Source organism: Chitinophaga rupis, assembly GCF_900109685.1.
GTDB classification, from domain to species: domain Bacteria; phylum Bacteroidota; class Bacteroidia; order Chitinophagales; family Chitinophagaceae; genus Chitinophaga; species Chitinophaga rupis.
On the sequence record NZ_FOBB01000013.1, the window covers coordinates 115,343 to 173,013 of the forward strand.

Consider the following 57,671-nt stretch of genomic DNA (forward strand, 5'->3'; position numbering starts at 1 on the left):
AGCGGAGAAGGCTTATCAGGAAATGTTGTAAATTGGATCAAACGAAGTAAGAGATCAGCGGCAGGAAAAGAAGTTAGAAGTAAGCGATAAGAAAGTAAGATACCTGCAATTTGTTATTCGAAATCAGAGATAGGAAAAGACACCTACTTCATACTTCAATATCTGATAAACTATGAACCGTTACCTTATTATCCTGATCCTGGCACTCTGTTGCTGCAGCTGGCCGTTACTACTACCTGCGCAAAATCTGAAAGTGCTTACCTACAACATTCATCACGGCCAGAACAACCAGGGCGCCGTAGACCTGCAAGGCATTGCCAACGTTATACTGGCCACCAATCCTGACCTGGTAGCCCTGCAGGAAGTAGACAGCGCTACTACCCGCACACAAGGCGCCGATCAGCTGAAAGAACTGGCTTCCCTTACCGGCATGTACACCTATTTTGCAAAAGCAATGGATTATGAAGGCGGCGCTTATGGCACCGGTATCCTGTCCAGAATGCCTATTACCGCCACAGAACGTATAGCCTTACCTGGTAATAAGGACCGGGAGCCGCGCATAGCCGGCATTATTACCCTGCAGCTGCCCGGCGACAGCCTGCTGCAATTTGTAAGTGCACACCTGGATGCCAGTGATGAACCCACCGACCGTATAAACCAGGCCACCGCCCTGGTGCAGCGTTTTACCAATGCCAAAACACCTGTGATACTGGCCGGTGATCTGAATGCTGCACCTGCCACCAAAGAAACCGGCATTTTAAAGCAGCTGTTCACCGATGCCACCCAGGCAGCCGGCCCTACCTACCCGGCAGATACGCCTACCGTAAAGCTGGATTATATACTGCTGTATCCCAAACAACATTTTAACGTAACGACCACCCGCGTAATACAGGAAACCGTTGCCTCTGACCACCGGCCCCTGGTAGCTGAGCTGGAAATAAAAGAATAAACCGTTATACTGAAAGTTGTATCTTCGGAACCGTCTTTTTACCACCCATCAACCTGGCTGAAATAACATTTATGAACAGAACAATGAACCGTAAACGGGCCCTGTTACCCTGTGTAATAGCACTCGCCCTGGCAGGCCTGACCGCCTGTACCAACAATCAACAGGGAGCAGCACCTAAAGGCAAGGTAAGCATCATACCCATGCCGGTAAGCGTGCAGGAAACGCCCGATTCTTTTCTGCTGGACAAACAAACCGTGCTGGTAGCCACCACCCCGGAGGATAAACAATCTGCAGGCCTGTTCAATGCCTGGCTGAAAGAGCTGACCGGCTATGAGCTGACCGTGGCAGAACAGGGCGATAAGAACGCCATTGTGCTGCATACCGGTACAGACAGCAGCAAACATGCAGAAGGTTATACCTTAAAAGTGGGAAAAGACCGCATTGACATTAACGGCAATGACGGCAGCGGCACCTTTTACGGCATACAAACCCTTATACAATTATTACCGGTTGAAAAAGGCAGCACCTTGTGGATACCGGGCGCCGACATCAATGATTATCCCCGCTTCCCTTACCGCGGGCTGCACCTGGATGTAGGTCGCCACTTCTTTTCCGCCGACTTTGTAAAGAAATATATTGACCTGCTGGCCATGCATAAGATGAACACTTTTCACTGGCATCTTACGGAAGACCAGGGCTGGCGTATAGAGATCAAAAAATATCCGCGCCTGCAGGAAGTAGCTTCCAAGCGCAAAGAATCCATGGTAGGGCATTACAACGATCAGAAATTTGACGGTAAACCTTACGGCGGTTATTACACCCAGGAAGAAATAAAGGATGTGGTAGCCTATGCCACCGCACGCCACGTAACCGTGATACCTGAAATAGAAATGCCCGGCCACTCCCTGGCAGCATTAACCGCTTACCCTTACCTGGGCTGCACCGGCGGCCCTTATGAAGTAGGCACCAAATGGGGCGTGTTTGATGATATTTACTGCGCCGGCAACGACAGTACCTTCCTGTTCCTGCAGGATGTGCTGGATGAAGTAATGGCGCTGTTTCCCAGCAAATACATACATATTGGCGGCGATGAAGCCCCTAAAACACGCTGGGAAAAATGCCCCAAATGCCAGAAGCGCATGAAGGACGAAGGTTTGAAAGATGTGCATGCGTTACAGAGCTACTTTATTCAGCGCATGGAAAAATACCTGAACAGCAAAGGACGCCGCATTATTGGCTGGGATGAGATCCTGGAAGGCGGCCTGGCCCCTGATGCCACTGTAATGAGCTGGCGCGGGGAAGAAGGCGGCATAGCAGCAGCCAAACAAAAACACGATGTGATCATGACGCCGGGCAACTACTGCTATTTTGACCACTATCAATCCAAAGGGAAAAATGAGCCCGTTGCCATTGGCGGTTATACACCGGTAAGTGAGGTATACAGCTATGAGCCCATACCCGCCGGTTTAAGCAAGGAAGAAGCCAGCTACATTAAAGGCGCGCAGGCCAACGTTTGGTCTGAATACATGCCGAATGCAGAGCACGTGGAATACATGGTATACCCGCGCGCTACAGCCATGGCAGAGGTTTTATGGAGCCCTGCTGAAAAACGTAATTACGATGATTTTGTGGAAAGGCTGAAGCAGCACCTGCACCGCCTGGATATGAAAAAAGTGAACTACGCCAAACATGTATTTGAAATACGCGGTGAGGTTGACAGCACTGCCAGCGGTGTATCCGTAAAGCTGGACAGCAAGCTGGATGGCGGTAAGATCTTTTACACAACAGATGGCAGCGCGCCTAGCCCTAAGGGCACTGCGTATACCAATCCTATAGTGATAGACAAGGCAGAAACTATCCGCGCGCTGGTGTTCCTGGATGATAAGCCCTACGGCAATGAGTACACGCAACCATTTGTGTTCCATAAAGCATTGGCTAAAAAAGTTACCCTGGCGCAACCGCCTAATGGTAACTACAATCCCGGCAGCCCGTTTGCATTGGTAAATGGTATTGAAGGTGTAAAGGAATACAATGATAACCAGTGGTTTGGCTACAGCGGCAACAACATGGAAGCCACCGTGGACCTGGACAGTGTGCAGGACATTCACTCCGTAGGCGTGAACATCCTGAACGCCAAAGGCCCGGGCATATACCCGCCCAAACAGGTAACTTTCCTGGTATCTGACGACGGACAGCATTTTAAGGAAGTATATAAACAAACTACCTTTGCCAAAGAAGGCATTAACCAGGTACGGGCGCCTTTACAGCAGGTAAAAGGCCGTTATGTGAAGCTGGTAGCCCAGAATACAGGCACTATACCGGCAGGCGCAGAAGGCGCGGGCAGCAAGGCCTGGCTTTTTGTGGACGAGATAATAATTAATTAACAACGCGCAGCTGTGCAAATATGCAGATGTATTGAAATTGCAGCACAAAGGCCGCTCCCGGCAGCTGCACATTTGCATATTTGCCCACCTGCACATCGGTTTAGCAACTGGTTTTGTTAAACAGTTGCTAAAAAAGCTACCAGATTAGCACATTTTTATTTAATTTTCCGGCTCGTTTTTAAAACGCCTCTAATCCAAAACATCACTTACCATGACGCTTAATCACCAGGAGATCGAACTGATTGACAGTTTTGAACAGATAGCCGTGGATATTCATCCCACAGCTAAGGAAGGATCCCGCGCAGTAGCACAGGAAATAGCAGCACTCATCAAAGCAAAACAAGCAGCCAAAGAAACCTGTGTACTGGGCCTGGCCACCGGCTCTACGCCCAAGTACCTGTATGCGGAGCTGGTGCGCCTGCACAAAGAAGAAGGCCTGAGCTTTAAGAATGTAGTCACCTTTAACCTGGACGAGTATTATCCCATAGAGCCGGATGCCCTGCAGAGCTACAACCGGTTCATGAAAGAGCAGTTATTTAAACATATCGATATACCGGAAGGCAATTATTTTGTACCGGACGGCACCCTGCCCAAGGAAAAAATGAAGGCTTACTGTGAGGAGTACGAGCGCAGAATAGAATCTGCCGGCGGCATAGACCTGCAGGTACTGGGCATTGGGAACAACGGCCATATTGGTTTTAACGAACCCGGCGCCAGCGTAAACTCCCATACCCGCCTGGTAACGCTGGATAACAGCACCCGCCTGGCCAATGGCTTTGAGTTCCCGAATATGAGCCAGGTACCCCGTTTGGCTATTACCATGGGTATTGGCACCATTTTCAAAGCCAAACGCGTATTGCTGATGGCCTGGGGCTCACACAAAGCCAAGATCGTACGCAGGGCAGTAGAAGGTCATTATTCTGACCAGGTGCCGGCCTCCCTGCTGCAACAGCATCCAAACTGCCGGTTTGTGATAGATGAACAGGCCGCACAGGAGCTGACCCGTTATAAGGAGCCCTGGCTTACCGGCGATTGCGAATGGACACCCAGCCTGCGCCGCAAGGCAGTAACCGGCCTGGCCATGAAGCTGGACAAGCCCATTCTGATGCTCACGGATAAGGATTACAACGAGAATGGTTTGAATGACCTGATCGTACAATACGGTTCTGCGTATGAGCTGAACATCGAAGAGTTTAACGGCATCCGCGATACCATTACCGGCTGGCCCGGCGGCAAACCCGGCGCGCCACTGCCCAAACACCCGGAACGTTCAGAGCCTTCACCCAAACGCGTGCTGATCTTCTCCCCTCACCCGGATGATGATATCATTTCCATGGGCGGCACTTTCATACGTCTGCATGAGCAGGGGCATGATGTGCATGTAGCTTACCAGACCTCCGGCAATATTGCGGTAACCGATGAATTTGTGCTGCGCTTTATTGACTTTGCCGTAGGCTTTGAAGGTATGTTTGATATAGACAGAAGCAAGAGCTCCCAGATACTGGATGAAGCAAAAGCTTTCCTGAAGATCAAGAAACCCAGCCAGAAAGATACGCCTGAAATACGCGCCATTAAAGGCCTCATACGCCGTTGCGAAGCAAAAGCCACCTGCCGTTACGTAGGTATTAAGGAAGAGAATATCCACTTTCAGAACCTGCCTTTCTATGAAACCGGTTTGGTGGAAAAGAAACCCATGGGCGAAGAGGATGTGCAGCTGACCATGCAACTGTTACGCGAGGTAAAACCGCATCAGATCTTCTGCGCAGGTGACCTGGCCGACCCGCATGGCACTCACAAGGTGTGCCTGGACATTGTGTTTGAAGCGCTGAACCGCCTGAAACATGAGGCCTTTATGAAAGATTGCTGGGTATGGCTGTACAAGGGAGCCTGGCAGGAATGGGACATTCACGAAATTGAAATGGCGGTACCTATGAGCCCCGACCAGGTGGTTCAAAAACGTTTGGGCATCTTTATTCACCAAAGCCAGAAAGATGTTGTACCTTTCCAGGGAACCGATCTGCGTGAATTCTGGCAAAGAGCAGAAGACCGCAACGCTAACACCGCCGAACTGTATGATAAGCTGGGATTACAGAAATATGCTGCGATGGAAGCTTTTGTACGGTATCATTTTATGTAAGCCATAAGGGATCACAAGTATGTATATAACGTAACACCTCCGTAAATACGGGGGTGTTACTTGTTTATAGCCATATCTATAAGTACCATACTGGCCAGCCTTGGCGATAGTAGTCACATCTCTGCACCGGTGAGCGGTTATATTTCCCTGTACAAATCATCCAGCAGTTATTACAATGATTGCTGCGCAAGGTTCATTACCTCATTCAGCACCCGGTCCTTATTATCTAAAAAGCTTTTCAGATCCTGCTGCAGCGGCAGCTGGGGTATAATACCGCGGCCAAAGGGAATAGCAGGTAATGGCTGCACATACTGTTTTACATTTACTACAGACAGCATAATGCTGATATGTGAATCCGGCAGCTGGTAGGTAACGCTGTTATGCCCTGTGTGCCCGTAATACCCACCCATGGTTTCCTCTCCTACTACTATTACCTTATCCTCACTTCTTACCATACTGGCAAATAAAGAGGCTGCAGAAGCTACCTGCGGCCCTACCAGCAAATATACCCTGCCGTGGAAGGCTAAAGGATTGGGCTTCCATAAAGGATTAAAAGAAGGGTTCTGGTAATACTTACCATTCACCAGACGATTATGCTCTTCCAGGAAATTGGATTCCAGGTCCGGTATATCACTGGAATCTTCTGCCTGGTAATATTGCTTAAAGGGCAATTTTTGAAATAACGTATAAGCTTCCTGGTTCTCTTTGTAAGGCTGGTAAGCCAGGTATGAAAAAGTAAGCAGATCATTAGGATCATTCCCGCCCCCATTTTTACGTATATCTACCACCAGGCTGGCAGCATGCTTTGTTTTTAACAGCGTGAACACTGAATCCAGGAAACGGCTGTAAGCTTTGTGGCGGGCAGATTCCGCATTGCCTAACGAAAAAGTATTTACCGTTAGTACCGGCGCGCTGTCATGCGCCCAGGTAAAATAGTAATGGTTATCCAGCAGGGTATCCAGGTATAAAGAGTGGCGTTTTGCGTACAGCTTTTTATAGGCGGTAAACGTAACTGCAGGCAGCACTGCTGTTTTTGTGGCGCTGCTGCCATAGGGCAGATAGCTTATGTTAAACTCATCCTGTATACCATATTCAATGGCATAGTACCAGGGGAAGAAGTGTGCAATGCCTGCTTTTTTGCCGGTGGTATTATACCCGTCTGTTGTATAATAATGCCCCAGCGTTTGCAGCAGCTCTTTTGCAGTATGGCCATTAACAGCGGTAATAATTGCGCCGGCAGGAATGCTGCCCAGGTCTGTATTTACCACCAAACTATCATGAATGATCTCCAGGGGATAAGGAAAGAAACCTTTTTGCCCGCGCAGGCTATCCCGCAAGCCATCAGGCAAAAATACATCATCATGCAGGCTGCCAATGTAAGTGGTAATAATGCAGAGGTATTTGTAGAACTCCGTAGGGCTGATGTACTGCTTACCTACCAGGGTATTGTAGTAAGCGAAAATACTGTCGATGGACGATTTGCTGTGATAGTTGTATAAACCTGCATGGGTGGCCTGTAATATGTTCTCATATAATACCAGGTCGTTCAGGTAATTGCCGGCTAAGGGCGCGGGCTTTTGCGGAACGCAGCTAAACAGGAAACAGCAGGTGGCGATGGCAAGGGCTTTAATGGGTCCGGTCATTCCGGAAATTAGTAATTTTTCTTAATTTCCTTCCATTCTCCGCTGCTCTTTCTCAATGCCTGTTTTGCGGTTCCTGGCGGCTTTTACGCGCTGGTTGCCGAATTTATAAGAGAACACCAGGCGTACAAAACGCGATTCTACCTTATTCTCATATGAGGAGATAACGCCAAAAGAAGCTACATCATATTTTGTTGTTAGTGTGTTAAAGATATCTGTTGCGTTCAGCGTAAGCCTGCCCGCATTATGCAGGATGCTTTTAGAGATGCCCGCATCAATATAGTAACGGGATTTCATTTTATAAACGCCAAAGGCCATGGGCGAATTATAGGTGGCCGACAACTCTGCTGTTAATCCCTTGGTAAGCGTAAAGGTATTGCTGGTGTTTACATACACGCCTGCACCGGAATTGGTAAGCTGCTCGCTACCTTTTTCATTATACTTTGCATAGGTGGCCATTAGGGTATTAGTGCTCATCCACTTATTTTCAAAAAAGCCTTTTGAATAGGTAATGCTGGCATTCACGGCATAAGCGGCGCGCAGGTTGGTATAGGTGCTGATCACCACATTGCCGGTATCTTTCCGGTAAATATCCGTGAGCACCTGGTTATAACGCTGGTAGCTAAGTGTAGTGAATAATTCGTTGTTATAGGTATAGGACAGCTCAAAGCTATGCCCTATAGATGGGCGGATGTTAGGATTACCCTGGTAATAAAAATACTGGCTTACATAGGTTACAAAAGGGTTTACAATATTAAAGCTGAAACGCTCTATACTTTTGCGGTACGATAAACCATACCGATGTTTGGCGGACTGGTTATACATTACCGCAATAGAGGGGAATAAATTAAACTGGTTGCGGGTATTGGTTTGATCCAATGTTAAAGAGGTGCCTTTCATATGCGTTTGCTCCGCACGCAGGCCTGCCTGCAGGTTAAACTTTTTAATGCTGCGGTCATAGCTGGCATATGCGGCAAAAATATTTTCCCGGTAAATGAAGTGATTGGTTTTGCCACTGTCTATCTTCCAGGTATTTGCTATTTCCTGCTCCCAGCGTATATCATTATCCGTTGTTGTAAAGGTAGTTTTCAAACCTGCTTCCAGCTTGCCTTTCCACAGGGGCTGCGTATAATCTGCCGCTACGGAGGTAATGGTATTATTTGCGGGCGAGTTATCGCGCAGCAGGTAAGGCGCTTCCAGCACTACTCCTTTGGGATCGTAAAAGTTGGTCACATAATCATCGTCCCAGCTTTTGTTATAATTAAAGTAGTCCACATTCACGGTGAGCTGTTTACCGCTTGTATCAAAATCTGTTTTGTAATACACATTTACAGATGGATTAAACAGCTGCAGGTCGCCACCGGTAGCTACGGTAGAAAAAGAATCTGCTGCCAGCCCGTGGTAATCCCTTACAGAGGTGGTGGTCATTTTCCGGTAGCGGTAATTCAGTAATCCTTTGAACATAACGCCAACGGAGCTACGTGGATTAAGATCATAGTCGGCGCCGGCCTTAAAGGAATGATTGTTACGCTCCCTGGTTTCCCAGCTGTTTTCCCGGATGTTTGTATTAGCATCCAGCAGGCGTATAGAATGAAGATCGTAGTATTGTTTATTGTACTGGTAATCATAATTACCATATACATTCAGCTGCTGATTACGGTAGTTTAGTCCCAGGCCGGCTACGTAGCGGGTGTATTGGCCTGCGCCTATGCCTGCGGTAAGGGTGCCGTTGGTTCCGAAGTTCCTGTTCTTTGAAGTAATAATATTGATAATAGCAGCGCCTTTGGCATCATAGCGGGCGGGCGGGTTGCCGATAAGCTCTATGCGGTCAATGTTGCCGGCCGGCTGGCTGCTGAGCCATTCTTTCAGCTCTTCGCCGGAAAGGCGGCTGTCCTTTCCATCTACCAGCACGGTTACTTTTTTACCACGCAGCTCATAATTACCATTACCCTGATCTACTACGCCCGGTGCATGGGATAGCACCTGTAAGGCATCGCCTCCTGCGGCGATGGGGCTCTCCGATACGTTCATGATAATTTTATCGGCCCGCATTACAATGAAAGGTTTGGCGCCCTTTACTGTTACTGCCTGCAGCTCCTTCCGGCGCAAACTATCTGTTGACTGAGCCTGGATGCTATGCCAGCATACACAGGCCATTAGCCACATCATGGTCGCGCTTTGGGTTATTTTGGATTTCATGCAGTACGGGTTCTCCAGAATTTTCTTAAATATATTGATACAAACCTATGTTTGTATGTTTCGTGTTAAAAAAACAATACACCAACGCTCATTTTAGCGGTACCAACCTGCGGGATACCCTCACACGAAGGTGTGATTATACAAATAAAAATATGATAATTCCATTATTGAATCCTTCGTAATCTTTATATTTACAAAAGTCATCAACCAGAAAAGACTGCATCACCGGATGCAAAGAACGTGTCCGGAAAGCTTACCATCAGGATACAACAACCAACGTGTTTCAAATAGTGATCAATTAATTATTCTTACACCCTCAATTATTGTTATTTGCTATGCCCCTGGTTGATACCAGTAAAATGGCCGAGTACAAAGCATTTTATCGCGCCGTAGTATCAAGCCGCCCACCCCATGAGCGTCTGTTCTATGATCCCTATGCTGAGGCCTTTTTATCCCCCGGACTGAGATGTTTATTATGGCTGTTCAAACAGCCGCTCCTGTACCCTTTAATAAATTGGTGTATGGAAAAGCGCTACCCCGGCCGTTTTGCAACTACTGCTGCCTGTACGCGGCTGGTGGATGATCTGATCATGTCGTGCATAGAGCGGCACCAGGTAAAACAGGTAGTGATCCTGGGCGCCGGTTATGATTGCCGTGCGCACCGGCTGCCTGCAGCGGCTGTGCAGTTTGTGGAAGTGGATGACCTTCAGCGGCAAACCCTTAAACGGCAGGTATTACAGCAGCTTCCGCAACCGCCTATGACGCTGGTTGATTATATTCCGATGGACCTGGCCACTCAAATGCCGGACGATGTATTGCCGTTACAATTGCAGCGGGCCCACTACAATACCCTGTTTATCTGGGAAGATATTCACCGTGTTTTCCCGGGGAAGAATATCGATAAAATGTTTGGTTATTTTCAGCGCTTTCCCGAAGGCGCGCGCTTCATATTTACGTATGCGGTAAAAAATCCGGGCATGTTTATTGACGCTATGCCTGTGACAAGGCTGTTGCAGGAGCATCCGAACGACCAGAACTATGACCAGGACCCTGCCCGTTTCCGGGATTTTTTGCAAGCCTACGACCTGCAGCTGGAGCAGCTTACAGGCGCAGATGCTTACCGGCAGTTATATTATGGTAAACGGGCAGACCGTATGAAAGGATATAAATGGTGTAATGTAGCAATGGCCAGCGTGAAAGTAAAAACAATTGAGTCATGATACCTGCTATCCAACAACTAAATACCGATCTTGACAATAATACCAATCTTTTACTGGATATATTGGATACCATTCCTACGGCTAAGCTGCAGTTGAAAAATCCGCGTACAGAATGGAGCATTATGGAATGTGCGGAACATATCCTGATCTCTGAACAGGCCGTAGCCAAAGCATTACAGGGCCCCTCCCACCCTATAGAAGACCGTGCGCCGGACAGTAAGCTGGAAGAGCTGAATAAAAACTTCCTGGAATTTGACCAGCGCCTGCGTGTAAGCGGCGAGCCGGAAACCCTGGATGGCGGTTATGATAATATAAAAAGCTTTAGCCAGGCCTTTCGCCAGAACCGGGAGCTTATTAAAGAAGCGCTTCAAAAGGCACCACTGGAATGGCTATGTGAAAAACTGGAACATGCCAAATTTGGCTACCTGACAAGGCTGGAATGGGCCTACTATCTCATTTACCATACGGAAAGACATTTGCAGCAGATCAACCGGATCGAAGCAAGCCTGGAAAATACGAATCCATAAAAAAATTCCCGTTATGTCATCACTGGTGCGTGCCAGGAGAACCACTGTACTTACTGCATTTTTTCGCGCGTTAGAATCCCGCAAACCTGCCAGGGAACGGCTGTTCACAGATCCCTTTGCTAAAGTGTTCCTGACCCCCTCATTAAAAATGTGGGTCTTTCTTTCTGTTTACCCATTCTTTAAATGGGCCGTGCCTAAGTATATCAATTACTTCTGGCCCGGCGCCCATACTGCTATTGTAGCCCGCACCCGTTTAATAGATGTAATGACCATCCGCGCTATACAGGACCATGGCGTGAACCAGGTAATGATCCTGGGATCAGGTTTTGATACCCGCGCACACCGGCTGCAGCTGCGGGAAAGGGTACAGTTTGTGGAAATGGACCGGCCTGTTACACTGAAATATAAACAACAGCTGCTGAATAAGGTGCGTAACAAACCGCCTGTACATGTGGACTATGTGCCCATGGATTTTTCTTACCAGCAACCGCAGGACTGCATCAGTAACCTGATGAGAGCCGATCATTACAAAACCCTGTTCATATGGGAAGGCGCAGTCAATAATTTTACTGCCACCATGGGCAGGATCATGTTCGACTACTTCCAGGGCTTTCCCTCCGGCACCCGCATTATTTTTACCTATGTAATTAAAGAGATGATGGAAGACCCATCCCGCTTTCACGGCGCTGACAGCATTATACGCCTGCTTAAAAAAGTAAAGGAGCCCTGGAACATGGGGCTGGATCCCGCTTACCTGCCGCATTTCCTGGCGGAATATAATATGGAGCTGCTGTATGATGAAGGCGCAGAGGATTTCCGCCGGATGTACTTCGGAGAAAAGGCATTACAAATGCGCGGATATGAATTTTACCGGGTAGCAATGGCTGTAGTAAAATAGTATTTTTGCAGAATGCAACCATTACGTATACACTATTTTGAGCACGTGCCTTTTGAGGGATTAGGCTGTATTGAAGACTGGGCGCGGCAGCAGGGCCACACCATTACCGTTACCCAGTGGCATGCGCCTACCGTTGTATTACCTGACCTGCTATCTATTGACTGGCTGATAGTAATGGGCGGTCCTATGGGAGTGTATGAAACTGACCGGCATATATGGCTGCCGGCAGAACAGCAATACATTGCAGATGCTATACAGCAAGGCAAAAAAGTGCTGGGCATATGCCTGGGCTCACAGCTGATTGCCGCTGCTCTGGGCGCTAAGGTATACCCCAATAAAGAAAAAGAGATCGGCTGGTTTCCCGTACAATTCAATATTACCGGCGCTTTAGCCAACATTCTGCCACCGGAGCAAACCGTGTTCCACTGGCATGGCGATACTTTTGACCTGCCGGCCAATGCCACCCGTTTTGCCAGCACTGCAGCCTGTACCAACCAGGGATTTATGTATGGCGACAGGGTAATAGGATTACAATTTCACGTGGAAGTACGCAGCAACGATGTATTGAAAATGGTGGAGCATGGCGATGATGAGCTGACGCCTGCGCCGTATATACAAAGCGCGGAAGCTATAGCGGACCGCAGCGCCCTGGCAGATGGAGCGAATGAGCTGATGTTTGAAATACTGGAGTATATGCAGAAGGCTTAATGCAGCTTTTAGCTGTTAGCTCTTAGCTTTTAGCGTCCGGAACCGAACATTGTTTGTACTGAAAGCGGACATGCCCCCATTATTAACCTGCTGATTATGAATGCTGTACAAACAGGCATTCTGCTTGGAGTAGCTGGTATCTACCTGTAAAATCACCCGGTCATGTTTTCAAACTACCTGAAAGTTGCCTGGAGAAATCTCGTGCGCGACAAGACGTTCTCTATTATCAATATGGTTGGACTGGCCATTGGGCTGTCCGGTTTCCTGCTGATAGCCTTGTACGTGATGGATGAGCTGAGCTTTGACCGGTACTACAACAAAGCAGGGAACATTTATCGTATTGAACTGAACGCCCGCTGGGGCGGCGAGGATCTGCGAATGGCCCAGATAGGGGATCCTATTGGCCCCAAGCTCAAAAATGACTACCCCCAGGTGGAAGAATATACGCGGATCTTTTATAGCCGTAATGATCCCGGTATGGCGAATAAACTGATCGGGAAAGGCGGTGAATATATCACAGAGAGCAATACAGCTTATGTGGATTCCACCTTCTTCAACGTCTTTAAATTTCCCGCGATTGAAGGTAATCTCCGTACAGCATTAAATGAGCCGGGTACCGTGGTGATAACGGCATCCACGGCTGTCAAATATTTTGGTTCCACAGACGCTGCGGGAAAAACGCTCACCGTAAAGGAGAATGGTAAAGATGTTCCCTATAAAGTGAATGCAGTTATCAAAGATATTCCCGGGAACACACATTTCGATTTCAATATCCTGTTCTCGATGAAGAGCCTGAATTATCAATGGGGACAGGTTGGCAACAGTAATTTTTATACTTACCTGGTGCTGAAACCGGGGCCGGGTGTAAGGGTCTTTGAAAAACAGCTGAACGGGTATATCGTGAAATATTTTACCCCTTTGCTGAAGGATTTCAATATGAGCAGCATGGAAGAATTTGAGAAAACCGGCAACAGGTTCAATTTTATACTAACACCTGTTACCCGCATCCATTTGTATTCCGACAGGCAGGCCGGCGAAGAGATGAGGCCTTCAGGCAGCATCCAATACGTGGCCATCTTCTCAGCCGTGGCCCTGCTCATACTGTTCATAGCCTGTATCAATTTCATGAACCTTACTACAGCCCGCTCCGCAGGAAGGGCCAGGGAAGTAGGCATCCGCAAAGTGCTGGGCACTGAACGTAAAGAGCTGATCCTGCAATTCCTCTCAGAGTCTACGCTGATGGTTTTGTTATCCTTGCTGGTTGCGGTTGGAATCGCCTTTTTGATCCTGCCGCTGTTTAATTCAGTGGCTGCCAAGTCCATGAGCATGGCCAGCCTTTTCTCTCCGGCGATCTTACCCCTGCTGCTGGCATTACCCTTTGTGGTTGGCCTGCTTGCAGGCAGCTACCCTGCCTTTTTTCTATCCCGGTTTAAACCCATCGAAGTATTGAAAGGCAAATTGAGAATGGGTACCAAAAGCGGTGGCCTGCGAAGCGTATTGGTAGTATTCCAGTTCACTACTTCTATTATACTGATCATCGGAACTATCGTTGTGTACAGGCAGCTTCGTTTCATTCAAACCCGTGACCTCGGATTCAATAAAGAACAGGTGCTCATTATCAACAACGCCGATGCGCTGGATAATAATGCTGAGGCATTTAAAAACCAGGTCGTGCAGCTGTCCGGGGTAAAAAGCGGTACCCTGAGCGCCTTTCTGCCGGTATCCAATTCCTCGCGCAACGCGTGGAATGTTTTCAAAAGTCCTGTTGCCACCGGGAATAATAGCTTCAATACGCAGTTCTGGGCCATTGATTATGATTACCTGGAAACGATGGGACTCAAACTGCTGAAAGGAAGGAATTTCTCGCCTGGCTTTGGCATGGACTCCTCTTCCTGGATCATCAATGAAGCAACGGCCCGGATCCTGGGTTATAAAGATCCGGTTGGAAAGAATATATATACCATAAATGATGAAGGTAAGGCAACCGCTCACCCCATCATAGGGCTCGTAAAGAATTTCAATTATGAATCCCTGCACGCTGCAGTAGGCCCCCTCATTTTTGCGCTGCATAGAAGCACAGGGCTGGCCTCTTTCAAAGTGAGCACGGCCAATATCAATACCCTGGTTGAACAGGTGCAAAACAAATGGAAAACCATGGCGCCGGGCATGCCGTTCAGCTATCGTTTCCTGGATGAATCCTTTAATGAGATGTACCGCGCCGAACAGCGTGTAGGCGAGATTGCAATGATCTTCTCCATATTGGCTATCCTCATCTCCTGCCTGGGCATATTCGGACTGGCTACCTTTATCGCCGAACAAAGAATGAAGGAGATCGGCATCCGCAAAGTGCTGGGCGCAAGCGTTCAGGGTATTGTTGGATTACTCTCCGCCGATTTCATGAAGCTCGTAGGTATCGCCTTTGTTATTGCCGCGCCTTTTGGCTGGTGGGTCATGAATAAATGGCTGCAAAGTTTTGTTGACCGGGCAGCTTTCAGCTTGTGGATCTTCGTGGTGGCAGGTATTGCTGCTTTGTTCATTGCACTGGCCACCGTGAGCTTTCAATCAGTCAGAGCGGCCCTCATGAACCCAACGAAAAGCCTGAAAGCGGAATGATTGATGTTTTAGGATACCTGCACCTCCGGGGCCGCGGGGATCAAAGCGATTGAAGGCCTATTACCTGTATTGCTAATCGCTTTCCCGGAGGCCCGGTAAACGGGCTGCACCCGCCTGTTATGTAAATCTATTTAGCTATTATATCATCGTATCAGCAGTGGCTTGCTGTTAAACATTGTCAAGCGTATCACGCCGGGCAAAGGCCCGTTTATCCAGACCTCCGGGTTCCGCGGAGATCAGAGCGGTTGAGGGCCATGGAGAGCCTGCAATCCGTAACCGATAATTCGTAATTTCGTCTAATGGAAACATTGGATATCCTTATCATCGGCGGGGGCCCTATAGGACTGGCCTGCGGATTGGCGGCAAAAAAGGCGGGATTGAGCTATGTAATACTGGAAAAAGGCTGCCTGGTTAATTCATTATACAATTACCCTTTGAATATGACCTTCTTCTCTACCTCCGAAAGGCTGGAGATAGACGGCATTCCCTTTATGTCCATTAATGCAAAGCCTACCCGCCCGGAAGCGCTGGAATATTACCGGCGGGTGGCTACCTCCCGGGAGCTGCATGTAAAGCTGTTTGAAGAAGTGCAAACCATTAGCCCTAACGGAGATACCTATACGGTAAAAACGCCCCGGCATACCTACAATGCCCGTCATGTGGTGATCGCTACCGGCTTTTATGATATTCCCAACCTGATGAACGTACCGGGTGAAGACCTGCCCAAAGTAAGACACTATTATAAAGACCCTCACTTTTATGCCATGCAGCGCGTGATTGTAGTGGGCGCCCATAACTCCGCCGTGGATGCGGCTTTGGAAACCTGGCGCAAAGGCGCAGATGTAACGATGGTGATCCGCGAAAGCGGTATCGGCAGCCGGGTAAAATACTGGGTAAAACCGGATATTGAGAACCGTATTAAGGAAGGCTCCATTAAAGCGCATTGCCATTCCGTGATCAAAGCTATACGGCCGGATGAAGTAGACATCTCTACCCCCGACGGTGTGGTAACCGTAGAAAATGATTATGTGATTGCCATGACAGGCTACCAGCCGAACTTCAGCTTCCTGGAAAAAGCCGGTATTGAATTATCGAAGGATGAAAAAAAATATCCTGCCTATAACCCGGATACCATGGAAACTAACCTGCCCCGGGTATACCTTGCGGGCGTGGTTTGCGGTGGCATGGATACGCATGTATGGTTTATTGAAAATTCAAGGGACCATGCGGAGAAGATCATTGCGCATGTGAAGCGGAATGCTTAATGCTTAACGCTGAATGCCGAACGCTTAACGCTCAATGCTTAACGCTGAATGCAGCGTATAATAAACTTTTGCTGTAAATTAAGGACTGCCTGCGCCAATGAATCCATTCCATAGCGCAGTCCGCATTTGCGTTCCGCGTTTAGCATTCAGCGTTAAGCCTCAAACTATATTCACTTCCCTTTCCAGCTCCACGCCAAATTTTTCGTGTACGCTATCCAGTACTTCCTGGGATAGGTTGTAGATCTCCTGGCCTTTGGCATTACCGTAATTTACCAGCACCAGCGCCTGTTTGGCGTGTACGCCTGCATCGCCTTTGCGGTAGCCTTTCCAGCCGCATTGCTCAATAAGCCAGCCGGCGGCCAGCTTGTGCTGCCCGTTAGCGGCCGGATACGCCACAATATCAGGATGCGCCTGTTTTACGGCGGCAAATTGCTCCGCGCTGATAGTAGGGTTTTTAAAGAAGCTGCCTGCATTGCCGATCTGTGCCGGATCCGGCAGCTTGGAGCGGCGGATGTTGATCACCGCCTGGCTGATGGCCTGTATGGAAAGCTCCTTTACCTCCATCCGCTGCAGCTCCTGTTCTATAGCGCCATAGCTGGTATTGAACTGCGGATGTTTGCGCAGGCGGTATGTAACAGAGAGGATCACGAACTCGCCTTTGTACTGGTGTTTAAACACACTCTCCCGGTAACCGAATGCGCAGTCGGCGTTGTTGAACGTTACCAGCGTACGGTCGTTCAGGTGAAAGGCTTCCAGCTCATAGAAATGATCTTTTATTTCCACGCCATAAGCGCCGATATTCTGCATGGGGCTGGCGCCTACATTGCCGGGGATCAGGGACAGGTTCTCCAGCCCGGCATAATTATGCGTTATACAGTGCTGTACAAATTGGTGCCAGTTTTCCCCGGCCCCGGCTTTTACATAAATATATTCCTCATCTTCCCGTATCAGGGTAATGCCTTTCAGCTCATTTTTCAGGAGCAGTCCGTCAAAATCCCGGGTAAATAAAATATTGCTGCCGCCGCCAAGGATCATACGGGGAACGGCCTTCCAGCGGCCATCTTCCAGGATCTCCTGCAGCTGCTGCAGAGTAGCAAACGGGGCAAAATAACGGGCTTGTGCGGCAATGCCAAAGGTATTATACGGCCGGAGTAAAACATTTTCTGCTACCTGCATATGTGAAAATTCAATGACTTAACTTTATAATAAGACTGCAACCTACAGGTAAATGATGCCAATTGTGGCCTGTTACTTGTAAATGTTCAGCAATAGAATGGCTATAATTAACTACGGCTGCTGCCGGTAGTTTTTTTCCCGGACAAAGATAATTAACAGAACAATGCCTCAAACAGCTATTGTAATTGGCGCTACCGGGCTTACCGGCAGCCACCTGGTGAACCTGCTGCTGCACAACCCTGCCTTCGACAAGGTAAAGGTGCTGATGCGCAAACCGGTACTGAAACAACGGCCCGGACTGGAAAGCATTATCGTGGACTTTGAAGATGAGGAAAGTTTGTCAGCAGCGCTGCAGGGCGATGTGCTGTTTTGCTGCATTGGCACCACCAAACGCAAAGCCGGCAGCAAGGAGCAGTTCCGCGAGGTGGATTTTAATATTCCTGTGCGTTGTGCCACACTGGCCAAACGGCATGGGTTTAACCAGTTCCTGTTAATGTCGTCTATTGGGGCTAATGTAAACTCCCGCTTTTTTTACCTGCGTACCAAAGGGGAGGCTGAGCAGGCCATAACCCGCCTGGGTTTTAACAGCATGCATATATTCCGCCCGTCGGCATTGCTGGGTAAGCGGGATGAGCCCCGCCCCGGCGATCTGTTTACACAATACCTGGTACAGGTGTTTTATTTTTTGCTGCAGGGAAGATGGAAGAAGTACCGGGGCATCCGGGCATCCACAGTGGCTAAAGCCATGGTAGCTGCGTCAGTAAAGGGCGAGAACGGCACACATATTTATGAATCAGATGCAATAAAGGAAATGGCGGGAGAACCGTTGTAGATTAAACACAATCTACATCCGGAGTAATAATAACCGACCGGAATTTTTTCTCGGCCTGCAGCTTTACAAAATACTCCCGTAACAGCTGTTTGGTTTGGGCGATGGCTTTTGAATCGCGGGGCAGCTTGATCAGCATTTCCTGCAAATAATTATTACGTACCCGGCTTACCAGCGGAGCTGCAGGGCCTACCAGCTGTGCGCCCAGGTGAGGTTGAAGCCAGCTGCCCAGGATCTGCGCCGCCTGCTCCACTACCAGCTGCTTCTTATGTTTGATGGTAATTTTCAGTAAACGGAAAAAGGGCGGGTACCCAAAACGCTGCCGCTCCACGATCTCTGCCTCATACATGGCCTTATAATCATGCAGGCTTACATATTGTAAAACGGGGTGACGGGTATTATTGGCCTGTATCACTACCCGGCCCTGATCTTTTTTACGGCCCGCACGGCCGCTCACCTGCTCCATCAGCTGAAAAGCCCGTTCATTCACCCGGAAATCGGGATAGCTCAGCAAACTGTCCGCGCTCAGAATGCCTACCAGGCTCACGTTATCAAAGTCCAGCCCTTTTACCACCATCTGCGTACCCACGAGTATGTCTATACGCTGTTGCTCCAGCTGCTGGATCATTTTATTATGACTGTCCTTGTTACGCACCGCATCCACATCCATACGGGCAATACGGGCATCGGGGAACAGCTGCTGCAGGTCTTCCTCTATTTTTTCCGTACCAAAACTTTTTGGTATCAGCGTTTGGCTGCCGCAGGCAGCACAGGTGTACAGGTAAGGATACTGCGTACCGCAGTAATGGCAATGGAGCTTATCCTGGTTGCGGTGGTAGGTGAGCGATACATCACATTGCTTGCAATGCGGTATCCAGCCACAGGTAGTACATAGCAGGAAAGGCGCATACCCCCGCCGGTTCTGGAACAGGATCACCTGTTTGCCAAGGGCCAGGGTTTGCTTAACCGCATCGGCCAGCATGGGTGTAAAGTTGTGCAGCATTTGCTTTTCAGCAGTGGGCTGTTTGATGTCGGCTATTTCAATAGACGGCATTTCTATGCCGCCAAACCTTTCTTCCAGGGTCACTAATCCATATTTGCCCTGCTGCGCATTAAAATAAGATTCCAGTGAAGGCGTGGCAGAGCCTAATAATACCTTTGCCCCAAACAAGCCGGCATAATAAATAGCTGCATCGCGGGCATGGTAGCGGGGCGCGGGATCCTGCTGCTTGTAAGAGGCGTCATGCTCCTCATCCAGTATGATCAGGCCTATATCCCGGAACGGCAACAGCATGCCGGAACGGGCGCCCAGCACTATCTGCAGCTCACCGCTTTTTACTTTGTTCCAGATCTCTACCCTTTCATTATTATTAAAGCGGGAATGGTAAATGCCGATCTTACTGCCAAAGTGTTTTTGCAAACGCCGGATGATCTGCGCGGTAAGCGCTATTTCCGGTAACAGGTACAGCACCTGTTTGCCGGTGGCTATGCATTCTTCTATCAGCTTTACATATATCTGCGTTTTACCGCTGGAAGTTACCCCATGCAGCAGGGTTACCGGCTTATGCTCAAAACTTTGCCGCACAGCCAGCAATGCAGCTTCCTGCGCAGGGCTGAGGGTAAAATCTATATTGGATTCCGCTTTGCTGCCCGGCACACGGTCTACCACCCGCTTTTCTATCCACACAATATTTTTATCTACCAGCCCTTTCAGCTGTGCTGCGCTGGCGCCGGATTTTTTCAGCAGCTCGCTTTGCAATACCGCCCCCTGTGTTTTTAACAGGTGCAGGTAAGCCAGCAGCAGCTCCATTTGTTTGGGCGCACGCCCCAGCTCATTGAACAGGGCGGCCAGCTGCTCCTCCTGCTCATAAACGGGGTGCAGCTGTACGTAATTTTCCTTCTTTTCTTTATAGGCTTCTTTCAGCTCTTCAAATACCAGGCATACCTTTTTTTCTATGAGCTTTTTAATGGTGCTGTACACATCGGCTTTATCCAGGATCAGCTGCACTTCGCCAATACGCAGCTCTTTGCGCATCAGCAGGGCTTCTGCTATCAGGTACTCATCTTCGTCCAATGAGGTCATATCATCGCCGAAGGCATCATTATATAATAAGATCGTTTCGCTGGAAAGTTTAAGATGGGCGGGTAAGGCGGCGTTCAGCACCTCTCCTTCTGTACACATGTAATAAGATGCGATCCATTGCCAGAAGGATAACTGTGCCGGGTATACGACAGGTTCTTTATCCAGGAGGTCCAGGAGCGGCTTGGTTTTATAATCCAATGGTGCCTGCCCATGTACTGCTTTTACAATACCGGCATACTTTTTCTGGCGGCCCAGCTGTACGGCTACACGGCTGCCGGCCTGTATGGTATCTTCCATACCGGCTGGTATGGCGTACGTATAATTTTTGGGTAAGGCCAGTGGTAATATTACATCTGCGTATTTCATGGATCTAAATAGCCTTCTCCAGCACCGAATCCTGGTACTGGGAGTGCTCCTTCAGGGCTGTGTACATGATATTAAATACTTTGTCTTTCAGCGCAGGTATGTCTTCCATGGTAAGCCCGTCCACCGGGATGGATGGGAGGAATAACACCCTGCAGCGCCCTGGTGAGAGATCCAGCATTTTTTTATTGGAGAACCGGATACCGCTGTCAAGGTACAGCACCGGCTTTAAAGGCGTTTGTGTTTCAATGGCTATACGAAAAGCGCCGTTATGAAAAGGCGTTAGCAGCTTATCCGTTTCATTGGTGGTGCCTTCCGGGAAAATAAGCACGGATACTTTCTGCTTTACCATATACATCATTTCCCGCACACTGTTGGAACGACCCTTTGCGCTGGACCTGTCTACCAGCACCACCGACTGTTTATAAATGAACCCAAAGAAGGGGATCTTTTTCATTTCAATTTTACCCAGGGGGCGGAAAGGTAAGCCCATCACCTTTACTGCAATACAGGCATCCAGGTAAGAACGGTGGTTTACCACGTAAAGGAAGGTACCCTTTTCATGATTATCCTGGTGGATCTTACGGACCCATATACCTACCAGTGGAAACCAGAGATGTGCCCACAGGCGCAGGAAATAAAAAGTGATATTACCTCCTTTTATTTTTCCCAGCAGGGATGCCAGGGCAATAAACGGGAGGATGAGGAACATGATCCCCAGCCATACCAACAACGCGTATACTACATATATTACCTGTATTGGTCTTAGCAACAATTTCATAAAAACACGGATCCCTGTTTAGGTGAACACCAAACCGGAAAATTAAGCAACAATTACCAATTCTCAACTACGAATTATCAAATTACAAATTACGAATACCGTATATCTCTCATTCGTAAATGTTTATCTCCATCTCAGTCGCAATTACAGGTCCAGCGTTTGTCAAGGTCAATGCAGGTAACAACGCGGGTGGCATCGTCACAGGGCGCAAAGACAATACGCAAATGCTGGCCTTCGTGGGAGTAGCCTTCCAGCGCATAGGTGGGACAAGGGTGGTCGTGCAGGTTGGATTTGGCCAGGTCAATACGGCCCTGGGCCATGATCTCCTGCACCTCTTTTTCAGTAACATGGCGGCACTCCATCCGGCAGCGGGCATGTACGGTATATTCCAGGCGCGCGGTACGGTCAAACTCCGGGACATCGTCCACCATTTCCGGTATAGGCGGACCTTCCGTGGAGGGCTTTTGCGGACTTCTCCACCATTGCCAGCGCCAGGCAATGGCCAGTAAAATGGCCAGTAACAGTACAGGGAAGTATTTGTGCAGTGCCCCCGGTTTCATGCATTCAGGATTGTAATGAGGTCAGCAATATATTAAACTTACACGCTTTTTCCCGTTTTTGCCCCAAAATCTGCTAAAACAACAAGTGATAAAAGTTCGTAACTTTGCCCTCCTTTATGACACAGGCAAAAACAGTGGCTTTTCACACCCTGGGCTGTAAGCTGAACTTTTCAGAAACCTCTACCCTGAGCAGGTTACTGGAACAGGATGGTTTTGTGAAAACGGATTTTGACGGATTGGCTGATGTATATGTGATCAACACCTGCTCCGTTACCGACAATGCGGATAAGGAATGCCGGCAGCTGGTAAGGCGCATTCAGCGCCGCGCGCCGGAAAGCATGGTAGTAATTACCGGTTGTTACGCCCAGCTGAAGCCCCAGGAAATTGCCTCCATTGAAGGGGTAGACCTGGTACTGGGCGCTGCGGAAAAGTTCAATATCACCGAACACCTGAAAACATTGACCAAAGGCGACAGCACCCGCATTTGCTCCTGTGATATTGAAGATGTTAACTCCTTTCATGCCTCTTACTCTTTACATGACCGTACCCGTACTTTCCTGAAAGTGCAGGACGGCTGCGACTATACCTGCACCTTTTGTACGATTCCCATGGCCCGTGGCAAAAGCCGCAGCGACAGTGTGGAAAATGTGCTGGAACATGCCCGGACCCTGGCCGGCAATGGTGTAAAAGAAATTGTGCTTACCGGTGTAAACCTGGGCGATTTTGGCAAAGGCCTGCAGGGCGGTAAAAAACGCGAAGAAACTTTTTACGAGCTGGTACAGGCGCTGGATGAAGTGGAGGGTATTGAACGTTACCGCATTTCTTCTATAGAGCCTAACCTGCTGAGCAACGAGATCATTGAATTTGTAGCCAACAGCCGCAAGTTCATGCCGCACTTTCATATTCCTTTGCAAAGCGGCAGCAATCACATACTGGGCCTTATGCGCCGCCGCTACCGCCGTGAGCTGTATGCAGAAAAAGTAGCGCTCATCAAACAGTTTATGCCGCACTGCTGTATTGGTGTGGATGTGATTGTGGGCTTCCCTTCTGAAAGCAATGAACATTTCCAGGAAACCTATAACTTCCTGCACGACCTCGATATTTCTTACCTGCACGTATTCACTTACTCCGAACGCGCCAACACGCCTGCCCTGGACATTACGCCGGTAGTACCGGTAGCGCTGCGGCATGAGCGTAATAAAATGCTGCGTAACCTGAGCCATAAAAAGATGCAGTACTTCACTGAACAGCATATTGGCGAAACCCGGAAAGTGCTGTTTGAACAGCATCAGAAGGATGGCATGATGGAAGGGTATACGGATAATTACATTAAAGTGACCACGCCGTATAGGGCGGAATGGGTGAATGGATTGGTGGATTGGGAATTGAGGTAATTAATTGATATACAGCCCACTCTATCCCATCTTTAGAAATATTTCCATTTTCTCCGGAAATATTTCCGTATATTTACTTACAATCTAAGTATTATGAGAACAGGAAATGTGCTGGCTAAATATGAACCTTCTTTTGATAACGATATTACATTGTTATTAAGCGCTAAAAAGGGTCTGAAACCGGAAGCGGTATTTGACTTTATTACGATCTCCCAATTTTCTGCCAACCTGGTAGAACAATTACTGAATAAAACCATCAAAACTTTTACGAAATACAAAGAGCAGAACACGCCGCTGGATGCTACTGTGAGCGAGAAGCTCCTGAAGCTGTTTGCCTTGTACGATAAAGGCACGCTGGTATTTGGCAACGTTGACGAGTTTAATAAATGGATGGCCTTACCCTCCTTTGGATTAGGGAACCAGGTACCCTTAGAATTACTGGATACCATTACCGGTATTGAATTAATTGCAGAAGAACTCACCCGCATTGCATACGGAGACATTGCTTAATCTATTATGATCGTTTACAGGATAACCCTGGCGGCTTACGCCGATGGATTATTTGCCTCCGGTAACCCTGCCAGATGGAATTCCAAAGATATAAAGGTGATCTATACGGCCGGTTCCAGGGCGCTGGCCTGCCTGGAAAATGTGGTGCACCGGAGCTCCCGCGGATTGCAGGGCAATTTCAGAACACTGTTAATTGAGATCCCCGATCATTTAAAGATCACTGTAATTGATAGAAAAGCATTGCCCTTACACTGGTATAATTTTGCCAGCATGCCCTATACGCAAAATCTAGGAGATGAATGGGTAAAAGACGGCACTTCGGCTATACTGCAGGTACCTTCTGTAATTATACCTGAAGAGCAGAATTATATATTAAACCCTGCTCATAAGGATTTTAGCAAGATCAAATACCTGGGTAATGAGCCGTTTGAATTTGACAGCCGTATTAAAGAAAAATAAAGAGGCCAGGAAAAATTTGGCAAAATAAAAATAGTTTTTACCTTTGCAATCCCGTCAAACAAAAGGTTGACTGTAGATAAAAATAAAAAGTTGAAAGACTCTGGCTGTTAGGTCAGAAGCCCTTCTCTAAAATATTGGGAGTTTAGCTCAGCTGGTTCAGAGCATCTGCCTTACAAGCAGAGGGTCGGCGGTTCGAACCCGTCAACTCCCACATAAATACAAAGCCTTGCTACAATTAGCAGGGCTTTTTTTATTTATACATTGATTGTTCAGAGCACTCCGGCTTTTAGGCCGGAGGGGTCGGCGGTTCGAACCCGTCAACTCCCACACAAATACAAAGCCTTGCTACAATTAGCAGGGCTTTTTTTATTTATACATTGGTTCAGCGCACTCCGGCTATCCAATACTCAGGCGCATTTGAAAATTCATTTACACAATTGAAAAGGCATTGGACACGGAATGCCATAGTCAAAGGCCGCGGAATCTTCTTTGATCAACACCGGTCAGGGCTCACGTTGTTCAAATGAGACAAATTCAAACACAATTGCAACCCGCGCAAAAGTTTTTCCGGCGTAGATCATGTTGTTTTACACATCAATTCACCATCACATCAAAACATGGATCCAATTCCGGGTTTTATGGGTTGGTTACAATTATGACAATTATCAACAACATCATTTATGCTGATTATGATAAACGAAGAAATGCAACAACCCGCCAGCACTGAAATGGCCGCGGCGCGTAACGCTTATAGGCGTCCTAAACTAAACAATCTACAAAAAGCAAGCTTGTTTTACCTGGTTTCGGTGCCCTTTTTGGTCATGCTGCTGGGTTTTGGCGTAGGTCATGTAAACTGGCAATGGTATCTCCCGGCCTGGCTGGTCAATACGCTGGTGATGATCGCTGCGCTGCAGGTGTTACTTAAACACCGGCTATCCGGTGGCACTATAATTACCGGTGCTACGCTGCTGCTCATTAGCCCATGGATCATTTTCCCCGTTTTTGCCGGCATGGGCCGCCCACCGCAAACCATTCAGGGCTGGTTGGACCTTGTAGGGGAACAGCATACCCGGTACAGCCTGCTGATATTGGGAGGTGTTTCCGCCTATCTCGGCACGGCCTTACTTTACAAGTTCTTACGGTATCAGGAAAATGTGTTTTCGGCCATCGGCCTGGGCCTGATGACCTTAGCCATGCCGCTTTTTGTGATAACCATGGCCTATTGGGGTAGTTTTCTTTCCGAGGCATTCCGGCATTTTAGCACAGCGGAACGTCCGGACTGGTACCGCGCCTTCCAGCAGCTGTTCCTGCTGATAGACACTGTCGGAGTTTCGCTCATTTACCTGGCCAGTGCCATGTTTGCCATATCACTGGGCAGGGCTGGCCACTTCAGACCGGTAGCTGTGCGTAGTTATGTTGCCGTCAGCTTGTGTGCCTGCCTGGTTAACCTGATTCCCCCTTCAGCACCAGTACCTTTTTCGGTGATGAGCTACGTGGTCGCCATACCTGCCATTCCCCTGGTTATGTTTTATTTTATGGGTATCAACCTGCTGTGGGCCGTTCAGCGCATTGATGAATAATGTATGGTCGCGGATGCGCCGGAAAATTTAAATTTACGTTATGTCCCGTCTGTGGTTTTATATAACATTTCCCTGCCTGTTACTCCTTTGCGAATATCCCCTTTCCGCCACGGCTGCCGTTCCGACGCTTCAGGCAGACAGTTTAAAAGCTCATGAAAAAGGGTTTGCACTGCATAACCTTTCCTGGCGTTTCCATATAGAGAATGGCAGGGATTATAGTGACCCCATGATTTCAGACAGTACCTGGACAATGGCAGAAACCATGTACAGCAGTACCGGACGGCCAATAGGCTGGAACGGAAGCGGGTGGTTCAGATTGTGGTTCAAGGTGGATGAGCACCTGGCCGGCAGTATGCTGGCGCTCCGGATAGTTCAAAGCGGCGCTTCGGAGCTCTATCTCGACGGAAAAAAGATAGGCGGCACAGGCAGGATCGGCGAAACAAGAGCAGCAACCCGTTCCGGCCGTACCCCATTTAGCGTAGTTCCTTTCATGATAACGGATCATCGGCCGCACCTGCTCACAGTCAGATACGTAAACCCTCGGCCTCCTTTTCCGGAGGCCGAGGGTTTCCAGTTATGGGTGGGCACTTACGGGCAGCTATCAGCCGGTGCGCTCAATGCGCTAAAAATGAATAGCTTTTTATTGGCCAGTATCGGCGCGCAGTTAGCCTTAGTGCTGCTTCACCTGGCCCTGTTCGCTTTTTATCCACGGCAGCGGCTGAACCTGTACTACAGTCTTTTCGTGTTTACAAGTGCTGCAGTGCTTTACCTGCGTTATCTTACGGTTGGTACGGCCGATCTGCATGTGCAGCGGATAACAGCGGATCTTTTCGAAGCCGGAATCATTTTCGACATCTTTTTTGCCGGCGTTTTTTTGTATGGTATGAGCTATGACCGCCTTCCGCGCCGGCGTATAATAATTATAGCCTTATTGGGCGCCCTCACCTTATTGGATTATTTTCTCCAGAACCGTAACCCTATGCAGGCATTATTTTCCCTGTTAGAGATCAGCTACTTTTTAGTTGTGATCGCAAATGGCCTTTTTGCGCTGATCAGGGCCATGAGGAGCAGAAAGCCAAGGATCTGGCTGATCGGAGCGGGTATGCTTATCAATACCTTTTTCTATTTACTCGTAGGCAGCGACCTGCTCGGATTAATGAAAGGCGATAATCAGCTGATCGCTCAATGGATGAGTATCGGCCTGCTTGCTATCCCGGTTTCCTTTTCCATTTATCTTGCCCTTGACTTTGCTGATGTTAACCGCAACCTGAGCACCAGGCTGAGGGAGGTTCAGGAATTATCGGCGCTGAACCTTGCGCAGGAAGCAGAGAAAAACAGAATACTGGAGAGCCAGACAGAGCGCCTGGAGAAAACAGTAATAGAGCGCACCCTGGAGGTTCGCAGCCAGGCCCAAAAACTACAGGAGATGGATGCACTGAAATCGCGGTTTATGATTAACCTGACCCATGAATTCCGTACACCCTTATCCCTTATTATAGGGCCGGCCAGCCTGCTGGCAGAAAAAGCCGGGACAGCGGCCGACCGGCAGCACGGCGAATTGATTATGCAGAATGCACAGCAGCTGCTGCTACTGACCAACCAGCTGCTTGACCTGAGCAAACTGGAAGAAGGCAAGATGGAAATTGCAATGGCTGAAGCCGATATCTTGGCAATAGCAACCGTGGTATTGCTGCCCTTTAACAACATCGCCATGCAAAAGCAGGTCACCCTTAAATTACAAAGTCCGCTCAGCCAGTTACACGGCATTGTTGATGAAGGAAAGTTAACGATGATCCTCCGAAACCTGGTGTCAAACGCGATTAAGTTTAGCCTGGCCCATGGAGAAATAATTGTCACTACTGATGTGGAAAAAGATGCGGAGCGTACAGATCTGATCTTTATGGTCGCCGACCGGGGCACCGGCATCCCGGCAAATAAGCTGCCGTATGTTTTCGATCGTTTTTACCAGGCGGATGTCTCGGACACACGTTCAAACGAGGGTAGCGGAATTGGCCTGGCATTAACCAGGGAACTCGTTGAGTTACTTGGCGGTACCATCTATATCGACAGTACTGAACATGTGGGCACTACTGTACACGTAAAACTTCCGGCAAAAAATTTAAATGCAGTTACGGGTGATGTCAATTTCTCCTTGCAGGCAGGTGCGGAACCTGCCCAACAAAATGAAACAGCTAATTTGCCCGACGAGAGTCCCGTTCTGCTTATCATAGAAGACCATGACCAACTCCGGGAATTTATAGCTACCCTATTAGGAACACGATTGCGGACGTTAACTGCCCGGAACGGCGAAGAGGGGCTCCGGCTTGCCGGAAAGTATATACCAGATCTGATCATCACCGATCTTATGATGCCTGTGATGGATGGCTATGCGGTTTGCAGTAAAATAAAAAACCAGGAACTAACCAGCCACATACCTGTAATCATGCTCACTGCTAAGAATGCGGCCGGCAGCAGAACAAAAGGATGGGAAGCAGGTGCTGACGCTTACCTGTCAAAACCCTTTGAACCAGCAGAGCTGCTGGCGCTTGTAGATGGCCTGATCAGGAACAGGATACAGCTACAGGAGCGTTACCGCCGTGAGGAAGCGTGGAAACCTGCCGCCGGTTCATTACCATCGCAGGAAATGACATTTGTAGAAAAAGTGCGGAAGGCTATAACGGCGCAGCTGGACAACGAATTGTTTGGCGTGGATATGCTCTGCGATGTGATTGGGCTGAGCAGGGCACAGCTGCACCGTAAACTTAAAAGCACCACCGGTTACGCACCGGGCGACCTGATTCGTATGGTACGCCTTCAGCACGCACTGAATTTGCTAAAAGCCGGGGAAACCACGGTGGCAGAGGTAGCATACAAGGTTGGCTTCAGCAATCCCGCCAGTTTCTCTACCAGTTTCTCGAATTATTTCGGCTATGCGCCAAGTGAAGTGAAAAACAGCTGACGCAACCGCCTGCTTATTACCCATTAATAACCTATGGCCTGTATCCAAACACATGGTCATTTAGCGCAAGCCCGGCATCACGCATTACCTGATACCGGACTTGCGCTAACCTGCCCTATTTGCAGTTGTAAGTAAAAGCCTGTACGCCCGTACCATTAATTGCCATGCTAACCGGGTAATTCTTCTCGTTGTATTGATAGGTAAGATCGGCGTTAATGTCCACAAGTGCCGGTCCAGCGCTCTCTCTCAGTTTTCCGGTGATTTTAACCGGGTTATTTTTACTCAGGATTGCACAGCGGCCTGCCCAAAAACGAAGCTTATCCAGGTTATACGCGGTAAATCCATAAAAATCTCCACCTATAAACTTCCAATATTTTGAAATGGCTGTATATGCGGAGGGCTTATCGTCATAGGTAATATTCAGCAACTGATCAGAAACCTTCAGGTAATCGATACGGGTTTGATCAGTTTGAGGGACGTAAACCTTCCTCAGGTAGTCATATACAATTTTTACTTGTGTTACGTTGTCATTGGCATCATAAGTAAAATTGAGCTCAAATCTGAAAAGCGTAAAACCAACGTCGTGGGGGGAACCGTCACCGGGCATTAAAACAGAAGTCAGGTGTTTCTTTGCATCGTCATATAAGAACTGAAACATCGAGTCTGTTTTTGATTCATATGGCGGGTTTGAAGCAGTAAACAATTGATGCATAAATTGAGGATTACCATCATAAATATTCCCGCTGCCGCCGGTATACTTATAGGTAGTGTTAATTATGCCGCTGATATGAGTGCCATCACCGCTAACCGATTGGGTAGGGTACGTGTCAACAACTTTAGTGGGTGTAATGGTTTCAACAAATGGCCCGTAATAATAATTGGGGGCTGTCATCTTTATAAGATAGCCTTTATCATCATACTCAAATACACGGGATCCAACCGCCTGATCAACATCACCTGTAATAACACAGCCCGCGGTATTTACCGGCGGGGGGGTAGGGGTATCGGTGGGTTTGCCACAACCATACAACGTAATTAATAAGCTACACATGAGTAAGGCGGCAAGCACGGGCCTTTGGAAGGGGTTTTGCATCCTGTTAAATTTAAAGGGGGTTTGAAGTGTTTTCATTCCTGTTATGTTTTAAGGTTCGGCAAATAAACGCCACCCGCCCGCAAAACACTTTCGCGTTTGTTGCAAATACTTACCAGTTTGTTGCATTACAAGATCATTCCGTCAACTACACATCATAAAACCTTGCTACAATGAGCCAGGCTTTTTTTATTTCCCCCTCCCTCCTCCCCAAAATCTTTCCCCTACGCATGTGCACGGCACCAACATTGTTATTATCTTCAGGCCCTGGACGGATTAAGATCTGATGTGAGCGTACGCCTTCCGTTACCACCCTGAAATCAACCGAATGAGCTTTTGTAAAATTTTTACCAGTCTGGCTTTACTGGCTACTGTTACAGTGCAGGCGCAAACGCCCGCCGGCGATAGTATTCAGGTAGCCATTGCTCCCAACTATGACAACGTGAGCGGCTTACACCGGGCGCTGTTTGGCGAAAGCTACCGTAAGCTATGGGCGGCGCCTGTTACTTTAAAAGTATTTTACCTTTCAAAGGAAAAAGGAGGACTTACTATTTTACAGCAAGGCGGCGGTTTGCAAACCAGGTCTTTACGCCTGCGCGATGCCAGCGGCCAGGAATGGGTATTGCGTACCATTCAGAAGTACCCGGAAAGAGCGCTCCCCAAGAACCTGAGAGCTACTGTCACCAAAGATATTTTGCAGGACCAGGTGGTAACCTCGCATCCTTACTCCTCCCTTACCGTAGCACCCCTGGCTACAGCACTGGGTATTCCACATGCCAATCCACAGATTGTGTATATACCGGATGATCCCGCCCTGGGCGAATACCGGAAAGATTTTGCCAATGCCGTTTTCCTGATAGAAGAAAGAGCCCCCGCCGATGCAGAGGATACCGACAATACGGAAAAAGTGCAACATAAGCTGGAGGATGATAATGATGTGCATGTGGATCAGCAAATAGTGCTGAGGGCCCGCCTGCTGGACATGTTGCTGGGCGACTGGGACCGCCATGAAGACCAGTGGCGCTGGACAAAAAAGAAAGAAAAGAAGAACACTGACTATACACCCCTGCCCCGCGACCGGGATATGGTGTATTATAATACCACCGGCATCTTTCCCTGGATCGTTTCTCATCAATGGTTAAAATCCAAGTTCCAGGGCTACCATGATAATATCCGGGATATAAATGGATTTAACCTGAATGCACGCTTTTTTGACCGCTATTTTTTAAATGGCCTGAGCGAAGCCGACTGGCAGCAGCAGATCCATTATGTGCAGGCTACCCTTACCGATAGCCTGATCAGCGAAGCCATACACAGGATGCCGGATACCATCGTTAAACTGTCCGGGGAAAAGCTCATTAAAACATTCATTGCCCGCAGGAACGGACTTGAAAAAACAGCGCTGAAATACTACCGTTTTATTTCCCGGTATGTAGATGTTCCTGCATCTGACAAGCAGGAGCTGTTTGACATCCGTAAGCAACCGGATGGTTATGTGGATGTAACCATCTGCAAAATAAAAAAGGACGGTACCACCTCAGACACTTTATTTAAAAGAGTGTTTGATCCTGCTGTTACAGATGAAATACGTTTATACGGGCTGGATGGCAGGGACGTATTTAACGTTACCGGCAATGAAAGATCGCCCATCCGGATCCGTATGATAGGCGGCAGTGGAAAGGATACCTTCCTGGTTGCACAGCATATGCCGGAAAAAGGGCGGTTATACATTTATGATCGGGCGGATAAAGACAACTATATACCAGCGCATATTAATGCCCGGGTTAAAACATCCAATGACAGCACGGTTAACAGTTACAACCGGCGCAACTTCACCTTTGACAGGCTGGGGCCCTTGTTCTCTGCAACATACAATCCCGATCAGGGTTTGATGCTACGGGCTAATATGATGTTTGAGAAACAAGGCTTTCGTAAAGAGCCTTACGCACAGCAGCATCAGCTGATCATCAGTTATGTTACCGGCCGCCAGTCTTTTATTTTGCAGTACCTGGCTGACTATAAACACCTGATTGGCAAGAATGACCTGCGCATTAATGTGCTTTCCCGGGGCCCTCATAACCTGGGTAATTTCTTTGGACTGGGTAATGAATCTGTTTTTGTAAATGAAGGCGATGAAAAAATTTCCTACTACCGTAACCGTTATGATCTGATTAATGGCGATGTGAGATTATACCGTAACCTGGGAAAATATTTCACCGTGAGCGCTGGTATAGCCGGCCAGTTTTACACCAGCCGGGAAGCCAATAATACACACCGTTTCCTGGGGGTATATAATGCCGCTTTCCCGGATCAGCATGTTTTTGACGACCGCCTGTATGCCGGGCTGATAGCCGGTATAACGATGGACACCCGAAATAACGCCACCTCGCCTTACAAAGGTTTTAGCTGGAACACGGTGCTCAGCGGCCTGCGGCAAACCAATGGCGATCATCCTACTTCCGGCAAGCTCACTTCCGAATTTAGTTTTTATACACGCCTGCTGGGCGATTCTACATTGGTGATGGCTAACCGTGTTGCAGGCGGTACCACCTTTGGCGATCCTGCTTATTTTCAGCTGATGCAGCTGGGCGGCGCGCAAATGCTGCGCGGCTTCCATACCAACCGCTTCAGCGGCAAAACGGGTGTGTACCACAACCTGGAGTTGCGCTTAAAACTATTTGATTTTACTTCTTACCTGTTACCGGGTAGTGTGGGATTGATCGGTTTTAATGATGTGGGACGTGTATGGCAACCGGGAGAAAAGTCTGATAAATGGCATGACGGTTATGGCGGGGGTATTTATATTATCCCGGCAGAACTGTTTATTGTGCAGGTGTCTGTAGGCGCGTCGGAAGAAGGCAGGTTAACATATTTTTCTGCGGGGTTCCGGTTTTGACAGATGCACGCTGGCAGTGGCTTGCCAGCTATTTTAAAGACAGGTCCGCCATAATTTTTTACTAAAAATTTGTAATTATCAGAAAAAGTATATCTTTGCAATCCCATCGAACAAAAAGTGATCGAAAAGTAACAAAAAAGGGAGTTTAGCTCAGCTGGTTCAAAGCATTCCGATACAATCGGAAGGGTCGGTCGGCTCAAACTGAGATAAGAATAAAAAATATTGGGAGTTTAGCTCAGCTGGTTCAGAGCATTCCGATACAATCGGAAGGGTCGGCTCAAACTGAGATAAGAATAAAAAATATTGGGAGTTTAGCTCAGCTGGTTCAGAGCATCTGCCTTACAAGCAGAGGGTCGGCGGTTCGAACCCGTCAACTCCCACACAAATACAAAGCCTTGCTACAATTAGCAGGGCTTTTTTATTTATACATTGTTTCAGGGCACTCCGGCTTTAGGCCAGAGGAATCTTCCAACTATCCTGCCAGCTCCCGGCATCAAGTTTGATTTAGTCAATATCTGCCTTTGCCTTAATACTTTGTATATGTTAGCTAAATAATGAACCATGAGAAACAAAGTTTATATAATGCTGGGGTTGGCGGCAGGTGCAGCAGCGGCATTCACTTTTTTTACCCTTTCATCCCGTGTGTCAATACCCCGTGGTGCAAAAGCGGTCTCCCCTTTTGACACAAAAAAATACCTGGGCCTCTGGTATGAAATTGCCAGAATGGATTTTAAATTTGAAAAGGGGCTTAACCAAGTTACAGCCACCTATTCCTTAATTGATGATGAAACCATTCGCGTTGATAACCGGGGATATAATGTAAAAGACCAGGAGTGGAAACAAAGCATTGGTAAAGCTAAACCGGCTGGAGCACCTTCGGAAGGAAGGCTGAAAGTTTCTTTCTTTGGTCCGTTCTACGCAGGTTATAACGTGATCGCAATAGATCCGGAATATCGCTATGCGCTGGTTGCCGGCAATAATTTAAAATATCTCTGGCTTTTGTCAAGGGAAAAAACAATGCCCGAAGAAATAAAAGAAAACTATCTGAAGCAAGCCAGGGCATTAGGTTATGATACCAACCAGCTGGTATGGACGGATCAAACAAGGCTGTAAAACCTTCATTGGGTACAATGATCAATGCATAGATTATAATGCAATAGAATAATGAGTATGGATAATAAGACGATACTGCTTCAGGCAAACGCTTTTGTCACTGCAGGCAATAACGAAGGTTTTTTATCTTTCTGCACAGACGATGTAGAATGGGAGTTTGTTGGAGACAAAACACTCACTGGAAAAGCAGCCGTGCGTGAGTATATGAAAGCCGTGTACATAGAACCGCCGAAGTTCAATATTGAGCATTTGACTGCAGAAGGCGATTATGTTACAGCAATTGGCAAGATCAGTATGAAGGATGAAAACGGAAAAATGGTTGATTACGATTACTGCGATTTCTGGCGGTTTCGCAATGGGAAGATGGCCAGACTAAAAGCCTTTGTTATCCCAATTACGGCAACAGCCCAATAAAGTAACCGGTATATTTGCCGGATCACCGATGGATGATTATTACAATCAGAAAGTTAAATCATATTAAAAAGTCCCGCTCACGCAGGACTCTTCATTTATAGGGACTTCGCGGATGAAAAGCAGGCTTATAACAAAAACATTTCACTCCACTTCAGCGGTTTCGGTGATATAAATGACAGCAGGGTTAAGCTTACGCCGCTCAAACCTTCCAGCAGATCGGCTTCTTTGCCGCGGTAATAATCGGTCTTCAATTCATTTTCCAGCATCAGCACTGTTTGTTCTATCCAGTATTCATAACCTTTTAAGTAAGCTGACAGCCCGCTTTCTTCATACAGCGTACGGTAGATCTGCGCTACCCCGGAAGAGCCATGACAGAAGTGGGTATCCTTCACCAGCGTGGCCTGCTGGTCTTTACGCATCAGGGTTTGCATACCTACCAGGTCAGCCAGCTTTCTAAGCTCATCCCATTGCAGCAGCTTGGCGGCTTTGTAAAAAAGCAATACTTCATTCAGATCGCCGTAGCACCAGCCCAGCCGGTTAGGGATAGGTGCATTAGGCGTTTGTTTGTTTACATGAAAAGGGAAAATATTATAGGCATTTTCCCGGCCGTTCATATCTCTTTTTTGCACCAGTATAAACTCAATTCCCTTGCGGATGATCCTGCGCACCTCTTTCTTATTATCCAGCGCATCATATGCATTCATGAGTATAATAAGCATGCTGCATTGCCCGTGCGCCAGGCCCAGGTTCACTTCTTCCTTTTCTGTGCTTTTAAGCAGATGGCTGCGGAACCAGGTACCGTTTTCTTCTTCCACAACTTTGGTGAGCAGCTTATCTACCAGCCCATTCAGGTAATAACGGCCACGGGCAGAGTATTTGCGCGTAGTAAAATAATGGATGCAGCCCATAGCGCCATGCAGGTAATCCACGTAATCCAGCTCTATCTCGTTCATGGCGCTGTTATACAGGTATTCTTCCAGGGTTTCAAAGTCAGCCTCAATATCTATTTCCAGCAGGCCTTTTACTGCCAGGAAATTGGTAAGGTAGGCCAGCCCGGCCACGCCACTGCTGAAGGAGGAGCCTACCAGCCCGGTAGCGCCCAGGTCCAGCCGGGCAAAAACATCGTCTACAATACGGATGCTCTTATCTAAATATTCTTCGTTCTCGTAGTGCTCGTATAACTGGGAATAATATAATCCCAACCCCAGGGCCCCGGCCAGCAGCTGGTCTGTTTTGGGCGGGTGCAGCGCAATGAACTGGTCTGTTTCCCTGAATATCTTTTCTACGATCTGGTTCATACAAATAATATCTTTCTTCCCTTCAAAGCTACTACCCGCGTGCATCTGTATGAAATATAATACACCAACCCGGCTATGCCTTACGCCAACGCCCCGATGGATGATACCAAAAAAAGAGGCTAATCCATGATCTTTTTCTTCATAAGCTCAAAGAAAACAGACTTATAGGTTTCTCCAATAGGCACTTCCGCCTTTACCTGGTTCAGCCGGATGGTGTTGCCCTCTATCATGGCTATACGTTTTACCGCCACAATAAAGGATTTGTGCACGCGCATAAAATGCTTTTTGGGCAGGCGCTCTTCAATATCCTTCATACTCAATAGGGCCATGGTTTTGGTGCCGTTATGGTAAATGGCTATATAATTTTTCATGCCCTCTATGTAATCAATATCCGCCAGGTTGATCTTCAGCATCTTACCTTTTACCTCTATTTTCACAAAAATGTAGTCGCCTTCAATATCATCATCTTCCTGCGGAGCGCTATAGGCTACCTTGGAGGATACGGCATCAAAGGCGCGGTGGGCGGCTTTCAGGAAACGGGGAAAGGGCACGGGTTTCATGAGGTAGTCCAGCACTTCCAGGTCAAAACCGGCAGCGGCAAATTCTGAATAGGCAGTACATAAAATAAACTGTACCGGCCGGGTGATGGCTTTAATGAGGTCCAGGCCGGAAAGCTTGGGCATCTGCACATCCAGGAATACCAGGTCCATTTTGCCTTCATTGATCTGCTGTATGGCAGATACGGGGTTGGTGGAAGTACCTACCAGCTCCAGGAAATGCACTTCTTTAATGTGGTTGGCAATAACGTCTATGGCATGTTGTTCATCGTCTACAATAAAACATTGTATCATGACTGTTCGTATTTTATTTCGAGGTGGGTTTTATAAATATCTCCTTCTTCCTTTATCGTAAAACTAAAGTTGTGGCCGTACATCCATTCCAGTCTTTTGCGGATGTTCACCAGCCCTATGCCGCTGGAAAGCTCTTTGGGGCCGGTGGTCTTTTTATTACAGGTATCAAAAAGCAAACATTGCTGTTCCGGATCTATTTTCAGCGTAATAGTAACCGGGTTATCTTCTTCCAGCAGCTCACCGTGCTTAAAGGTATTTTCTGCCAGGCTAATGAGCACAAAGGGAATGATGCGGATGCCTTCCATGGGGCCTTCTATGCTGAAGTTGATGTATAACCCGCCGCTGAACCGCAGCTGGCTGATCTTAATAATGTTCTTCAGATGCTCTATTTCCTTGGAAAGCAGCACCTTACCATCCCCTGCTTCATCGGTGGCCAGCGCATACCGCATAATCTCCGCCAGCAGCAGAATACCGTCCGATAGCTGCCTGGAAACATTCATGGATTTGGAGTAAAAAAAGTTCAGGGTGTTCTGCAGAAAGTGGGGGTTGATCTGGCTGCGCAGAAAGGCATATTCGCTTTGGATATGCATCTTTTCCAGGCGCAGCTTTTCTTCCTGCAGATGGAATTTCTCTTCTTCCGCCACCCTTAGCTGGCGCTCTCTTAAAATGGCTTTGCGGGCATAATAAAAACCTATGGAATACAGGAAAAAGCGCATGTACAGCAAAATGGAATCGCGGATAACAAGGCGCACCGTATCGGTAGTATAAGGTTTTAGTCCTATGAGCTCCAGCAATACAAATACATAAATATACCGCAGCCCAAACAATACTACCAGCCCGCAGATCCACAGCAGAATGGCCTTCAGGGGCTTTTTATCCAGGAAAGCAATGTTCAGGCAAAAATAACCGGCGTAGAACGTCCAGATGGAAAGCAGGTTGGCAAACACAATATCCAGAAAGTGCTCATCCGGGTTGGTGATAAGGTTCAGCAGAAAGCTATATACTATATATATAACCCATGCAATCGCATGCTGTAATATAACGGACCTTATCTTAATCCTGGTTAACGGGGTAGGATTAAAGGCATTGGCATTTGTTTTCCGGGAATTCACAGCGGTTATTTCCATAGTAGCGATCAAGGCAACACTTGTATTTACAACTATTAAAATACATTTTATACCTGAAAAAGCATCAACCGGTTTACCTGGGTGGTAAAACGGGTTGATGCCGGCTTGCCGGTTTACCGGCAGAAATTAAAAACTTTGGTCGCCCTGGGTATTACAGGTGGGCTGACCGGTGGATGCGCATTCTGCATAACTGATAGCTCCAAGGATAGGTATATTGAAACCTTCTGCCGCTGCACCAGCGCCTCCACGTATTGATGCCATAGCATCCTCATTCAGTTTGGCAATAGTTTGTTTAGTGAAAGACAGTTTAGCAGTAAGCTTCTTTTGCAGTTTCATGGTGTTTAAGATTTTATTAATGATAAATGGATTTCCTTAGCAAGATGGCCGGCGTTTATACCGTTGCATCAATCTTACACTAAATTGCAATTTTCCATTTATCCTTCAATATTTAATCCACCAATACGTGCATAGTTTATACCAACAGGTAGTTGCTTCCTACATTGTATCCGGCAAACCGAGAGGTGTTGTAGGCCGGGTATTACAATTAGGGTAAGGGAATATATTGGACTGGCAGGAGTCTGATGCCCGGCAGCATTCTTCCTCCGACCCGGCCAGGAGCGCGGCGCCTGCAAAGATCCGGTTAAGGTCCGTGGTATCCAGCCTGGCCACGGTACGGCGTTTTAATACAATATCCTTTTTGTTTTTTTGGGAAAGTGGTTTCATGATAGTACTGTTTAGCGGTTATAAAATAGTTGTAAAGCGGTTTAGCGTTTTTTAAGGGGTAACAGCTTAGCCAGCAGCGGGGCTTTACCTATTACAATAGTGCAATGGCCGGAGGCTCTTGCACCGGGATCCAGCGTATAGCCGTTGGTGCTTTTCAGGCCGCTGTTCAGCGTTATCTGCACCTTAGCATCCTGGCCCGTTCCCTGTACCGGGTTGGTTATAACGGTGCCCGGCAGCTCCCCGAATTCCTCCCGGGGGTATTTATCCATACTTACATACACTGCCTGCCCGGCCTTAATTCTGCCGCTGCCGTACACCGGCAGGGTGGCCATCACGGAGTAATGATCCCCTGCCGACCGTATCTCCACCTGCCCTTCCATTACATCCGGGTATTGGATCATAATGGAAAGCGTGCCCAGTAAGCCAACGGTTAATACCAGCAGCAAAATGCCGCAGCGAAGCATCCAGGGCGGCGTACTGCCCATTACTTCATGGATCTCATTCTTTTCAATTGACGCGGTATGTTCCGGCATGGCAATAGTTTTTATGCTGAGTGAATGTTTATACTTCCAGTTCCAGCTGGTTACGCACCAGGTTATAATAATAGCCTCTTTCATCAATAAGCTGCTGGTGGGTACCTACTTCCGTTACTTCGCCCTTTTCCAGCACTACGATCTTATCTGCATTACGCACGGTGCTTAAACGGTGGGCAATCACCACCACGGTCTTGTTGTCAAAAATGGTATTCAGGTTGCTGACAATGATCCTTTCATTTTTTGCATCCAGGGCGCTGGTGGCTTCATCAAAGAGTATTACATCCGGGTTCTTGTATACGGCCCTTGCAATCAGTATGCGCTGCTTTTGCCCGGTGCTGAGGCCCAAGCCATTAGCGCCTATTTCCGTATGATATTTGAGCGGCAGCTCCTCTATAAAATCGCGGATGTTGGCAATACGGGCGGCATGCTTTACCTGCTGCATATCCGGCCGTTCCTCCCCTACTGCAATGTTGCTGATAAAGGTATCATTGAACATATAGCCTTCCTGCATCACTACCCCGCAGCGGGTGCGCCAGCTGCTGTTGCGGATATGGTCCAGGCGTGTATCCCCTACCAGTATCTCCCCGCTGGTGGGCTCGTAGAACTTCAGTAATATTTTTAGCAAGGTGGTTTTGCCGCTGCCACTGGAGCCTACTATGGCTGTTATTTTTTTGGCTGGTATTACCAGGTTCACATTTTTCAGGATGTAGGGCGCGCGCGGGTCAGCATCATATTTAAAGGAAAGCTGCTGCAGGGTTATATCACCGTGTGGCACTTCCGCCAGCTTTTCATCTGCATTGGGTTCCTCTTCCGGTTTAATATGGATCTCATTAATACGTTCCAGGCTTAAACGGGCATCCTGCAAGGCCTGCATAAACTCTACCAGCTGCAGGATGGGTGCATTCAGCTGCCCGGAGATATAAGAAACGGAAAGCATAATACCCAGCGTAATATCGCCCTGCAATACCAGCTTGGCAGCCAGGAAAGCGATCATAATATTCTTCAGCTCATTTACAATGGCGGCGCCACCGGTTTGCATTTGCCGCAGGGCTAAGGTCTTCAGGTTGATCTTAAATAATTTCACCTGCAGCAGCTCCCACTGCCAGCGCTTTAACCTCTCCGCATTGTGCAGCTTTATTTCCTGCATGCCAAAGATCAGCTCAAAATTCTTTTCCTGGTTAACGGCTAGCTGGCTAAAACGCTTGTGATCCAGCTTGGCGCGCTTTCTCATAAACACCTTGATCCAGAAAAAGTAGGTAATGCTGCCCAGCAGGAACACAGCAAAGATCTGCATGTTATACACCGCCAGGATAATGCTGAAGATGAACAGGTTGATCATAGAAAAAACCACGTTGATCACACCCGATGTCATAAAGCTTTCTACCCGCTGATGGTCGCCTATGCGCTGCAAAATGTCGCCTATACGTTTGGTATCAAAAAACCCCGGCGGCAGCTTCATAAGCTTTGCAAAAAAATCAGACAGTAAGCTGATGTTGATACGGCTGCCCAGGTGCAGGATGATGTAACCCCGCACTATTTCCACCGTGGTTTTACCCAGGAACACCATGAGCTGCGCAAATAATATCAGGTAAATGAATGACAGGTCATGATGCCGGATGCCAATATCCACCAGGCTTTGCGTAAGAAAAGGTATCACCAGCTGCAGCAGGCTGCCGGTAAGCAATCCAAGGAACAGCTGCAGCAACTGTTTTTTATAATGGGTAAGGTGTGAAAAGATAAATCCTAATCCGCGGTGTGTGGTCTGATCTTCCTCCAGGTTATTAAACTCTGTAGAAGGCTCTGTGGATAATATGATGCCCGTATCTTCCTGCACAGCCCATCCCTGCAGGAATTCTTTCTTCGTATACTCCTGCAATCCATAGGCAGGATCTGCCACATATACCTTATTACCCTTTATTTTATAGATCACAATAAAATGCCGCTGCTGCCAGTAACCAATACAGGGAAAGGGGGCTGCTTCCACCAGGTCGTCATAACCCAGCCGCAGGCCCACAGAACGCAAGCCTACCTTTTCCGCAGCCTCGCTCAGCGCCAGCAGGCTGGTGCCTGTTTTGCCGGTATACATCAGCTTACGGAGGTATTCTGTAGAAAAGCTTTTGCCATAATACTTCGCGATCATCCGCAGACACGTGGGGCCGCAGTCCATCTCGTTATGTTGCTTGTAAAATGGGAATCTCTTTAACATATCATTTCAATTAAGCTGCTTTAGCAATTTGTTTTTTTTCGCCCTTATTCTTCTGGCGCGCTAACAGGGAGCGGTAGTACTGGTGCAGCAGATCATACACCACCATTTCATGCACCCGGGGTTTGGAGGTAATAGTCCTGTTCACCAGCATGTGTATATAGCTAAACAACAGGTCGTTCAGGGAACGTTCCAGTGTGCCTGCCTGCTGCTTTTCCAGCAGCTGTGCTATTACCGGCTGTAACTGCCGGTTCTTTTCCTGCAGCAGCACCAGTATGGGCTGTAATACGCTGCCTGCATCATGCTGCCGGTCCATGATCTCTTCTATCTCCTTACGGTTTTCCCGGTACTTATTATTCAGCTGCGTCTTTAACAGCTTATCAGCATTAAATTCTGCTGCAAAGGAATCCTTTAGTATTTCTGCCAGCTGCTGTTTGCCTTCCAGCGTGTATCCAAACCCGTCCAGCAATTCATCTATGGCGCGCAGCACCCATAACCAGCGGATCTCATCGCGCTCATCGCCCCAGGTATTTTCCAGCATTTCCAGCACCGCCATGCTGTCGTGAAAGAAAAGCGTTTCCGCCTGTTCAATACTATGGTTGCCATACCGTTCCAGCTCCCGGCTGTAAATGTCTGTCTGCGTTTTCCAGATATACCCCTGCTCTTCAAAAGGCCGTATGTGCTGGTGCAGCAGGCCGATCACCTTTCCTAACTGGCTGAGGTCTGTTAAATGAAAGCGTACGCGTATATGAAACTCAGGATCGTTATAGCGGATAAAAAAGAACTTATCAATGGCCTGCTCTCCCAGCAGCTGTTTTACTACCGGGTAAATGGCATCGGTGAGAATGCGGTCGGCCGTTTTTATACCGCAGTAAAATTTATAGTACAGCCATTCTGACCCAATGGAAAAAGAGCGGGTGGGCTGTGTGGCAGCCGGCGTGCGGTCGGCAGCTGTTATGCCATAGGAAGCGGTTTGTTTGGTTAGCACTGCTACCAGCTGGTTGGTGTAAACATTTCCCTGCGGATCCGTGATGCCGGACTGCGGCACTAAAAATTCCTTCAGCTCCTGGTTGCCACGGTTCTTAATAGTATCCAGCCATAGCTTTACCAGGATCTCATTTTCCAGGTCTACCAGCATTTCATTATCCCCATCTGCCAGCACAATATATCGGGGCATATGCCACTGTTGCCGGAAGGCCTGCACCTTTTCCATCAGCTGCTGCTCCGGCGCCTGCAGCAAATGTTCATAATCACTTTTCAGAAAGCGCCAGTTGGCCAGTGAAAGAATGGTGTTCTTATAGGCTACCCTTGGCAGGAATTTATACTGATGCACAAGGCTGCCCCAGCTGAATGAAAGGCCGCTGCGTAATTGCTGCCGTTGCAGGTCGCACAGGAAATGGTATACCGGCAGGGAATTAAAGCTATAATTATGCGCAGTGCTTAAGCGGGGTATCACAACTTTGTTCAGCCTTTTGGAACGCAGCAGTATCTTACCGTTCTTCACGCTTACTACCAGGTCATCAACCGCTATCTGGTGCTCCATATCCAGCGCCGATTTGGCCAGGTAGGGTATTTCATATTCCCGGAACACAGGGCGCAGTAGTATATTCCCTACCCTGCTTTCAGGCAGGTGAATAATTTCTGCATATACCACATTGGGATCTTTCTCCTGTTCGGCGCGCGTAATATCGCATACCATGTTGTTGATGCCTTCATCTGCATGTGCAAAACGGCCCAAGATATTGGCGGCGCTGGGGCCATAGGCATGATCCAGGTACAGCTCCTGCTTTTCTGCATCAATCAGGCGGAACATAATGGACATAGATGGCGGCAGATCATTCCAGTCCTTGTTATCCAGGTGCTCCAGCTCTTTTTCCTGTATATCAATGGCGTAAGCATTGCCCTGGTAGGCCTGGTTTACCTTGTTAGCCAGGTAACGTTCGACACGGCCCCATTTAATATTATTCTCTGCATTTTTGGGTGAAGGCGGTGCAATATTATCCAGCAGGGGCGTATTATCATTCCCGTCTTTGGCCAGGTAACCGATGCCGGTTTCCGTATCCAGCACTTCCAGCAAAGGCATTTCCTTTTCCTCATACCGTTCTGAGAAGCGGCGGCTGAAGGATGCCAGGTTGCCCTGCTCTTTAGGCGCTGCCAGCCGGTTTAATATCGAAAGCCCTTCCAGCAGCTGCTGCTGTAATGCCTCCTGCACACCGGTTTGCGGGGCTATCTTTATAATATCTGTCTGGAACAGCTTATTCTCCTCATACGGCACTCCCAGCTGATCCAGCAGGGCGCTGATGCTGCGGTAATTTTCAGCGGTATTGGCAGCGCTGCTATCAATAGCCTGCAGCTGTGTATTTACCTGCTGCAGCACGCCGGTAATGGCAGCCACCGTATCCTGCGGATGTGCGGCCTGTATACGCTGCAGCACGCGGATGATCTGGTAAATAAATTCATCGCCGGTAATGGCCGGTTCCAGCTCGTTCACCAGCATTTGCGCCTGTATCACATCGTCTATAAAAGCGCCGGCTTCCTCCGCGCTTATTTCTTCGCTTACCAGCTGCGCCAGCATAGCAGTAATGGTTACACCGGCTTTTGCCTGCTGTAATAAAGCATCCAGGTACACCGATACATTTACAGCGGAGATCTGGTGTTTTCTTCTGCCGGCTACATAACGGTATTCCACATACCGGGTTTCATCGCCCATAGTATAAATGCTGCTGTTAGGGTAGTACAGTAAATGCTCCTTTATGCCCGGCAGGGTGGCCAGCTGTTGCGCCAGCGCACACAGGTAATGCATATCCAGGCGGGTATGGCGGTGGGTAACGGCTGCATCTACCGTAACGGCTGTGGGTGCGGCCTGCCACTGCACCAGGTTACAGCCGGAGAACAAACCAAACGGCGTGCAGCGGCTGCTCATGCGTGTAAAATATTTCATGAGGGAGCGCAGTAATTTCTGCTGCTCTTTCTCTCCTTTCACGTGCCCGTTCTTCCACTTCATACATTCATCATATAACACCGGGGAGGCCAGGTACACCGCTTCCAGGAACACGGCATTATCCAGCTGGGCCAGTAATACCTTTTCATCCAGGTGGCGGAACAGGGGCAGGCGGGGGGTGCGCAGCACCAGGTTTTTATGAAATGAGTAGGGGATGTTCATACAGCGGGTTTAAAAGGTAATGCGTTATGTTTTTGTACTGCGTACAGGATTTGAACCTATATTTTCTTCGTGAAAGGAAGACGTCTTAACCCTTTGACCAACGCAGCGGAGTTTTTTTGATAGTTCTGTTTTTTTGTACGATCTTAGTAGTGGTTTCATGATTGTACCATTTTAGTACAATCCAGGCGGCCTCCTTCAGGGGGCCTCTTTTTTTTAAGTACGTACGTTCCTTCAACCTATCAGCTCCGTTCTCCTCATGCTGCTTCTTCCGGTACAGCGCCGGGGCTTTGCTCCAGGTGACAGCAGGTAATGGTAAAACAAACAACCGCACTTCTGAAAGTAGGCAATGAATCTTCCGTAGGCATAATCCCACCAATGATCTTTAGCTGCGTATCGGCATCCAGCCGGGCAATTGTTTTTTTATCAAAGTTTAATTTTCTGCTTGTTGAACGAGGTTTCATTATGATAAGTTTTAGGAGTTTAAAGTGAATTAAAATAGCGGGCTGCGGCTTAATTACTGCCCATACGGGTTCTCATATCATCAATGCCTGTTTTGCGGTTCTTTCCGGCCTTTACATACTGGTTACCAAACTTGTAGTTGAATATAATATTAAAGAACCTTGTTTCTATTTTATTATTATAAGCTGCATTTACATTCTGGTAATTTTCTACCGTGTATTTAGCGCGCTGGGTGTTGAAAACATCGCTCACACTCAGTTTCAGGCTACCCCGCTGCTGCAGGATGGTTTGGCTGATGCCCAGATCCAGCCTGAACATAGACGACATTTTAAAAATACCGGAAGCAATAGGCGACCTGTAAAAACCGGTAGCTTCTGCACTTAGCTGCTTAGAGAGCTTTAATGCGTAGTTGGATGATAGATAAGCAGCATAGGCTTGATTATCCAGTGCAGTACTGCCGGAGCTGCCTTTGTAGCTGGTGTACATAGCGCCCACCGTGTTTATAAAAGAGCTATTACCAATTACGGTGCTGCTGGTTACGGTTAAGGAAAGCAGGTCTGCGCCTGACAGGTTATCATAAGAGCTGATGATAAGCTTTGATGCCGTATCCTGCCGGTACACCTGCTGCAGTGAATTACCGGAATGTGCATAGGTAAGGTTAGCAGATATTTTATTGTCGTAGATATAAGACAGCTCCACGCTGTTATCTATCTGCGGTTTAATATAGGGATTACCCTGGCTGTAGCTATACTGGCTGTGATACAGGATAAAAGGATTCACATAATCAAAGCCATAGCGCATAATATTCCGCTTGTATCCTGCGCCCCATACATGTTTGGCCGAAGCGGCGTATTGTACGGACAGATTGGGGAACAGGTACAGGTAGCTGTTCTTATCCTTTTGCTGCAGGGTAACGGAGTATCCCTCCGTGCTGGTTTGCTCTGCCCGCAGCCCTGCCTGCACATTGTATTTGCCAAAGGTTTGATTATAATTCACATAAGCGGCGCTGATGTTCTCTTTAAAAATGAAATGGTTGGTTTTACCAAGGTCTGTTTCCCATTGGCCATTCACCGCATTTTCCCATAACACATCATTATCGGTAGTAGTACGGGTAGCTTTTACCCCGGCCTCCAGGCGGCCCCATTTTGCAGGGTATACATAGTCTGCTGCCAGTGCATATACTTTGTTATGTGCGGGGGAGCGGTTGCTTAATGTATCTGCATGCGAATAGGGTTTCTCCGGCGCGTCATAAAAGCGGGTAATAAAATGATCCTCCCAGGATTTGCGGTAATAGAAATAATCCGCGTTCACAGCAATTTCACTGCCCTGTTTATTCAGCACCTTTTTAAAGTACAGGTTTACAGAGGGGCTGAAGATACTTGCTGTACCCGTTGTAGCTACGTTAGACAAAGAATCCGGCTGCAGGGGTTTTCCAATGGCCGTGTTGTTCACTACTTCGCGGTCGCGGTAGTTAAGGTAGCCTTTTGCAAGCACGCCCAGGGAGGTGGTTTTGTTAATGTCGTAGTCCAGGCCCAGCTTAAAGTTGTTGTTATTGCGCCTGCGCTTATCGTACTCATTTTCTGTAATGGTGGTAGTGCCTAAATAGCGGGTGGAGCGGTTGTCAATGTACACCTGGTTATTACCATAATCATAGCTGCCGTACACATTTACCTTAGCGGTGCGATAGTTTAAACTCAGGCCGCTGTTGTAGCGTGCAAAACGCCCGGCCCCTGCACCCAGGGTAAAGATGCCGTTCATGCCCAGGCTACGGCCTTTGATGGTTTTTATGTTGATAACGGCGCCTCCCTGTGCATCGTACCTGGCAGAGGGGTGGGTAATGATCTCTACTTTATCCAGGCTGCTGCCGTTCATGGTTTGCAGCAGGGTATTCAGCTCTTCGCCGGAGAGGTTGGAGGGGCGGCCGTCTATCCATACCGTTACCGATTTACCTCTTACGCTCAGCGTACCATTTTGGTCGGCCAGTACGCCGGGCGCCCGTTTAATCACATCATAGGCATTGCTGCCGGCTGCCACCGGGCTTTCAGATACATTCAGGGTTATACGGTCCACGGACTGTACCAGGAAAGGTTTAGTGCCTTTCACCTCAAAGATCTTAAGGCTGATGGTGTCGGTTGCCAGGGTGGCGGAATCTTTGGCAGGGGCTTGTACCTGCCCGGCTGCCTGCTCCCCTGCTGCCACTACCAGCAGCATCCCCATTAACCAGCTATGTTTGATGATCTGTTTCATACATATCGATTTACATAGCAAACATATTAAGGGGAGCCCCTGCCATAAAAAAAGATACACCAACTATGCGGATCAATACTACCAACCGCCGGATGATGGTGTTGAAGAAAAACGGGGTTATTTCTTTTTATCGCCCTCCAGGTGAAAAATGTGCAGGAAACGGTGGGCAATGGGGGTGAACATTAAAGCTACTACGGATAAGAATATGACGCCGCTGTAAATGGCATAAATACCAGAAAAGATCTTGGCCCCGGCAGATTCCATGGGGTTTACAGGACCCATACCGGTAAGGATCATGGCGGCATTCAGGTAAGCATCCAGCCAGCCTAAATGGGCCAGGAAATGGTAACCGGCCATGCCTATCAGCATAGAGAAAATGATCACCAAAAAGGAAAATAAGCCATAACGCAGCAGGCGCCGTACAAACAAACGGCGGGGAAGCAGGGGTTGTGAGCGGTGTTCAAAATGCATAACCGGCTATTTTTTGCCTTTAAAGATACGTTTGAATGCCTTACCCAGCTTATTCAGGTTAGCCAGCTGCTCCTGTATAGGCGCCAGGGTAAGGTCTTCCGGCTGCACGCCAGCCTCCAGGTAATCCATTTCAATCTGTTCCGGGAAAACGAGGATGATATTGGTATCGCGGAAGTAGCGGCCCAAGCGGGCAGGAATATGTTCCTGGAAAGCGGTGTATGACAACGTGCCTTTGCGGGCAGAGACCACCACCAGCAGATCGCCGCTGCTTACTTCTTTGGAAAGCGCCTGAAAATCTTCCAGCTCCGTGGCGCCAATAGGCTTAAAGGTTACTTCCATATTGATCTTTGCATACTGCAAAAAGGTTTCCACCGCCACTTTAGTTTTTTCAGGACAGTGGATCACCAGGCGTGCGCCGATCTGTTTAGCCAGTATCAGCATTTTTTGCAGGTAATGCACAAAACCTTTTTCATATTCTGTATTGCGGGGCAGCGCCAGCACCATTTTTTTAGCTGCGTTCATAGGATGATGGAAATCGCATACGTACACGGTTTCCCATACGCTTTGCAGCACGTTATCCAGCGTGGTGCCGAATATGGAGCCAAACAGCCGGTCGGTGGTGCTGGTCTTATCCGTCCAGCCCAGTATTACATCTGTTATCAGCAACTCCTTGGCCGCACGGGAAATACCATCCGCCACATTCAGATCCACGCGTGTAATAGACTGCACATGGCTTTCCGTTGCAGCTGCGTGCATGACTGCAGCTTCCATCATTTTATTGGTAACATGGATCTTTTCTTTGGCCTCCTCATCATCCTGCACTACGGCCAGCGGGTACACCGGCGTTTGGGATCCCGGGTCTTTGATCATCACCGCCAGATCCAGCAGGGATTCTATACGCGCGGGGTTGGATACGGGTACCAGTATACGTTCGGGGCCGCCATCCGTTTCCGGCTTACGCTCTGCCTCTACTATAGCCAGGCGGCGGCCGGCATTTTCCGTTACAAACGAACCTACCAAACAGGTAACAAGAATAAGCAGCACTGTACCGTTCAGCACATTCTCATTAATAATGCCCATGTTAAAACCTATCAGTATCACCGCAATGGTGGCAGCGGCATGCGCGCTGCTTAAACCAAAGATCACATTCCGTTGCGGAACACTGTAGCCAAAAGAAAGCTGTGTAAAAAAGGCTGCCAGCCATTTGCTGAATAAGGCCATAACAGTCAGGGAACCAGCAATGATCAATGCCTCCTGCCCTTTCAGCAGCACCCGCAGGTCTACTATCATACCTACACTGATCAAAAAGAAGGGAATGAACAGCGCATTACCTACAAAAGCAATACGGTTCATTAATGTAGAGGTATGTGGTATCAGCTGGTTTAATGCCAGCCCGGCAAGGAAAGCGCCAATGATCCCCTCCACCCCTGCCAGCTCCGCCAAGAAGCCCGCCAGGAACACCAGGGCTAATACAAATATGAAGTGCGAGGTTTTATCGTCCTTGATCTTTTTAAAGAACCAGCGCCCGATCATTGGAAAGATCCACAGTATAATGGTAGCAAATACAGTTACCGATACACCCAGCCGTATCCAGAAATAAGTATTCAGGTTGCCGGCAGCAGCGCCGGTAATAATAGCCAGTATTAATAATACAGCCGTATCCGTTATAATGGTGCCACCTACGGCCACCGTTACTGCCTCATTTTTAGTGATGCCTAAACGGCTGGCTAATGGATAGGCTACCAGCGTATGTGTGGCAAACATGCTGGACACCAGCAGCGTGGCCATAAAGTTAAAATGCAGCCAGTAGGTACAAACCAGGTATCCTAAAATAAGGGGAATAAAGAAAGTGAAAGCGCCAAATACCAGGCTGCGGTGACGGTTCTTGCGGAACTCCGTCATGTCCAGCTCCAACCCGGCCAGGAACATAATGTATAACAAACCGGCCTTGCCAAACAGGTCTATGCTGCCCTTTTCTATGATCTTAAAGCCGTGATCGCCAATGGCCATGCCGGCAATGATAAGGCCTATAATACTGGGTATACGGAACTTACGCAGAATAATAGGAGCCAGCAGGATAATGAACAACACCAATGAAAAAATAGGTACCGGATCTTTCAATGGCAAGCTTATGTCCAGCAACAAAAACCCTCCTTTCAATACAGTCATCATGGCCTTATATTTATTCCGGGCATAAATTACTCCATTTTATGTACACTATTACATTAAAAATGTCTGGGAACCCCATGCACATCCCTTCACTTTTTACCCTCTTGTAACATGCATCTGTGATTTGATATAAGTGATAAACACGTTGGTGGATTATAGTTTTATACGGCTTATGCTGAACATATCTTTATATCGTTAACAGCACACAACAACAACTTAGCTAAGAAAAAGGGGCATCTGAAAACCTTTAACAGAGTAAGAAAGGAGGTATCCGAAAATCCTTGATCAGAGTAGGAAAAATAAAACGTTAAAATTTTACAATCATGAAACCCGTAAAAAATCAAGACGACGCTAAAAAATTAGATCTGCAAAAGAAAACCGTTTCTGTTCTGTCTGACAACCAGCTGAATGCTGTTGATGGCGGTAAGAATGAAGAAGCAATCACTACTTCCTGGGGTCCTTGCACCGGCTTTACCTGCTGCCCTCCGGCTACTACCGGCACTGGTGATCAGCCTGGCCAGGATGCTTAATCAGATCCGATTTCAAGATCAGAGTAGAAAAAAAATTTAAACGTTAAAATTTACAATCATGAAACCCATAAAAAACCAAGACGACGCTAAAAAATTAGATCTGCAAAAGAAAACTGTTTCTGTTCTGTCTGACAACCAGCTGAATGCTGTTGATGGCGGTAAGAATGAAGAAGCGATCACCACTTCCTGGGGTCCTTGTACTGGCTTTACCTGCTGCCCTCCGGCTACCACCGGTACCGGTCTTGAGCCTGCACAGGATGCCTAAGCAGATCCGGTTCCAACATATAAATAAGCTAACCGTGTTACATGGTTAGCTTATTTTTTCTGCAAAGGTTACTCCGTTCATACTTCACCTTTTATTGATTGCATATGTATACGCTTGAACAAAATTTACAGCAAACAATAGCAGATAAGCTGCAGTTAATAGGCGAACATTATTTAGGCGCTTATGCCAGCGATCCGCACTTGGACAATTTTTCCCTGTTGCCGGGCCACGCCGGCTGCCTGCTGGTACAAGGTATTTTTTTGCAACGCACCGGCGATGTACAATACCGGGAAGCATTATTGCAAACAGAAAAATTCCTGCTGCATCAGATCAATACATCCGATCCTTTATCCGCTGTTTTTTGCGACGGCCTGGCAGGATGGGGTTGGCTGATGGTCCATTTAAAAACACAGGGCATTTTACCGGATTTTGATGAAAGCATCCTGGAACAGGTAGATGGCATATTGGAAAAAAGCCTGGATACCATGCTGCAAAAAGGCAACTATGATCTTTTTTACGGCGCATTAGGCCTGGGCGTGTATTTCCTGAAAAGAAAACAGCATCACCTGGTAGCGCGCATACTCACCCACTTTTCAGCCAGCGCTGTGCAGGCGGATAATGAGGTGCGCTGGCTGCAGTTCCGCCCGGTGCCTTCTGCCAAACCCCGGTACGACTTTGGCCTGCCGCACGGTATTACCGGCATCCTGTACTTTGTGCATAAATGTTATCAGGCTAATGTGCTACCTGCGTTGTGTGAGGGGCTGATGAAAAAAGGGATCGGTTTTTTCCTGAATAACATACAGGATGAAGCTACCGTACATTCCTTTTTCCCTTACTGGATAGATGCTGAACAATACGGCCAGATCACTTTGCAGCCCGTAAGGTCAAGGCTGGCCTGGTGCTATGGCGATCTTGGCATTCTGTATACCTTGCTGCAGCTGGCAAAGACCCTGCAAAACACTGCGCTGGAAGGTGCTGTGCTGCAAATGCTGCTGAAAACCTGCACCCGCAGAACGCCGCAGGAAACGGACGTGGAAGAACCCGGGTTTTGCCATGGCGCCAGCGGTGTAGGCTACCTGTATATGAAGCTGTTCAAACAAACCGGGCACCCCCTGTTTAAAGAAACCGCCGAACACTGGTACCAGCAAACCTGTGCGCTGGGTAATAAAAACGGACCGGCCGGCTACCTGTTCCAGGTGGGGGAAAATAGCTGGGCGCCTGCCTCCGGCATACTGGAAGGCCTGGGCGGCATAGCCCTGTCGCTGCTGGCCTATGCCTACCCGGATGCGCCTGACCATTGGGATGAATGCCTGTTCCTCTCGTAATAGTGCAGGCCCCTAGTATTTCCCGATAATTACTGTAATTTTGCGCAAAGCCATGAAGTAAACCATGAGTCAGCGTACCGAAACCGGCACATATAAAAAAGAATTGGAGGATGTGCTCGTCGCAGAAGATGAGCAATTCCCTTTTAGCCTTATAGTGTGGAATGATGATGTAAATACCTTTGACTGGGTGATACAATCATTAATTGAAGTATGTGAACACTCCGCAGAACAGGCGGAACAATGCGCGCTTTTTATCCACTACAACGGTAAGTATGCGGTAAAACATGGCGAATTTACCCAACTACGCCCCATGTGCGAAGCACTCCTTGACCGGGGCATCAGCGCCACCGTTGAAGAAGCCGTGGAAGGCTGAGCTGATTTACGATCTTAGATTTACGATTTTAGATTTGACCGGAGCGGGTGATGGCATTTGCCTCAAATTGTTCAAATTTAATTGCAGTACATCTTATTAAAATCTAAAATCGTAAATCGTATATCTAAAATCGCATGGTTTTTTCCCTTACAAAAGAGCTGGTATTTCCACCCGTGCACCTGTCAGATGATGACGGGCTGCTGGCCGTGGGCGGCGATCTTTCAACAGAGCGGCTGCTGCTGGCCTACCGTTCGGGCATTTTCCCCTGGTATAATGAGCCGCCCATTTTGTGGTGGAGCCCTGATCCCCGTTTTGTATTATTCCCTTCGGAGCTAAAGGTATCTGCCAGCATGCGGCAAATACTCAAAAAGCAGGTCTTCCGTATTACCTTCAACCAAAACTTTGCAGCCGTGATCCGCGGCTGCCGCCGTGCTCCCCGTAAAGGCCAGGATGGCACCTGGATCACCAAGGCTATAGAACGCGCTTACATACAGCTGCATGAGCAGGGATATGCACACTCTGTAGAGTGCTGGCTGGAAGATAAGCTGGTAGGCGGTTTATACGGCATACGGCTGGGCAATTGTTTCTTTGGTGAATCCATGTTTGCCAATGTGAGCAATGCCTCCAAAGCAGCTTTTATCACATTCGTACAATCCCATAGTGATCTAACCCTGGTCGATTGCCAGGTACATACAGAACACCTGGCCTCCTTAGGCGCACGTTTTATAAACCGGGATGAGTTTTTGGAGTTGATTGAATCGTAGTCCATGGTCGATGGTCCATGGTCCATGGTCCACAGCCTACTGCGTATTGTTGATACTACGTTAAAGTTTATGGACGACGGTCCACAGCCTACTGCACCATAAATAGTCCACGGTCGATGGTCCATTGCCTGGAGCATGTGGCTGGTACTGCGAAGTCCACGGACCACAGTCTTGTACGCAGTAACCGATACCACGCAGTAGGCCATGGACCATCGACCATGGACTGTGAACTGTGAACTGTGAACTGCCGTCTGTAGACCGCTGACCGTTGTCCATAGCCAACGAACCAACATGAATGCGGAAAAAAGCGTAAATTAAAATGCGCTTAGAACAATCCCATCACTCATCCTAAATTTACCACCAATGAAAAAGTTCGCACTGTACGTATCCATCCTGGTCTTGTCTGCCTTTACAGTTCAGCAGCCGGCATTAACGCGGGACGATAAATCATTTCTGCTGGACCAGCTGCAAAGCACCAAAACCACTCTGCTAAACGATGTTTCAGGCCTCAGTGATGCGCAGATGCAGTTTAAACCATCCCCGGATCGCTGGTCTGTCAGCGAATGCATGGAACATATTATTAAGGTCGAAAAAGCCATTTTTGACCAGGAGCAGGCCAGTATGAAACAGCCACCCAACCCTGAAAAACGCAGCGAAATAAAGGTTACAGATTCCGTACTCATTAAAATGATGGCAGACCGCAGCCATAAAGCCCAGGCAGCAGAAGAAATGAAACCCAAAGACATCTATACCAGCTCCTCTGCAGCCGTGGAAGCATTTACCACTCAGCGTGATCAGATCATCAACTATGTTAAAGGTACCAATGACGATATGCGCAGCCACGTAATAGCCTCCCCGCGCGGTTATCTGGATGCCTACCAGTATATGCTAATCATTGCCGGCCATTGCGGCCGCCATACGCAGCAGATCGAGGAGGTGAAAGCTGATCCGGCGTTTCCCCGTAGTAATTAATAATTAAGAATGAATAATTAATAATCGTATTGAAGGAGTACGTGGAAGTGCAGTGCTGCGTTGTTATTGAATAGTAACGTAGTACTACGCACAAGTACTATGGCACTATTATTAATAACTCATTTAAACATAAATGCAGTACCACGTCCAGGCGTAGTACTGCATTTATTATTATCAATTATTCATAAACAAAAATGCAGTATCGGCACTCTCGCGTAATACTGCATCCATTATTATTAATTATTAATCCTTAATTATTATTTCGCTGAAGGCGCCTTCTTCTTCACATACCCTCCCTCAAAAAAGCACTTAATCCCCCGGTACGCCCCGCAGCCGCCAATTTCACGGATGCTTACCCGGCCGGCGCCGAACTGGAAGCCGATACCGCAGGAGGTTTCCTTATCCTTATACTCCCCCTTATTGCTGCCGGTAAAGTGGCCGGTGCCGCTTAGCTCTCCCTTACAGTTGCCATTGTCTTTGGAAAAGGTAATAAAGAACTGGAAGGTTTTAGCATCCTGCCCATCGCGGATAGAAATAATGTTCATATCACCGGAAGTATAATCACCGGAGAATTTATGCTTATGCGCTAAAGTATCTATCGGGTTAAAGATCTGCCCGGGCGTCGTAGGCCCGTTAGAGTTAGTCATGATCAGTGTGATGGCGCCGTTGGCATTTGCCATGTAAAAATCTTCCTTTAACGCGGTATTGGAGCCCACCGGTTTTTCCGTACTGGTTTTTATCACGTATTTATTATCCAGCGTAAAGCTCATCTGCTCCGGGCTGTTAGCATCTTTCCTGGCTGCCACCATGCGGTTCAGGTACTTGCCTTTTTTATCAGTAAAACAGATATACGCTACTGTGGAGGACCGGTCCACCGCCCTGATCACAAAATACTGCAGGTTGCTGCCCGCTATATAAGCCAGCGGATAATATTTCAGATGCCTGGTTTTGGTAGAGTCTGTACCGGCCAGGGTATCTGTCAGGAACTGTTTCAGCACATCCCGCTGCAAGGCCAGGGAATCGGGCTGCTTTTGCAGCAGGGAATCGGCCATTAGCCGGTAAGGCGCCTGTTGTTCAGGAAATAAGGCTTTAAAATCTTCAAAGGTCACCGGGCGTCCGCCGGAGGTATGCTTGTTCCCGGAGCCGCAACCGGCTAAAATACCCACGGTTAAAAGTAGTGCCAACAACCTGTTCATGCTTAGAGTAGAATTGTTTCTTGCCGAAAAGTTAAAGATATTTTTGATATATACCGCATAGCTAATCAAAAAAAATGCCGGTTAAATGGATGAACGGAGCCTTCCCGCTCCTGCAAGGGTTGGGAATAACATGGAAAATGTTTAGATTTGTCTAACTTTTATTTTAGGGTTTATGAATTTAACAGTTGCAGAGGAAAACTACATCAAGTCTATTTATAAGCTGGAAGAAGGGACAGAAGCGGTAACCACTACCGGATTAGCCTATGAGCTGGATACCAAACCCGCATCCGTAACGGATATGGCTAAAAAGCTAAAAGAGAAAAAGCTTATTGATTATGAAAAGTACCAGGGCATTAACCTTACTGCCGAAGGTAAAAAGGCCGCCCTGCACATTATACGCCGCCACCGCCTGTGGGAATGTTTCCTGGTAGATAAGCTGGACTTTAGCTGGGAAGAGGTGCATGAGCTGGCCGAAGAGCTGGAACATGTGCGCAGCGAAAAGCTGATCAGCCGCCTCAGCGACTTCCTGGGTAACCCTACCATTGACCCGCATGGGGACCCTATTCCCGATGCACAGGGCAAAATGGGGAAACAACGCGCGCAAATATCCCTGGACCAGGCCCGCATCAAACGCCTGGAGGTAACGGCCGTATCCGACAAATCAGCCGCTTTGCTGGAATTCCTAAACGCCAAAGGTATTCGCCTGGGCACCCAGCTGGAAGTAATTGAACGCTACGAATTTGATAATTCCATTGAAATAAAGATCCGGAACCAGCCCGCCTTTACCATTAGTGAACAGGTGAGTAAAAATATTATGGTACGGCCCCTGTAAGTGAAACAAATAATTTTCTGTTAAAGCTATGGATCATATTGCTACATCGCTGAGTGAAGTACATCAGAGTATAGATACCACTGCGCGGTCGCGGTGGAAAAAGCTGCTATCTTTTTTTGGACCCGCCTACCTGGTAAGCGTAGGTTATATGGATCCCGGCAACTGGGCCACTGACCTGGCCGGGGGCAGCCAGTACGGCTACCAGCTATTATGGGTGCTGCTCATGAGTAACCTGATGGCCCTGCTGCTGCAAAGCCTGAGCGCCCGCCTGGGGATTGTGCGCGGCCGTGACCTGGCGCAGGCTAACCGGGAAACCTACCCGCCCGTTATCAACTTTATTTTATACGTGCTGGCAGAGATAGCCATTGCCGCCTGCGACCTGGCAGAAGTGCTGGGCATGGCCATAGGTATACAGCTGCTTACCGGCCTGCCCCTGGTATGGGGCGTTAGCTTTACGGTGTTGGATACTTTTCTGCTGCTGATCTTACAACGCTATGGCATCCGCAAAATGGAAGCGTTCATCATAAGCCTGGTAGCCATTGTAGGCATCTCTTTTTTAACGGAGCTGGTAATTGCCCGGCCTGTAATGTCAGAAGTAGTAACCGGTTTTGTACCCACCATACCGGATAATGCAGCCCTGTACATTGCCATTGGTATTATAGGCGCCACCGTAATGCCGCATAACCTGTACCTGCATTCCGCCCTGGTGCAAACGCGCAAAATTCAGCGGGATGAAAAGGGCATTAAACAGGCACTGAAGCTAAACTTTATTGACAGCACCGTGGCCCTGAACCTGGCCTTTTTTGTAAATGCCGCCATCCTCATATTAGCCGCCACCGTATTCTTTAAAAGCGGGCGTACGGATATTGCAGAGATCCAGGACGCGCACGAGCTGCTGGAAAAACTGCTGGGCAGCAAAGTAGCCCCCATCCTGTTTGCAGTAGCGCTGATAGCCGCCGGCCAGAGCTCTACAGTAACAGGCACCCTGGCCGGGCAGATCATTATGGAAGGTTACCTGCGTTTACGCATCAACCCCTGGCTGCGCCGTTTGATCACCCGCCTGCTGGCCATAGTGCCTGCCTTACTCACCATCTTATTAGCGGGCGATGATAAAGTAGGCGAGCTGCTGGTGTTCAGCCAGGTATTATTGAGCCTGCAATTAGGCTTTGCCATAATACCACTCATTCATTTTGTGAGTGATAAAGGCACCATGGGCGATTATGCCATCAAGCCGTTAACCAAAATTGCCAGCTGGCTGATCACCGCCGTGCTGGTATACCTGAACCTGCGCATGGTATTTACAGAAGCCTTTAAATATATTACCCATTCAGGCAATGGCTGGGTAGATGCTATTATTATACTGTCAGGGATAGGTTTTGTGGTGCTGCTGGTCATCACCATTGTATTTCCGATCATCAGC

General features: G+C 48.0%; 47 protein-coding genes and 3 tRNA genes (2 of these 50 running past the window's edge). 29 read left to right on the top strand and 21 right to left on the bottom strand.

What is annotated here, in order from left to right; genetic code table 11:
* From BMZ54_RS31385 to nagB, 4 genes are all read left to right on the top strand, one after another.
* On the top strand, positions 1-31 hold the end of the coding sequence (locus BMZ54_RS31385) for a copper homeostasis protein CutC (RefSeq protein ID WP_089921063.1). The gene continues 731 nt to the left of window position 1, outside the view; the window shows 31 of its 762 coding nt (coding positions 732-762); its start codon lies beyond the left edge, outside the window; the stop codon is at positions 29-31.
* Positions 32-172: 141 nt separating this feature from the next.
* Entirely contained in the window at positions 173-949 is a 777-nt protein-coding gene (locus tag BMZ54_RS31390; RefSeq protein ID WP_089921064.1) for an endonuclease/exonuclease/phosphatase family protein, read from the top strand.
* 71 nt (positions 950-1,020) lie between these two features.
* The gene (locus BMZ54_RS31395) at positions 1,021-3,333 is read left to right on the top strand and encodes a glycoside hydrolase family 20 protein (protein ID WP_202909409.1); all 2,313 of its coding nucleotides are present in this window, start codon (positions 1,021-1,023) and stop codon (positions 3,331-3,333) included.
* Between the two features lie 211 nt (positions 3,334-3,544).
* Positions 3,545-5,470 (top strand): glucosamine-6-phosphate deaminase, encoded by a 1,926-nt coding sequence (gene nagB / locus BMZ54_RS31400; protein ID WP_089921068.1) that lies wholly within the window; start codon positions 3,545-3,547, stop codon positions 5,468-5,470.
* Between the two features lie 170 nt (positions 5,471-5,640).
* On the opposite strand, the gene BMZ54_RS31405 is transcribed toward nagB, so the two are convergent.
* Positions 5,641-7,113, bottom strand: a complete 1,473-nt coding sequence (locus tag BMZ54_RS31405) for a S41 family peptidase (RefSeq protein WP_089921070.1) — start codon at positions 7,111-7,113, stop codon at positions 5,641-5,643.
* Between the two features lie 21 nt (positions 7,114-7,134).
* Complete coding sequence (locus BMZ54_RS31410; RefSeq protein WP_089921071.1) at positions 7,135-9,309, bottom strand: outer membrane beta-barrel family protein; 2,175 nt, start codon at positions 9,307-9,309, stop codon at positions 7,135-7,137.
* 359 nt (positions 9,310-9,668) lie between these two features.
* Between BMZ54_RS31410 and BMZ54_RS31415 the strand changes: the two genes are divergently transcribed.
* The 6 genes from BMZ54_RS31415 to BMZ54_RS31440 all read left to right on the top strand — a co-directional run bounded on the left by BMZ54_RS31415 (position 9,669) and on the right by BMZ54_RS31440 (position 16,540).
* Entirely contained in the window at positions 9,669-10,529 is an 861-nt protein-coding gene (locus BMZ54_RS31415) for a class I SAM-dependent methyltransferase (protein WP_162277726.1), read from the top strand.
* Positions 10,526-11,056: a DinB family protein gene (locus BMZ54_RS31420; RefSeq protein WP_089921074.1), complete on the top strand. Its 531-nt coding sequence runs from the start codon at positions 10,526-10,528 to the stop codon at positions 11,054-11,056. The genes BMZ54_RS31415 and BMZ54_RS31420 overlap by 4 nt, the downstream gene beginning before the upstream one ends.
* Positions 11,057-11,069: 13 nt before the next feature.
* A complete protein-coding gene (locus tag BMZ54_RS31425) occupies positions 11,070-11,954 on the top strand; it encodes a class I SAM-dependent methyltransferase (RefSeq protein WP_089921076.1) in 885 nt (294 codons plus the stop codon).
* A gap of 12 nt (positions 11,955-11,966) precedes the next feature.
* The gene (locus BMZ54_RS31430) at positions 11,967-12,662 is read left to right on the top strand and encodes a type 1 glutamine amidotransferase (protein ID WP_089921077.1); all 696 of its coding nucleotides are present in this window, start codon (positions 11,967-11,969) and stop codon (positions 12,660-12,662) included.
* 162 nt (positions 12,663-12,824) lie between these two features.
* Positions 12,825-15,275 carry an ABC transporter permease gene (locus BMZ54_RS31435; protein WP_089921079.1) on the top strand — a complete coding sequence of 817 codons (2,451 nt, stop codon included), beginning with the start codon at positions 12,825-12,827 and terminating at the stop codon, positions 15,273-15,275.
* A 299-nt stretch (positions 15,276-15,574) separates the two neighbouring features.
* Positions 15,575-16,540: a YpdA family putative bacillithiol disulfide reductase gene (locus BMZ54_RS31440; protein WP_089921081.1), complete on the top strand. Its 966-nt coding sequence runs from the start codon at positions 15,575-15,577 to the stop codon at positions 16,538-16,540.
* Positions 16,541-16,699: 159 nt separating this feature from the next.
* Here BMZ54_RS31440 and murB read toward each other — a convergent pair whose 3' ends face one another.
* Positions 16,700-17,716 carry a UDP-N-acetylmuramate dehydrogenase gene (murB, locus tag BMZ54_RS31445; protein WP_089921082.1) on the bottom strand — a complete coding sequence of 339 codons (1,017 nt, stop codon included), beginning with the start codon at positions 17,714-17,716 and terminating at the stop codon, positions 16,700-16,702.
* A gap of 163 nt (positions 17,717-17,879) precedes the next feature.
* Between murB and BMZ54_RS31450 the strand changes: the two genes are divergently transcribed.
* Positions 17,880-18,548, top strand: a complete 669-nt coding sequence (locus tag BMZ54_RS31450; RefSeq protein ID WP_089921084.1) for an NAD(P)H-binding protein — start codon at positions 17,880-17,882, stop codon at positions 18,546-18,548.
* A gap of 1 nt (position 18,549) precedes the next feature.
* Here BMZ54_RS31450 and priA read toward each other — a convergent pair whose 3' ends face one another.
* From priA to BMZ54_RS31465, 3 genes are all read right to left on the bottom strand, one after another.
* On the bottom strand, positions 18,550-20,994 hold the full coding sequence (gene priA / locus BMZ54_RS31455) for a replication restart helicase PriA (protein WP_089921085.1): 2,445 nt from the start codon (positions 20,992-20,994) through the stop codon (positions 18,550-18,552).
* 4 nt (positions 20,995-20,998) lie between these two features.
* A complete protein-coding gene (locus BMZ54_RS31460; RefSeq protein WP_089921087.1) occupies positions 20,999-21,772 on the bottom strand; it encodes a lysophospholipid acyltransferase family protein in 774 nt (257 codons plus the stop codon).
* A 134-nt stretch (positions 21,773-21,906) separates the two neighbouring features.
* Positions 21,907-22,332 carry a DUF4258 domain-containing protein gene (locus BMZ54_RS31465; RefSeq protein ID WP_089921089.1) on the bottom strand — a complete coding sequence of 142 codons (426 nt, stop codon included), beginning with the start codon at positions 22,330-22,332 and terminating at the stop codon, positions 21,907-21,909.
* 116 nt (positions 22,333-22,448) lie between these two features.
* Between BMZ54_RS31465 and mtaB the strand changes: the two genes are divergently transcribed.
* The 6 genes from mtaB (at position 22,449) to BMZ54_RS31495 (ending at position 29,234) form a co-directional block, all read left to right on the top strand.
* On the top strand, positions 22,449-23,726 hold the full coding sequence (gene mtaB, locus BMZ54_RS31470) for a tRNA (N(6)-L-threonylcarbamoyladenosine(37)-C(2))-methylthiotransferase MtaB (RefSeq protein WP_089921090.1): 1,278 nt from the start codon (positions 22,449-22,451) through the stop codon (positions 23,724-23,726).
* Positions 23,727-23,819: 93 nt separating this feature from the next.
* Positions 23,820-24,236, top strand: a complete 417-nt coding sequence (gene parS, locus BMZ54_RS31475; RefSeq protein ID WP_089921091.1) for a type II RES/Xre toxin-antitoxin system antitoxin — start codon at positions 23,820-23,822, stop codon at positions 24,234-24,236.
* A 6-nt stretch (positions 24,237-24,242) separates the two neighbouring features.
* On the top strand, positions 24,243-24,695 hold the full coding sequence (locus BMZ54_RS31480) for an RES family NAD+ phosphorylase (RefSeq protein ID WP_089921092.1): 453 nt from the start codon (positions 24,243-24,245) through the stop codon (positions 24,693-24,695).
* A 136-nt stretch (positions 24,696-24,831) separates the two neighbouring features.
* Positions 24,832-24,906 (top strand) — tRNA-Val (locus BMZ54_RS31485).
* Positions 24,907-25,375: 469 nt separating this feature from the next.
* Positions 25,376-26,275, top strand: a complete 900-nt coding sequence (locus tag BMZ54_RS31490) for a hypothetical protein (protein WP_089921093.1) — start codon at positions 25,376-25,378, stop codon at positions 26,273-26,275.
* Positions 26,276-26,525: 250 nt separating this feature from the next.
* Positions 26,526-29,234, top strand: coding sequence for an ATP-binding protein (locus BMZ54_RS31495; protein WP_162277727.1), 2,709 nt, complete (start codon positions 26,526-26,528; stop codon positions 29,232-29,234).
* 115 nt (positions 29,235-29,349) lie between these two features.
* On the opposite strand, the gene BMZ54_RS31500 is transcribed toward BMZ54_RS31495, so the two are convergent.
* On the bottom strand, positions 29,350-30,363 hold the full coding sequence (locus BMZ54_RS31500; protein ID WP_089921095.1) for a hypothetical protein: 1,014 nt from the start codon (positions 30,361-30,363) through the stop codon (positions 29,350-29,352).
* 289 nt (positions 30,364-30,652) lie between these two features.
* Here BMZ54_RS31500 and BMZ54_RS31505 point away from each other — a divergent pair, with 289 nt between their 5' ends.
* From BMZ54_RS31505 to BMZ54_RS31520, 4 genes are all read left to right on the top strand, one after another.
* Positions 30,653-33,220 carry a BamA/TamA family outer membrane protein gene (locus BMZ54_RS31505; protein ID WP_089921097.1) on the top strand — a complete coding sequence of 856 codons (2,568 nt, stop codon included), beginning with the start codon at positions 30,653-30,655 and terminating at the stop codon, positions 33,218-33,220.
* A gap of 305 nt (positions 33,221-33,525) precedes the next feature.
* A tRNA-Val gene (locus tag BMZ54_RS31510) sits at positions 33,526-33,600 on the top strand.
* A gap of 181 nt (positions 33,601-33,781) precedes the next feature.
* Positions 33,782-34,333 (top strand): lipocalin family protein, encoded by a 552-nt coding sequence (locus BMZ54_RS31515; RefSeq protein ID WP_089921099.1) that lies wholly within the window; start codon positions 33,782-33,784, stop codon positions 34,331-34,333.
* Between the two features lie 57 nt (positions 34,334-34,390).
* Entirely contained in the window at positions 34,391-34,747 is a 357-nt protein-coding gene (locus BMZ54_RS31520) for a nuclear transport factor 2 family protein (protein ID WP_238386747.1), read from the top strand.
* Between the two features lie 125 nt (positions 34,748-34,872).
* Here BMZ54_RS31520 and BMZ54_RS31525 read toward each other — a convergent pair whose 3' ends face one another.
* The 13 genes from BMZ54_RS31525 to BMZ54_RS31585 all read right to left on the bottom strand — a co-directional run bounded on the left by BMZ54_RS31525 (position 34,873) and on the right by BMZ54_RS31585 (position 49,997).
* Positions 34,873-36,090, bottom strand: a complete 1,218-nt coding sequence (locus tag BMZ54_RS31525) for a lanthionine synthetase C family protein (protein WP_089921102.1) — start codon at positions 36,088-36,090, stop codon at positions 34,873-34,875.
* A 74-nt stretch (positions 36,091-36,164) separates the two neighbouring features.
* Positions 36,165-36,896, bottom strand: a complete 732-nt coding sequence (locus BMZ54_RS31530) for a LytR/AlgR family response regulator transcription factor (protein WP_089921103.1) — start codon at positions 36,894-36,896, stop codon at positions 36,165-36,167.
* On the bottom strand, positions 36,893-38,035 hold the full coding sequence (locus BMZ54_RS31535) for a sensor histidine kinase (protein WP_143081201.1): 1,143 nt from the start codon (positions 38,033-38,035) through the stop codon (positions 36,893-36,895). The genes BMZ54_RS31530 and BMZ54_RS31535 overlap by 4 nt, the downstream gene beginning before the upstream one ends.
* A 114-nt stretch (positions 38,036-38,149) precedes the next feature.
* Complete coding sequence (locus BMZ54_RS31540; protein ID WP_089921107.1) at positions 38,150-38,359, bottom strand: class I lanthipeptide; 210 nt, start codon at positions 38,357-38,359, stop codon at positions 38,150-38,152.
* A 159-nt stretch (positions 38,360-38,518) separates the two neighbouring features.
* Positions 38,519-38,746, bottom strand: a complete 228-nt coding sequence (locus tag BMZ54_RS31545; protein ID WP_089921108.1) for a hypothetical protein — start codon at positions 38,744-38,746, stop codon at positions 38,519-38,521.
* Between the two features lie 41 nt (positions 38,747-38,787).
* Positions 38,788-39,279 (bottom strand): hypothetical protein, encoded by a 492-nt coding sequence (locus tag BMZ54_RS31550; RefSeq protein WP_162277728.1) that lies wholly within the window; start codon positions 39,277-39,279, stop codon positions 38,788-38,790.
* 28 nt (positions 39,280-39,307) lie between these two features.
* Positions 39,308-41,488: a peptidase domain-containing ABC transporter gene (locus BMZ54_RS31555; RefSeq protein ID WP_089921111.1), complete on the bottom strand. Its 2,181-nt coding sequence runs from the start codon at positions 41,486-41,488 to the stop codon at positions 39,308-39,310.
* A gap of 10 nt (positions 41,489-41,498) precedes the next feature.
* On the bottom strand, positions 41,499-44,648 hold the full coding sequence (locus BMZ54_RS31560) for a lantibiotic dehydratase (protein WP_089921113.1): 3,150 nt from the start codon (positions 44,646-44,648) through the stop codon (positions 41,499-41,501).
* A gap of 35 nt (positions 44,649-44,683) precedes the next feature.
* Positions 44,684-44,755 (bottom strand) — tRNA-Glu (locus tag BMZ54_RS31565).
* A 147-nt stretch (positions 44,756-44,902) separates the two neighbouring features.
* Positions 44,903-45,109, bottom strand: coding sequence for a class I lanthipeptide (locus BMZ54_RS31570; RefSeq protein ID WP_089921114.1), 207 nt, complete (start codon positions 45,107-45,109; stop codon positions 44,903-44,905).
* Positions 45,110-45,158: 49 nt separating this feature from the next.
* A complete protein-coding gene (locus tag BMZ54_RS31575) occupies positions 45,159-47,354 on the bottom strand; it encodes an outer membrane beta-barrel family protein (RefSeq protein WP_089921116.1) in 2,196 nt (731 codons plus the stop codon).
* A 117-nt stretch (positions 47,355-47,471) separates the two neighbouring features.
* Positions 47,472-47,825: a hypothetical protein gene (locus BMZ54_RS31580; RefSeq protein ID WP_089921117.1), complete on the bottom strand. Its 354-nt coding sequence runs from the start codon at positions 47,823-47,825 to the stop codon at positions 47,472-47,474.
* A gap of 6 nt (positions 47,826-47,831) precedes the next feature.
* Complete coding sequence (locus tag BMZ54_RS31585; RefSeq protein ID WP_238386748.1) at positions 47,832-49,997, bottom strand: cation:proton antiporter; 2,166 nt, start codon at positions 49,995-49,997, stop codon at positions 47,832-47,834.
* Between the two features lie 320 nt (positions 49,998-50,317).
* Between BMZ54_RS31585 and BMZ54_RS31590 the strand changes: the two genes are divergently transcribed.
* From BMZ54_RS31590 to BMZ54_RS31615, 6 genes are all read left to right on the top strand, one after another.
* Positions 50,318-50,524: a class I lanthipeptide gene (locus BMZ54_RS31590; RefSeq protein WP_089921120.1), complete on the top strand. Its 207-nt coding sequence runs from the start codon at positions 50,318-50,320 to the stop codon at positions 50,522-50,524.
* 58 nt (positions 50,525-50,582) lie between these two features.
* Positions 50,583-50,789 carry a class I lanthipeptide gene (locus BMZ54_RS31595; protein ID WP_089921122.1) on the top strand — a complete coding sequence of 69 codons (207 nt, stop codon included), beginning with the start codon at positions 50,583-50,585 and terminating at the stop codon, positions 50,787-50,789.
* A gap of 104 nt (positions 50,790-50,893) precedes the next feature.
* Complete coding sequence (locus BMZ54_RS31600) at positions 50,894-52,114, top strand: lanthionine synthetase C family protein (protein WP_143081202.1); 1,221 nt, start codon at positions 50,894-50,896, stop codon at positions 52,112-52,114.
* 64 nt (positions 52,115-52,178) lie between these two features.
* The gene (locus tag BMZ54_RS31605) at positions 52,179-52,487 is read left to right on the top strand and encodes an ATP-dependent Clp protease adaptor ClpS (protein WP_089921125.1); all 309 of its coding nucleotides are present in this window, start codon (positions 52,179-52,181) and stop codon (positions 52,485-52,487) included.
* A 134-nt stretch (positions 52,488-52,621) separates the two neighbouring features.
* Entirely contained in the window at positions 52,622-53,251 is a 630-nt protein-coding gene (gene aat, locus BMZ54_RS31610) for a leucyl/phenylalanyl-tRNA--protein transferase (protein ID WP_089921127.1), read from the top strand.
* 363 nt (positions 53,252-53,614) lie between these two features.
* Positions 53,615-54,223 carry a DinB family protein gene (locus tag BMZ54_RS31615; RefSeq protein WP_089921128.1) on the top strand — a complete coding sequence of 203 codons (609 nt, stop codon included), beginning with the start codon at positions 53,615-53,617 and terminating at the stop codon, positions 54,221-54,223.
* Between the two features lie 257 nt (positions 54,224-54,480).
* Here BMZ54_RS31615 and BMZ54_RS31620 read toward each other — a convergent pair whose 3' ends face one another.
* Positions 54,481-55,419, bottom strand: a complete 939-nt coding sequence (locus BMZ54_RS31620) for a hypothetical protein (protein ID WP_143081203.1) — start codon at positions 55,417-55,419, stop codon at positions 54,481-54,483.
* A 172-nt stretch (positions 55,420-55,591) separates the two neighbouring features.
* Between BMZ54_RS31620 and BMZ54_RS31625 the strand changes: the two genes are divergently transcribed.
* Together BMZ54_RS31625 and BMZ54_RS31630 are read left to right on the top strand one after the other, a co-directional pair.
* The gene (locus tag BMZ54_RS31625; protein ID WP_089921131.1) at positions 55,592-56,251 is read left to right on the top strand and encodes a metal-dependent transcriptional regulator; all 660 of its coding nucleotides are present in this window, start codon (positions 55,592-55,594) and stop codon (positions 56,249-56,251) included.
* A 28-nt stretch (positions 56,252-56,279) separates the two neighbouring features.
* Positions 56,280-57,671, top strand: partial view of an Nramp family divalent metal transporter gene (locus BMZ54_RS31630; RefSeq protein ID WP_089921133.1) — the 5' portion only. It continues 480 nt past the right edge of the window; only the first 1,392 of its 1,872 coding nucleotides appear in the window; its start codon is at positions 56,280-56,282; its stop codon lies off the right edge, out of view.

Excerpts from the sequence above, each read along its gene's own strand:
- BMZ54_RS31390 (WP_089921064.1), top strand. The coding sequence starts at position 173 with ATGAACCGTTACCTTATTATCCTGATCCTGGCACTCTGTTGCTGCAGC.
- BMZ54_RS31395 (WP_202909409.1), top strand. The coding sequence starts at position 1,021 with ATGAACAGAACAATGAACCGTAAACGGGCCCTGTTACCCTGTGTAATA.
- nagB (WP_089921068.1), top strand. The coding sequence starts at position 3,545 with ATGACGCTTAATCACCAGGAGATCGAACTGATTGACAGTTTTGAACAG.
- BMZ54_RS31405 (WP_089921070.1), bottom strand. The coding sequence starts at position 7,113 with ATGACCGGACCCATTAAAGCCCTTGCCATCGCCACCTGCTGTTTCCTG.
- BMZ54_RS31410 (WP_089921071.1), bottom strand. The coding sequence starts at position 9,309 with ATGAAATCCAAAATAACCCAAAGCGCGACCATGATGTGGCTAATGGCC.
- BMZ54_RS31415 (WP_162277726.1), top strand. The coding sequence starts at position 9,669 with ATGGCCGAGTACAAAGCATTTTATCGCGCCGTAGTATCAAGCCGCCCA.
- BMZ54_RS31420 (WP_089921074.1), top strand. The coding sequence starts at position 10,526 with ATGATACCTGCTATCCAACAACTAAATACCGATCTTGACAATAATACC.
- BMZ54_RS31425 (WP_089921076.1), top strand. The coding sequence starts at position 11,070 with ATGTCATCACTGGTGCGTGCCAGGAGAACCACTGTACTTACTGCATTT.
- BMZ54_RS31430 (WP_089921077.1), top strand. The coding sequence starts at position 11,967 with ATGCAACCATTACGTATACACTATTTTGAGCACGTGCCTTTTGAGGGA.
- BMZ54_RS31435 (WP_089921079.1), top strand. The coding sequence starts at position 12,825 with ATGTTTTCAAACTACCTGAAAGTTGCCTGGAGAAATCTCGTGCGCGAC.
- BMZ54_RS31440 (WP_089921081.1), top strand. The coding sequence starts at position 15,575 with ATGGAAACATTGGATATCCTTATCATCGGCGGGGGCCCTATAGGACTG.
- murB (WP_089921082.1), bottom strand. The coding sequence starts at position 17,716 with ATGCAGGTAGCAGAAAATGTTTTACTCCGGCCGTATAATACCTTTGGC.
- BMZ54_RS31450 (WP_089921084.1), top strand. The coding sequence starts at position 17,880 with ATGCCTCAAACAGCTATTGTAATTGGCGCTACCGGGCTTACCGGCAGC.
- priA (WP_089921085.1), bottom strand. The coding sequence starts at position 20,994 with ATGAAATACGCAGATGTAATATTACCACTGGCCTTACCCAAAAATTAT.
- BMZ54_RS31460 (WP_089921087.1), bottom strand. The coding sequence starts at position 21,772 with ATGAAATTGTTGCTAAGACCAATACAGGTAATATATGTAGTATACGCG.
- BMZ54_RS31465 (WP_089921089.1), bottom strand. The coding sequence starts at position 22,332 with ATGAAACCGGGGGCACTGCACAAATACTTCCCTGTACTGTTACTGGCC.
- mtaB (WP_089921090.1), top strand. The coding sequence starts at position 22,449 with ATGACACAGGCAAAAACAGTGGCTTTTCACACCCTGGGCTGTAAGCTG.
- parS (WP_089921091.1), top strand. The coding sequence starts at position 23,820 with ATGAGAACAGGAAATGTGCTGGCTAAATATGAACCTTCTTTTGATAAC.
- BMZ54_RS31480 (WP_089921092.1), top strand. The coding sequence starts at position 24,243 with ATGATCGTTTACAGGATAACCCTGGCGGCTTACGCCGATGGATTATTT.
- BMZ54_RS31490 (WP_089921093.1), top strand. The coding sequence starts at position 25,376 with ATGCTGATTATGATAAACGAAGAAATGCAACAACCCGCCAGCACTGAA.
- BMZ54_RS31495 (WP_162277727.1), top strand. The coding sequence starts at position 26,526 with ATGGCAGAAACCATGTACAGCAGTACCGGACGGCCAATAGGCTGGAAC.
- BMZ54_RS31500 (WP_089921095.1), bottom strand. The coding sequence starts at position 30,363 with ATGAAAACACTTCAAACCCCCTTTAAATTTAACAGGATGCAAAACCCC.
- BMZ54_RS31505 (WP_089921097.1), top strand. The coding sequence starts at position 30,653 with ATGAGCTTTTGTAAAATTTTTACCAGTCTGGCTTTACTGGCTACTGTT.
- BMZ54_RS31515 (WP_089921099.1), top strand. The coding sequence starts at position 33,782 with ATGAGAAACAAAGTTTATATAATGCTGGGGTTGGCGGCAGGTGCAGCA.
- BMZ54_RS31520 (WP_238386747.1), top strand. The coding sequence starts at position 34,391 with ATGGATAATAAGACGATACTGCTTCAGGCAAACGCTTTTGTCACTGCA.
- BMZ54_RS31525 (WP_089921102.1), bottom strand. The coding sequence starts at position 36,090 with ATGCACGCGGGTAGTAGCTTTGAAGGGAAGAAAGATATTATTTGTATG.
- BMZ54_RS31530 (WP_089921103.1), bottom strand. The coding sequence starts at position 36,896 with ATGATACAATGTTTTATTGTAGACGATGAACAACATGCCATAGACGTT.
- BMZ54_RS31540 (WP_089921107.1), bottom strand. The coding sequence starts at position 38,359 with ATGAAACTGCAAAAGAAGCTTACTGCTAAACTGTCTTTCACTAAACAA.
- BMZ54_RS31545 (WP_089921108.1), bottom strand. The coding sequence starts at position 38,746 with ATGAAACCACTTTCCCAAAAAAACAAAAAGGATATTGTATTAAAACGC.
- BMZ54_RS31550 (WP_162277728.1), bottom strand. The coding sequence starts at position 39,279 with ATGCCGGAACATACCGCGTCAATTGAAAAGAATGAGATCCATGAAGTA.
- BMZ54_RS31555 (WP_089921111.1), bottom strand. The coding sequence starts at position 41,488 with ATGTTAAAGAGATTCCCATTTTACAAGCAACATAACGAGATGGACTGC.
- BMZ54_RS31560 (WP_089921113.1), bottom strand. The coding sequence starts at position 44,648 with ATGAACATCCCCTACTCATTTCATAAAAACCTGGTGCTGCGCACCCCC.
- BMZ54_RS31570 (WP_089921114.1), bottom strand. The coding sequence starts at position 45,109 with ATGAAACCTCGTTCAACAAGCAGAAAATTAAACTTTGATAAAAAAACA.
- BMZ54_RS31575 (WP_089921116.1), bottom strand. The coding sequence starts at position 47,354 with ATGAAACAGATCATCAAACATAGCTGGTTAATGGGGATGCTGCTGGTA.
- BMZ54_RS31580 (WP_089921117.1), bottom strand. The coding sequence starts at position 47,825 with ATGCATTTTGAACACCGCTCACAACCCCTGCTTCCCCGCCGTTTGTTT.
- BMZ54_RS31585 (WP_238386748.1), bottom strand. The coding sequence starts at position 49,997 with ATGATGACTGTATTGAAAGGAGGGTTTTTGTTGCTGGACATAAGCTTG.
- BMZ54_RS31590 (WP_089921120.1), top strand. The coding sequence starts at position 50,318 with ATGAAACCCGTAAAAAATCAAGACGACGCTAAAAAATTAGATCTGCAA.
- BMZ54_RS31595 (WP_089921122.1), top strand. The coding sequence starts at position 50,583 with ATGAAACCCATAAAAAACCAAGACGACGCTAAAAAATTAGATCTGCAA.
- BMZ54_RS31600 (WP_143081202.1), top strand. The coding sequence starts at position 50,894 with ATGTATACGCTTGAACAAAATTTACAGCAAACAATAGCAGATAAGCTG.
- BMZ54_RS31605 (WP_089921125.1), top strand. The coding sequence starts at position 52,179 with ATGAGTCAGCGTACCGAAACCGGCACATATAAAAAAGAATTGGAGGAT.
- aat (WP_089921127.1), top strand. The coding sequence starts at position 52,622 with ATGGTTTTTTCCCTTACAAAAGAGCTGGTATTTCCACCCGTGCACCTG.
- BMZ54_RS31615 (WP_089921128.1), top strand. The coding sequence starts at position 53,615 with ATGAAAAAGTTCGCACTGTACGTATCCATCCTGGTCTTGTCTGCCTTT.
- BMZ54_RS31620 (WP_143081203.1), bottom strand. The coding sequence starts at position 55,419 with ATGAACAGGTTGTTGGCACTACTTTTAACCGTGGGTATTTTAGCCGGT.
- BMZ54_RS31625 (WP_089921131.1), top strand. The coding sequence starts at position 55,592 with ATGAATTTAACAGTTGCAGAGGAAAACTACATCAAGTCTATTTATAAG.